The organism is Pseudoxanthomonas koreensis (genome assembly GCF_041890415.1).
Classification (GTDB): domain Bacteria; phylum Pseudomonadota; class Gammaproteobacteria; order Xanthomonadales; family Xanthomonadaceae; genus Pseudoxanthomonas; species Pseudoxanthomonas koreensis_A.
In genome coordinates, this window is sequence record NZ_CP169056.1 from 896,548 (window position 1) to 953,101 (window position 56,554).

The following is a 56,554-nucleotide window of genomic DNA, read 5'->3' on the forward strand; positions in this document are numbered from 1 at the left end:
GTCACCGCCCCGACATCCTGGACGCCTGCCGCAACGCCTTTGCCGGCGCCGGCCGCGACGCCGACTTCGTGCGCCTCGAGCGCCAGGCGTTTGCCGCATGCCCGGCCGATTCGATCGACTACGCGGTGATGGAGCGCACCGACGCTGCAGCCGTGCTGCCGGTGGACGTGGGCTGGAACGACGTGGGCAGCTGGTCGGCGCTGTGGGAGACGGCCGAGCACGACGCCGACGGCAACGCCCGCCACGGCGACGTGGTCGCACTGGAATGCCGTGGCACCTACACCTGGACCGAGCGCCGCCTGGTGGCGCTGATCGGGCTGGAGGACGTGGTGGTGGTGGATACCGACGATGCGGTGCTGGTGGCGCATCGCGACAAGGTGCAACGGGTCAAGGACGTGGTGGCCGGGCTCAAGCGCGAGGGCCGCGGCGAGGCGGTCCTGCACCGCAAGGTGTACCGGCCGTGGGGTGCCTACGATTCCATCGACATGGGCGAGCGATTCCAGGTCAAGCGGATCACGGTGTCCCCGGGCGCCGCACTGAGCCTGCAGATGCACCACCATCGCGCCGAGCACTGGATCGTGGTCAGCGGCACCGCCAAGGTCACCCGCGGTGATGACGTGCTGCTGCTGTCGGAAAACCAGAGCACCTACATCCCGCTGGGGGTGAAGCACCGCCTGGAAAACCCGGGCAAGGTGCCGCTGGAACTGATCGAGGTGCAGTCCGGAAGCTACCTGGGCGAGGACGACATCGTCCGCTTCGAGGATGTCTACGGGCGCTGAACGCTGGGATCGCCGGCATTTGCTGCCGGCCACGTCCCACCCGCGATTGCCCTCAGCAGCAGCCGTGCCCGCCGTGCGCCTGCCCGCCAGCCACCGCGCCCGTGCCGGCAGTCTCGCCGCGGATGCTGGCCTGGTAGTGCGCGGCAATCACCTGGGCCACGCAGTGGGTCACCCGCTTGCCCATCGGGATATGCAGGAACTCGTTGGGGCCATGCGCGTTGGAATGCGGGCCCAGCACGCCGGTGATCATGAACTGCGCGCCCGGGAACTTCTCGCCCAGCATGCCCATGAACGGGATGGTGCCGCCTTCGCCCATGTACATCGCCGGCTTGCCGAACGCCGCCTGCGAGGCCGATTCGATCGCGGCGGTCAGCCACGGTGACTGCGCCGGCGCGTTCCAGCCGGTGGAGGCCTTTTCCAGTTGCAGCTCCACCGTGGCGCCGCTGGGCGGGTCGGCCAGCAGCACGCTCTTGAGCAGTTCGCCCGCGTGCTTGCCGTCCAGCGTGGGTGGCAGGCGCAGCGACAGCTTCACCGACGTATGCGGGCGCAGCACGTTGCCCGCCGATGCCAGCGGCGGAATGCCGTCCACTCCGGTCACCGACAGCGCCGGGCGCCAGGTGCGGTTGAGCACCAGCTCGGTAAGGTCGTCGGACATCGGCGTCATCCCGTCCAGGAACGGGAACTTGCTGAACACCTCGTCGCCCATCACGCCGGCGACCTTGCCCGCCTGGGCCATGCGTTCGGCCGGGATTTCCACGTACAGGCCGTCGACCTTGATCTTCCCGCTGGCCTCGTCCTCGAGCCGCGACAGCAACTGGCGCAGCAGGCGGAAGCTGGAGGGCACGATGCCCGAGGCGTCGCCGGAGTGGACGCCTTCGCCCAGCACCCGCACCGTGAGGTTGCCGCCGGCCAGGCCGCGCAACGAGGTGGTGCACCACAGCTGCTCGTAGTTGCCGCAGCCCGAGTCCAGGCACACCACCAGCGATGGCTTGCCGATGCGCGCGGCAAGGTGGTCGACGTAGGCGGGCAGGTCGTAGCTGCCCGATTCCTCGCAGGCCTCGATCAGCAGCACGCAGCGCGCGTGCGGCACGCCTTGCCGCTGCAGTGCCTGGATCGCGGCCAGCGAGCCGTAGATCGCATAGCCGTCGTCGGCGCCGCCGCGGCCGTAAAGCCGGTCGCCACGCAACACCGGCTTCCACGGCCCCAGGTCGTCATCCCAGCCGGTCATCTCCGGCTGCTTGTCCAGGTGCCCGTACAGCAGCACGGTGTCGTCGCCGGCATCGGCGCCGCTGGCCGGGACCTCGGCGTAGATCAGCGGGGTACGGCCCTCCAGCTGCACCACCTCGACCTGCAGGCCGGGAATGTCCTGGGCCTGCGCCCAGCCCTGCATCAGCCGCACGGCCGCATCCATGTGCCCGTTGGCCTGCCAGTCCTGGTCGAACATGGGCGACTTGTTGGGAATGCGGATGTAGTCGACCAGCTGCGGGACGATGTCCTGGTCCCACTTGGTGTCGATGAATGTACTGGCGGCGGCGGGATCAAGCCGGGTGGTATGCATGGGGGCTCCGGGGGAAGCGCAGGGTTGCGGACGATTCTACGGCGCGGGGTGTGTAGGAATTTCCCTACACGGGAGCGGGGAGTTTTCCGGCTGCCGCGTCGCCGCCCCGGCGATAGGCTTGTTGCCGGTGGCGCGGAAGACTGGGTCTACCGAGGTGCCGGCAGGAAGCCGGGCCCGGGTACCCACCAACCAAGCTACAGGGAGTGTTGCCATGAAGTCGTTTGCCGTTCTGCTCAAGTCACTGGTGTTGTCCACGTTGTTGCTGGCCGGCGCCGCGTTTGCCGCGGACAAGGTCGACATCAACACCGCCAATGCCGCCCAGCTGGAGAGCGTCCTGGTCGGGGTCGGTCCGTCGAAGGCGGAAGCCATCGTCGAGTACCGCAAGGCCAACGGGCCGTTCCGCAGCGCCGACGAACTGGCACTGGTCAAGGGGATCGGCCTGAAGACGGTGGAGCGCAATCGCGACCTGATCGCGGTCGGCAACGCGGCAACTCCTGCGCGCAAGGCTGCAGCGACGTCCGGTGCCGCCCCGGCCAAGCCGGTGGCGCGCCGCTAGCTAAGGAATGGCTGCCGACGGGGACCGTCCCGTCGGCAGTCGCCAGGAATGCCCACCCGGGTTGCCGGGGTTGCAACGTGCAGGCGCACGCCCGCCGACAACCCAGCCCGGAGTGATCGGGTTGGCACATGCAGGTCACACGCAGGGATTGCGTGTCTGGTTCACGAGGCAAGGATGCATCGAGGGAGGCAAGGAGCCGACAGGGATGTGCCCATCGCCCGGTGTTGCACAGGGAGTGCAGCCGGGCGATGTCTTTTTTCGGCAGGCCAGCGCGCACGGCGCGGTAAGCATCAGTAGACGTCGCGCCGATAACGCCCTTCGATACGCAGTGCGTCGCGCTGCTGCCCGCCGAGGGCCCCGGCGATCGCGGCGTCCACGCCCGGCGCCATGCCGCTGGCATTGCCGCAGACCAGCACGCTGGCACCGGCGTCGATCCAGTCGCGCAGGTCCTGGCCGGCATCCTGCAGCAGGTCCTGCACGTAGCGTCGCTCGCCGTCACGGGAAAACGCCAGGTCCAGGCGCTGCAACCAGCCCTGCGCCTGCCAGCGCAGCAGTTCCTCGCCAAAGAACAGGTCGTGGTCGGCGTTGCGCTCGCCAAACAGCAGCCAGTTGCGGCGAGCGCCGGCGGCGACGCGCGCGCGCAGGTGCGCGCGCAGGCCGGCCATGCCGGTGCCGTTGCCGACCAGCACCAGTGGCTGGTCCACCGGAGGCGGATGGAAGCCGGGGTTGGTGCGCACGCGCAGGTCGATGGTCCCGCCGACCGGTGCATGCTGGCACAGCCAGCCACTGCCCAGGCCCGGTGACCCGTCGGCATTGACCATCGCGCGGACCAGCAGGCGCACGCCGCCTTCCTCGGGGATGGAGGCGATCGAATACTCGCGATGCGGCAATGGCTGCAGGCTTGCGACCAGGGCATCCAGCGTCAGCCCTGCCAGCGCCTGCGGGTCATCCGGCAACTGCGAGCGGGCCAGCAGTGCGGCCAGGGTTTCGCCGTCCGTGCCCGGAATTGCGGCGTCGGCCTCCAGGCCCAGCCGCGCCAGCAGCGCCTGCACCTGCGCCGGACGATTGCGCGGGCCGATCTCGGCGATGTCGCCGGCCTGCCATGGCGGCAGCACGCCGCACGCCGGCTCCAGCCACAGGTCGTGCACCGGGCTTCCCTGGCTGCCGGCATTGAGCAGGGTCCGCGAGGCCAGGCGCCATGGTGTGTAGGCGGGCGGACTCCAGTCGGCCAGCGCGGCACTGCCTGCGATCCGGATCAGCTCGTACTGCCAGTGGCGCAGCGCCGCTTCATCGGCGTTGTCCACGTCCACCCGGTCGAACAGCGGCTGTGCACCACGGCTACGCAGCCATTCATCCAGTTGGCGGCCGAACGCGCAGAAGTCCAGGTACTCGCGGTCACCCAGCGCCAGCAGTGCGTAGTGCAGGTCCGGCAATGCCGACGCCTGGGGCATGACCTCGCGCAGGAAGCGCAGGGCGTGGTCGGGCGGGTCGCCCTCGCCGGTGGTGCTGGCGATGAACAGGGCGCGCCGGGTGCTGGCCAGGCGTTGCGCATCAACCTGGTCCAGCGGCAGCACGATGACGTTGTTGCCGCCCGCCTGCAGCGCGGCCGCGCTGCGCTCGGCCAGGGCATTGGCGAATCCGGTCTGGCTGGCCCATGCGACCAGCATGGGCGGTTCTGCGCTCGCGGCCGATGTCGCCTGCGCTGCCGGCCGGGGCCGCAGGAACACCACGCTGGCGCCGGCATAGGCCAGGACCACCACCGCGCACCACCACCAGCGCGCCGGCCGCGGCGACGCAACCCACCAGGGTTCGCCATGCAGCGGCAACAACGCGCCGGCCAGTACGGCCAGCAGCACAAGCACCGCCGCGTTGCCCAGCCAGATGCGCAGGATGGGGCCGATGCCTGGAGCGGCAGCGGTACTCATGCCGCCAACTGTGCGCGGAAGGGCTCGGTCATCGTCTCTTCCAGGCGCTCGCCGGTGCGGATGACGAAGCGTGCGGCCAGCCCGCGTGCCTGGGCCAGGGCCAGTCCCTCGATCGGACCCATCACCGTCAGCGCGGTTGCCCAGGCATCGGCCTCCATCGCCTGTGGCGCGACCACGGTGACCGAGGCGGCCGCGCCGGCAACAGGGCAGCCGCTGCGCGGATCGATGGTGTGTGCATAGCGGTTGCCGTCCTGCTCGAAGCAGTGCCAACGGTCCCCGGAGGTGGCAACGGCGACGTCGTCCAAGGCCAGCACGCGCGGCGGCAGGATGTCCGGATCGGCGTCCTCGTCGGGCGTGGACTCGACCAGTACCCGCCAGTGCCCGCCATCGGGCTTGCGGCCGTAGGCGCGGATCTCGCCGCCCACTTCCACCAGCGCAGCAGGGATGCCGCAGTCGCGCAGGTGGGTGGCGACCACATCGGCGCCGTAGCCCTTGGCAATGCCGGACAGGTCCAGCTGCAGGCCGCCGGGCTGGAACAGTTCGGTTCCGCCGGTGCGGCGTTGCAGCCGCTGCCAGCCGGTGCGCAGGCGTTCGCGTTCGATCGCGCCGGCATCCGGTACCCGCCGCGGCGTGCCGGTGCTGCCGAAACCCCACAGGTCCACCAGCGGGCCGATGGTGGGATCGAATGCGCCGCCGCTGGCCTGGGCCACGGCGAGCGCGCAGTCGAGCACGGCGATGAACCCGTCCGGCAGGCGCTGCCAACTGCCGGCGGGCGCACGCCGGTAGCGGCTGATGTCCGAGTCCGGCTCCCAGGTGCTCATCTGCGCCACCACCTGGTCCAGGCCGCGCTGCACGCCGGCGTGCAGCGCAGGCAGGTCAGCGCCCGGGCGCGCGGCCATGCGCACGCTCCAGCGCGTGCCCATGGTGTGCCCGCCCAGGCTGGCCAGTTGCGTGGACGACGCCGGCTGCATCGACGTTGCGCGCCCGTGCGCCGCCTACTGCGGCAGCACCTCGAGGGTGGCCACGTAGCCCAGGCGGCGCTGGCTGGCCTGCGGCACCGAGGTCCTGTCGTCCTGGCTGGACGTTTCCAGCCAGTACATGCCGGCGCTGGGCCAGGTGACGGAGAACTCGCCCTGCGCGTCGGTGGTGGCCTTGATCTCGTCCTGCGCGTTGCGGTAGCGGGTCTCGCCGCGCACGATCTCGAACTCGAGCCCGGCTGCCGGCTGGCCGTCCAGCAGGACGCGGAATTTTGCCTGCTCGCCCGCGTACAGGTCGTTGGGATGGGTCAGCGCCACCAGCTCGATGCCTTCGCCAACGGGTTCCAGCGCCGTCTTGTTCGGCGCGCCGTTGGTGACGAAGGTCTCGTTGCGGCCCACGCTCTGCGAAACGCGCAGGTTCTTGGCGTCCCTGGGCACTTCGCTGGCAAAGCTGGTGCTGTTGCCGCGCCAGCGCTTGGGCTTGCCGTCCTCCTCCCAGGAGGCGAACAGGCCGCTGTTGACCACGGCGATGCGGTAGGTGCCCTGTTGCTGGAGCGCCACGTCGAACACGCTGCGGTACTTGCCGGTGGCCGGGTTCTGCGGCTGCACGGTGCTGCCGTCGGGCGCGGTGATCACCAGGCCGTCCAGGCGCAGCGGCACGTGGTTGAAGTAGAACAGGTCGTTGGATACGGCGGCGTCGACCGTGATCCACGGATCGGTTCCGGCCAGTACCGTCTGCGAGGGACGCAGCCAGGCCTTGTGCGCGGCGGCGTTGAACGGGATCGCGAGCGAGGCCAGGGCGACGGCCAGGATCAGGTGATGCTTCATGGTGGACCTCCGGGGAGCGTGCATGACGGATGCGATGGATGCGGGAGCGGGGCCGTGCGCAATTGCGCAGCTCAGGGCCGGACCGCCAGGCTGACCGCGCCCAGCTCGCTGCTGCCCTGGGCCTTGCCCGCCTGCGGCGCAGTGGCTGGCCAGGTGAAGGGGATCTTGACCAGCTCGCGGCCGCCGACCTCGCGCGCGGCCTCGACCACCAGGGTGTATTGGCCCGGGGCCAGGTCCTTGAGTTGCGGCTGGGCGTCGGTGAAGGACAGCGCATGCCGGCCCACCGGCCGGGTCGGCCCGGTCACCCCGTCCACCGGCAGGTCCAGGTTGCGCCCGGACTTGCGCCACCACTGGCGCAGGTCCGGCAGCCACTTGGTGCCGTGGCCCTCGGCGGTTTCGCGCATCTGGTACCACACCGCCAGATTGGCCACGACCTGGTGGTCGGCACCCTCCAGCCAGATGGCGACGTACGGGCGGTGGTACTCGGCGACATTGAGCCTGGGGATCTCGACATTGACCTGCAGCTCGGCCGCATAGGCCGGCATGGTGAGCAGGCCGGTGACGGCGATGAACAGCTTGACGCGCATTCGGTGAACCTCGTCGGTGAATGGTGGGGTCAATGGATGAACAGCAGTGCCAGCAGCAACGGCACCACCAGGCCCAGGCCGACCAGCGGCCAGGTCATCCGGCGCTGGCGTGCATGCAGGTGCAACAGGAACAGTCCGGTGATGCAGAACACCAGGCAGGCGATGGCAAACACGTCGATGAACCAGCCCCATGCCGGCCCGGCGTTGCGACCCTTGTGCAGGTCGTTGAAGTAGGAAACCCAGCCACGGTCGGTGCGTTCGTATTCCACCGCACCGGTCTGGCGGTCGATGCTCAGCCAGGCATCGGCACCTGGCGACGGCATGGACACGTAGGCTTCCTCCGGCGACCACTCCGCAACCCGAGCGCCCACCGGCACGTCCAGCGCCTGTTCCAGCCACGCCGCCAGCGCTGGCGGCAATGGCGTGGTGCCTTCCTGCGCGGCGTCGGCCAGCGTGCGCAGCAGCGGCTCGGGCAACTGCAGCGCCCGGTTGTCGACCTGCGGCGCGGCTTCGATCTTCGCGGCGTGGTTGAGGGTCACCCCGGTTGCCGCGAACAGCAGCATCCCGACCAGGCACAGTGCCGCACTGATCCAGTGCCACTGGTGCAGCGTGCGCAGCCAGAAGCCGCGGCGACGCTGGGCGGAGACCGGATCGGGGTGGGGGGAGCTGGGCACGGAAGCCAAACACTGCGGGGAGGGCGAAGTATAGGCGATCAATGAGAACAATTCTCATTGGTCGCCTGCCATGGCATGTGCGGGTCCGGGCGCTTCGACACGCCCGGGCCACGCACGGGGGATCAGAAGCTGACGTTCAGCCCGACCCAGAGGTTCCGCGCCTTGTCCTTGTTGTTGTAATCGTCCTGCGCCGCGACGGTGTAGCTGCTGTCGCCGGCATCGACGAACGTGTACTGGTAGCTGGTGAAGTCGCGGTCCAGCAGATTGTTGATCCGGGCGTTGAGGGTGACCCGCTCGGAGAAGGTGTACGCAGCGCCCAGGTGGAAGACCTGGTAGTCCTTCCAGTACAGCTGCTCGCCGCTGTCCGCATCCAGGCCGCGATAGCGCTTGGAGCGCACTTCCGCGCTCAGGAACAGGTTGAAGCGCTCGCTGGCCTGCCAGTCGATGCTGGCGTTGGCCATGTGCCGGGCGCTGTCGCCCAGCGGCTCGCCCCGGGACGGGCCGCTCTTCTGCTCGCTGTCGGTATAGGTGTAGTTGGCGCGGACGCCGAGGCGCTCGGCGACCTGCCAGCGGCCGGCAAGCTCGGCGCCCTGGACCACCGCCTCGTCGATGTTGACCGGGACGCTGCCGGTCACGTACCCGAGTCCGGCGAATTCGCCGGTGGGGCAGGCCAGGGTCAGGTTGGCGCCGCAGCGTTCGGTGGAAAGCTTGTCGTCGAATGCATTGCGGAACACGGTGGCGTTGAAGTCGTGCCCCTGCGGGTGGTGCCAGTACACGGCCAGTTCGGTGCTGGTGCTGGTCTCCGGGCGCAGCCCGGGGTTGCCGAACAGCGGGATGGTGCCCTGGCCGCCGAAACCGGTGATGCCGTCGTAGAGCTGGGTGGTCTTGGGGGTCTTGAAGCCGGTGCTGACCCCGCCCTTGACGGTCCATTGCGCGTTCATCGTCCATACGCCATATAGGCGCGGGCTGAGCCGGTCGCCGAACACGTCGTGGTCGTCCCAGCGCAGGCCGGCGGTGATGGCCAGCGGCTCGGTGATGGTCCAGGTGTCCTCGGCGAACAGCGAATGCATGTTGTGCTCCTGCACGCCGCCGGGGATGCCGTCCTCCATCCCGAACACGCCGTCCTCCAGCTCGCCGCGGATCACCTGTGCGCCGAGCACGGCCACGTGCTGGCCGGCCAGCTCGAACGGGACATCGAGCTTGGCATCCAGGGTGTACTGGCGGCTCTCCAGCGAACGCGCCGGTCGCGGCAGGAAGGTGGACTCGGCGATGGCGCGGCGCTGGGCCACGTCCAGGCCGGCATAGGCGCCGGTGCCGTTCATCATTTCCAGCAGGTGGGCGCGTTCGGCAACGGTGAATGGCAGGGTGCGGCCGTCGTTGCTGGTGGCCACCCGGGCCAGCGACACCAGGCTGTTGCCGAACGACCACCTGCCCTCATGGGCCAGCGACCAGGTATCGCGGGCGAATTGCTGCGCCGGGCTGTAGCCCACGCGCGGTTCGGCGCGGGTGCAGGTGCCGCGGGGGATGCAGTTGTTGGGCGTGGCCCGCCACACCGAGTTGATGTTGTCGACGGTGCCGACCGGGTATTCCTCGACCCCGCTGTCGTTGATCTTGATCGCGTTGTCGTATTCCTGGCGCGATGTGTCGATGTCGAACACCAGGCTCTGGTTTTCCGAGGGCATCCATTCCAGGCTGATGCCGGCGGACTTGTTGGTGTTGTCCACGGTCTTGCCGCCGCTGCCGAAGCCCAGCGGGCGGGTATGGGTCTGCCCGGCCGGGTCGGTCACCGGCGCGTACACCGGGTTGGATGCATCGCGCTCGTACCAGCTTCCGCGCGCGCTCAGGTTCAGGCTGCCGGGCACCAGCGGGCCGGTGAGGAAGAAGTCCACGGTGGAGTCGTCGCCGAACTGGTCGTCTGCCTGGAAGGTGCGGCCCAGGCTGAGCGAGCCGTTCCAGCTGTCCAGGTTGCGCTTGGTGATGATGTTGATCACCCCGCCCATCGCGTCGGCGCCGTACAGGGTGGAGGCCGGGCCGCGGATCACCTCGATCCGCTCGATCGCGTCCAACGGCGGGATGTGGTTGAACTGGTTGCCGCCGAAGTTGTTCGGGTAGATGTCGCCATGGTTGTTCTGGCGGCGGCCGTTGACCAGCACCAGGGTGTAGTCCGAGCCCATACCGCGCATGGAGATGGTGCCCTGGCCGGTCTTGTCGCGGGTCTCGCCGATGTCCACTCCCTCCAGGTCGCGCACCGTGTCGAGCAGGGTCATGTATGGACGCCTGGCCAGTTCCTCGCGGGTGATGACGCTGATGCTGGCCGGCGCGTCGGTGATCTTCTGCTCGAAGCCGGCGGCGGTGACCACCACCGTGTCCAGGGTGCTCGGGGCGCCGGTGGGGGCCGGGTTGGCGGCGGCCGGCAGGCAGGTGGCCAGGGCCAGGCCGAGGGCGCTGGCGAGGGTGGCGCGACGGAAGGAAGCGCGGTGCAGGCAGTTCATGGGAGGGCTCATGCGGGGAGGTAAGGTGCAGGTGCCTGGACCCGCGGCCAGGGCCGGGGTCCGGGAGTGGATGAGGAAAGGGGAGCCGCGGGGTCGGGCACGCTCCCTGGGCGGGAGCGTGCGGCCGGTGGCGGCGCTCAGGCGCGGGGAGGGGCCTGGCCGGGATGCAGGCGCAGCCAGGAACGCGGGGCGTGCGGCAGCGGTGTGCGCCACGGCGCCGGAATGGCAGGCGGGCGGGACGCTGCACGGATCACCGGCAGCGCAAGTACAGGCGTATGGGTCCGCCAGTCCAGCGGCATGGCGGTCGCCATCGTCGGTGCCGCCCTGCGTGTCTTGGCCACCAGCGGGCGATGGCCGGCATCGGAAGGCTCGCCGTCGTCCGGGCCGGAACCTTGGCTGCAGGCACCGATGCAGGACGGGGGCTGCGAAGCCGTTGCGGTCGCCGGCAGGGCCGCCACGAGCAGTACCACCGCCACCAGCAGCAGCCACGGCCACGGCACGGGCACCGGTCGGGGCTCGAGCGTAGCGCGGTCGTGGTTCAAGGCGGCCCCGTGGTTGGCGCGCAGTCAAGGCGCGCGTCGGGCGAATTCTAAACGGGAATGGTTATCACATGCAAACGAGGATGACTCCCGTTCGTACGGATGTCAGACCTCCGCCCATTGCCTCAGGAGGTTGTGGTACACGCCGGTCAGTTGCAGCACCGCGGCTGCATCGGCCCCCTTGCTGCGCAAGGCCTCGATGGCCGTATCCATCTCCAGCAGCAACCGGCGCCGGCTGTCGTCGCGGACCATGCTCTGTACCCAGAAGAACGAGGCCAGGCGCGCACCGCGGGTGACCGGGGTGACCCGGTGCAGGCTGCTGGACGGGTACAGGATCATGTCCCCGGCCGGCAGCTTTACCTCGTGCTCGCCGTAGGTGTCGCTGATGACCAGCTCGCCGCCGTCGTATTCCTCCGGCGCGCACAGGAACAGGGTGCAGGACAGGTCCGAACGCACCTGGCTGCGCTGCGCGCCGGCACCGCTGATCATCACCGCGCCATCCACGTGGAAGCCGTACTCGCCGCCGCCGCTGTAGCGGTTGAAGCGCGGTGGAAGAATCTGCAGCGGCAGCGCCGCGGCGAAGAACAGCGGGTTGCGCTCCAGTGCCGCCAGTACCGCCTGGCCCAGCTCGGCCTTCAGCGGGGACGCATCGGGCAGCTGCTGGTTGCGCTTGACCTGGGCGCCCTGCACGCCAACCGTCTCGCGGCCGTCGGTCCAGTCCGCGCTGTCCAGCGCCTGCCGTATCAGTGCCAGCTCGTCGCCGGCGAGGACCTGGGGGATGTGCAGCAGCATGGGAGGATTCCTCGTGGTCGCGGCCGGGGCGTGGATGCCCCGGCCGGCGTGGGTCAGAAGCGCAGTTCGGCGCTGAGCAGGACGGTACGCGCGACACCGGGGGTATAGCGGTAGCCGCTCTTGTTGATCGACGCGACGTATTGCTTGTCGAACAGGTTGTAGCCGTTCAGTCGCAGCAGCAGGTGCTGGTTGACCGCGTAGGAGGCCACCGCGTCCCACACGGTATGGGACTTGACCGACTCCGGAGTGCCGGCAGCGCCATCGGTGCCACGCAGCATCCTGCCGGAATAGCGCACGCCGCCGCCCAGGGTCAGGCCGGACGCGAAGCGGTACGTGGTCCAGCCGGTGAACGCTTCTTCCGGGGTGTAGGTGAGGTTGTGGCTGCCATTCCTGGCCACCGGCGCGCCTTCTTCCACCTCGGTGTGCTGATGCGTGTAGCCGGCCGAGACCGACCAGTTCGCGGTGAGGTTGCCCACCAGCGACAGCTCCATGCCCTGGACCCGCTTCTGGCCGGTCTGGGTCGGCAGGCCGGCGTCGTCGGTGACCAGGGTATTGATCTCGTTGCTCACGTCGGTGCGGAACAGTGCCAGGTTCAGCGCCAGGGCATCCTCCAGCAGGCTCCACTTGGTGCCGACCTCCAGGGTCCGGGCCTTCTGCGGATCGGCATTGACGCTGTTGGCGCTGCCGGCCGCGTCGCTGAGCTGGAAGTTGGCGCCGCCCGGCGGCTGCTGCGACAGGGCGTAGCCTGCGTACAGGCTCACCGCCGCCGAAGGCTTGTACACGCCACCGAGCTTCCAAGTCAGCAGGGTGTCGCTGTCTTCGGTGTCCACGGTCTGCACGATGGTGCCGACCGGCTGCCCGCCGCAGGGCACTGCGCGCCGGCCGCTGCCGCCGCAGGTGGCGCTGTTGCGGTAGCTGGTTTCATAGCGGTCCAGCCGCAGGCCCGCGCTCAGCAGGAAGCGCTCGCCGAACTCCAGCGTGTCGAACAGGTACAGTGCCGCGGTATCGGTGCGCCCCTGGCTGCCGGCGCCGCTGCGCGCCCATGCCAGGTCGCCGCGGTCGCTCCAGTCCGGCGCGTACAGGCTGGCCGCCGGTTGCGCGCCGGTGCTGGCGATGGCGTGGCTGTGCTGCTCCTCGCGGGTCAGCTCCAGGCCGGTGCTGAGGTTGTGTTGCACGCCGCCGGTGGCGAAGTCGGCGCGTAGGTTGAGCTGGTTGGTGAGGATGCGGTTGCGCTGGTCCTTGAACGTGGGAAGGCTGCGCGCCACGGTGTAGCTGGACAGGTCCGCCGGATTGGTCCAGCCGATGTTGCCCGCCTGCGGATCGGCGGCATTGCCGCCGGTGGTCATGAACGCGCTCAGCAGGTAGTCCTGCACGGTCTGGCCCCAGCGCAGGGTGTTGCTCAGCTTCAGCGTGTCCGAGAAATCGTGTTCGACCCGGAAGGTGGCCATCTGCGCGGTCACCTCGTCGTGGTCGTCGCCGGTGCCGTAGAAGTTTTCCGGGTCGACCGGATGCCCGACCAGTGCTTCCAGCCCCGGCTGCGGCTCCCAGCCCGGCAGGCCGATGGTGGGCACGAAACCGTCCGGGACATTGTCCTGCTCCACGTACAGCAGGTTGAGGTAGTAGCGGGTATCGCTGCCCAGCCCGAAGGCCAGCGAGGTGGCCAGGCCATGGCGCTGGTTGTCGACATGGTCGCGGCCAGGCACGTCGCTGTCCTGCCACATCGCGTTCACGCGCAGCGCGGTGCCGGGCAGGCCGGCGAAGGCATGGTTCCAGTCGGCGGTGGCGCGCTTCTGGCCCTGGTCGCCGGCGCTGAGGGTGGCGCTGGTGGCGTCATGCAGGTTGGCATGCTTGCTGACCATGTTGATCGCACCGGTCGGCGAGGAGCGGCCGTTGTCGGTGCCGGCCGGGCCCTTGGTCACCTCCACTTGCCCGGTGTTGAACACATCACGCGAGATCGAGCCCAGGTCGCGCACACCATCGACGTAGATGCTGTTGGAACTGTCGAAGCCGCGCATGTAGACCGCATCGCCGGTGGCGGTGTTGCCGTTCTCGCCGGCGTAGAACGTGCCCACGCCGGGGCTGTTGCGCAGCGCCTCGGCCAGGGTGGTGGCGCCCTGCTGGTTGAACAGCTCGGCGGTGATGACCTGGATGGTCTGCGGCGTGTCCTGCAGGGGCTGGGTGAACTTGGGCGAGGCCATGCGCTCGGCCTTGTAGCCGAGCACGCCGTTGACCTGCACGCCGTCCAGGGTAGTGGCCTGGCCGGCGGCGGCGAGGTCGGGCGCGGCGGCGGCCGGCGCCGCCAGGGCCAGGCCGGTCAGCAGGGTCGCGGTGGCCAGGCCGCACTGGGCGGGGGAAGCGTGCTTGCGGTTGGTGATGTGGCTCATGGGGGGTCCATTGCAGGAGGAAAGAGGGATCAGCGCCGCAGGCGGCAGCCGTCATGGCGCCGCACGCGGGCATCGCGTCGGAAGCGGGAGGGATATCTGGGGAGTGATGGCCGCGCGGCGCGTGGAACGCGCCCATGGCGGCGGAGTCAGGCGGCCGGAGGGCCCTGGCTGCGATAGCGCGGATGCGGGCGCCCACCGGCACGCGGCGCGTCGGGCACGGCGACCGGACGGTCGCGGCGCCGGTGTGGCGGGACAGCGGCCGTCCGGGTGCCTGACTCACCGGCTTCGTGAGTCCCGTCCACTGGTGCGGCATCGACATGGGCCGGGGCCGGAGTGGATGCAGTTGCATCACCGGTGCGGGTGTCGGTGTCGGCGGGCAGGCCCGGTGCCGCCGTGGCGACGCAGGCGACCGTGGCGTCCGCCCGGTGAGCGTCCGCCGATGCCGGGCTGCCTGCCAGCGCGCCCGCCAGCAGCACGATGCCCAGCCAGACCGCCGCAAGGCAGGTCAGGCGTCCGGATCGTGATCGTGCGGGAAACAGGAAGCGTGGCAAGGCGCGGGCACCGGAGACTGATCGGGAATGATCAGAAGCCACGCATGTTAATGAGATCGATTCCTGTTTGCAATTGGGGCTGCATGCGGCCTTGCGCGGACAGCGCCCGTGGAGGCATCGTCGGATGCTAGTCCCGGTCGTCGCGGGTCCAGATCCCGCCGTGCTCGACCTTGACCGGGAACTTGGGCACCGGCGAATACGCCGGCGCGCACAGCGCACGGCCGTCGCGCAGGTCGAAGCGGGCACCATGCAGGACGCACTCGACGCTGCCTTCGGCCGGATCGAGCACGCCCGCGGACAGTTCGAAATCCTCATGGCTGCAACGGTCTTCCACGGCGTACAGGTCACCGTCCAGGTTGACCACCAGGATGGCCGTGCCGGTTACCTCGTCGAACACCGGGCGCATCTCGCCGGGCAGCAGTTCGGCGCTGGTGCACACGAAGGTCCAGGTCGGGGCATTCATGCGGTCGGTTCCATGTGCAGGGTCTTTTCCAGCAACTCCAGGCGCAGGTCCGCGCGCAGCGGGATGCCGAAGCGCTCGTCGCCGTAGGGGAACGGCCGGTGGATGCCGGTGCGGGCGTAGCCACGGCGCAGGTAGAAGGCGATCAGGCTTTCGCGCAGGTCGATCACCGCCATGCGCATGCACCCCAGGCCCCATTGCTCGCGCGCGATGCGCTCGGCCTCGGCCAGGATCGCCTTGCCGGCGCCGCCGCCCTGCTGCGCGGGCCGCACCGCGAACATGCCGAAGTAGCAGGCATCGTCCTCCGCGGCGATGTGCGCGCAGGCCAGCAATCCATCGCCATCGCGTTCACCCAGCAGGACCATGCTGCGCGGCCGGCTGATGTCGGCGGCCAGTATGTCCGGATGGATCCGCGGGCCGTCGAGGATATCGGCCTCGGTGGTCCAGCCCTGGCGGCTTTCAGGGCCGCGGTAGGCGGAGGTGACCAGTTTGATCACCGCCGGGATGTCGGCTTCGGTGGCAGCGCGGAATGCAATGGAATCCATGCCCGTATTGTAGGGCGCGGCGTGCGCCGGTCACGAGGCCAGCAGGCGCCGGGTCTTGTCCAGGGCGGCTGCGAAGCGCTCGATTTCCTCGTGGGTGTTGTAGAACGCCAGCGACGCGCGCACGGTGGCGGCCACCCCGAAAAACTGCAGCAGCGGATGCGCGCAGTGCTGGCCCGAGCGTACCGCCACGCCTTCCAGGTCAAGCAGGGTGGCCAGGTCGTGCGCATGCGCGCCCTCGACCAGGAACGAGATCACCGCCGCCTTGTGTGGCGCGGTGCCGAAGATGCGCAGTCCCGGGATCGCCTGCAGCGCTTCGGTGGCATGGGCAAGGAGCTCGGCCTCGCGTGCGGCGATGCGCTCCATGCCCACCGATTCCAGGTAGTCCACCGCCGCGCCCAGGCCGACGAAGCCGGCGATGTTGGGCGTGCCTGCCTCGAACCTGTGCGGCGGGTCGTTGAACACGGTGCCGTCGAAGCTGACTTCCTTGATCATCTCGCCGCCGCCGATGAACGGCGGCATCGCCTGCAGGTGCTCGCGCCGCGCCCACAGCGCGCCGGTGCCGGTGGGGGCGCACATCTTGTGGCCGGTGACGGCGTAGAAGTCGCAGCCGATGGCGGCCACGTCCAGCTTCATGTGCGGCGCGGCCTGGGAGCCGTCGACCACGGTGGTGATGCCGTGCCGGCGTGCCTGGCGGCAGATCTCGCGCACCGGGTTGACCGTGCCCAGCACGTTGGAGACATGCGCCACCGCCAGCAGTTTCACCTGCGGGGTCATCGCCTTGTACAGCGCGTCCAGGTCCAGGCTGCCGTCGGGCAGGATCCCGGCCACCTGCACCGTGGCGCCGGTGCGCTGGGCGACGAGCTGCCACGGCACGATGTTGGCGTGGTGCTCCATCCGCGAGACCAGGATCACGTCGCCGGGCTTGAGCCGCGGCAGCGCCCAGGAATAGGCCACCAGGTTGATCGCGAAGGTGGTGCCGCTGCACAGCACCAGCTCGTCGCTGCGCACGCTCAGGAAACGCGCCAGGGTGCCGCGCGCGCCCTCGTAGGCCTCGGTGGCCTCGGTGCCCAGCGCGTGCACCGCGCGGCTGACATTGGCGTTCTGGCGCCGGTAGAACGCGTCCTGCGAGGCGATCACCGGCAGCGGCTTCTGCCCGGTGTTGGCATTGTCGAAATAGACCAGCGGCTTGCCGTGGACCTCGCGCATCAGCAGCGGGAAATCGGCGCGGATTCGGGCCCAGTCGACCTCGTTGCCCTCGTGTGCGGGCATGGCGGCATCGTGCACGGCGGCTTGCGGCATCACGCTCATGCCGACGCGCCGTCGCTGCCCAGCGAGGCGGCCAGTGCCGCATCCAGGCGCGCCAGCAACATCTGGCGCAGGCCGTCATCCTCCAGCGCCAGCAGCGGCTCGCGGCAGAAGGCCACGGTGAGCAGGCGCTGCGCCTGGGCCTGCGGGATGCCGCGCGAACGCAGGTAGAACTGGGCATCGGCGTCGAGCTGGCCGACGGTGGCGCCATGCGCGGCCTGGACCTCGTCGGCGTCGATCACCAGCACCGGTTGGGTATCGATTTCCGCATCGGCCGACAGCAGCAGGTTCTTGTTGGAGAGCATCGCATCGGTGCCGTCGGCGCCCGGGCGGATGCCGATGCCGCCGTGGAACACCACCTTGCTGCGACCGGACGCGGTGCCGCGCCAGAGCAGTTCGCAGGCCGTGTCGCGGGCGATGTGCTCGATGCCCAGGCGGGTGTCGACGTGGCGGCGGCCGTCGCCCAGCAGTACGCCATTGGCCAGCAGCCGGGCGCCGTCGCCTTCCAGGCGCACGTTGAGTTCGTGCCGGCTCAGGGCCGCGCCCAGTTCCAGGTCGAAGCGGCGGTATTGCGCCTGCCGCGCCAGCACCGCGTCGGTGCGCGCGAACCGGGTGGCGCGGGCGGCGTCGTGCTGCACGCAGGCGTGGCGGACCACCGCCTCCGCGCCCAGGTGCAGGTGCAGGACCTCGTTGCTCAGGTGGGCGTGATCGCCGGCGCCAAACTGGTACTCCACGATGTCCAGGGCGGCGCCCTCGCGCAGCTCGATGAAGTGGCGCAGGTGCCAGGCGCGGTCGCCGGACTGGGGCACGCCGATGAAGACCAGGTGCAGCGGGGCCGGCGCCCGCACCCCGGCTTCCAGGCGCACGACCGCGCCCTCGTCGGCCAGGGCCGCGTTGGCGCGGGCGAAGACCTCGCTGCGCTGGCTGTAGCGGCGGGCCAGGAAATTGGCGTCGCGGGGTTCGCCGCTGGCCAGCACCCGCGACAGCGCTTCGACCACCGCGCCATCGGGCAGCCCGGACAGGTCGCTGTGCGCGGCATCGAAGCGGCCGTTGGCGAACACCATGCGCGGGCAGGGGATGTCGGCCAGCAGCGCCGGATCCAGCGCAGGCGGCGCGGCATCGGCAGCGGCGAAGGTGCGGCGCTCCAGGGTGCGCAGGGGGGTGTACTTCCAGGCCTCGTCGCGCGGACCGGGCAGGCCGTCGGCCAGCAGCGCGTCCAGGGCCTGGCGGCGGCCCTGGCCAAGCTGCTGGGCATCGGGCTCGGGCAGCCCGGAAAAAGTGTCGCGGAAGGAATCAAGCAGCGCGTTCATGGGCAATCCGGAGTCGCAATGGCAGGGAGTGCAGGCGGTGCATCAGGCAACCTTTTCCGGCACCACGCGGTCCTTCAGCCAGGCGTAGCCATGCTTTTCCAGCTCAAGCGCCAGCTCCGGGCCGCCGGTCTGGGCGATCCGGCCATCGGCCAGCACGTGCACCACGTCCGGCTTGATGTAGTCGAGCAGGCGCTGGTAATGAGTGATGACCAGGAACGAGCGGTCAGGCGAGCGCAGTGCGTTGACGCCGTCGGCCACGGTCCGCAGCGCGTCGATGTCCAGGCCCGAGTCGGTCTCGTCCAGGATCGCCAGCTTCGGTTCCAGCACGGCCAGCTGGAAGATCTCGTTGCGCTTCTTCTCGCCGCCGGAAAAGCCTTCGTTGAGGCCGCGGTGCAGCAGTTCGTCCTTCAGGTGCAGGATCGCCAGCTTCTCGCGCACCAGCTTGAGGAACTGCATCGAGTCCAGCTCGGCCTCGCCGCGCGCCTTGCGCTGGGCGTTGAGCGCACTGCGCAGGAAGTAGGTGTTGTTGACCCCGGGGATCTCCACCGGGTATTGGAACGCCAGGAACAGGCCGGCGGCGGCGCGCTCTTCCGGCTCCAGTTCCAGCAGCGCACGGCCGTCGAACTGGACCGAGCCGGCGGTCACCTCGTAGCCCTCGCGCCCGGCCAGCACGTTGCCCAGGGTGGACTTGCCGGCGCCGTTGGGCCCCATGAGTGCGTGTACCTGGCCCGGCTTCACGTCCAGCGAGAGGCCCTTGAGGATGTCGTTGCCGGCGATGCTGGCATGCAGGTTGTCGATCTTGAGCATGTGTTTTCTCGTGTCCCGTCCTTCGGGGTGGACTGCAGGAGCAGCGGAATCGGTGGACCGCCGCGCGGTGGTCGCCTGTGTTCCGATCGCGGTTGCCGCGCCTGCAGGAAAAGTGGTCAGCCGACGCTGCCTTCCAGGCTGACTTCCAGCAGCTTCTTGGCTTCCACCGCAAACTCCATGGGCAGTTCGCGGAACACCTGCTTGCAGAAGCCGTCGACGATCATCGAGACCGCGTCCTCCTCGGAGATCCCGCGGGTGCGGCAGTAGAACATCTGGTCCTCGCTGATCTTGGAGGTGGTGGCCTCGTGCTCGACCGTGGCGCCCGGGTTGCGCACCTCGATGTAGGGGAAGGTGTGGGCGCCGCACTGCTTGCCGATCAGCAGGCTGTCGCACTGGGTGTGGTTGCGCGCACCGTCGGCGTTGCGGTCCACCTTGACCAGGCCGCGGTAGGTGTTCTGGCCGTGCCCGGCACTGATGCCCTTGGACACGATCTTGGACTTGGTGCGCTTGCCGATGTGGATCATCTTGGTGCCGGTGTCGGCCTGCTGGCGGTGGTGGGTCAGCGCCACCGAGTGGAACTCGCCGGAAGAATCGTCACCCAGCAGTACGCACGACGGGTACTTCCAGGTGATCGCCGAGCCGGTTTCCACCTGGGTCCAGATCACCTTGCTGCGCGCGCCGCTGCACAGCGCACGCTTGGTCACGAAGTTGTAGATGCCGCCGACGCCGTTCTCGTCGCCCGGGTACCAGTTCTGTACGGTCGAGTACTTGATCTCGGCATCGTCCAGGGCGACCAGCTCGACCACCGCGGCGTGCAGCTGGTTCTCGTCGCGCATCGGCGCGGTACAGCCTTCCAGGTAGGAAACGTGGCTGGAGGCCTCGGCGATGATCAGGGTGCGCTCGAACTGGCCGGTGTGGCCGGCGTTGATCCGGAAATAGGTGCTCAGCTCCATCGGGCAGCGCACGCCCTTGGGGATGAACACGAAGCTGCCATCGGAGAACACTGCCGAGTTCAGCGCGGCAAAGTAGTTGTCGCCGTGCGGGACCACCGAGCCGATGTACTGCTTCACCAGCTCCGGGTGCTCGCGGATGGCCTCGGACATCGAGCAGAAGATGATGCCCTTGTCGGCCAGCTCCTTGCGGAAGGTGGTGCCCACCGATACCGAGTCGAATACCGCGTCCACCGCCACGCCGGCCAGCTTGGCGCGCTCGTGCAGCGGCACGCCGAGCTTGTCGTAGGTGTCCAGCAGTTCCTGCGGCACCTCGTCCAGCGACTGGTACTTGGGCCCCTTGGGCGCGGAGTAGTAGCTGATCGCCTGGAAGTCGATCGGCGCGACCTTCAGCTTGGCCCAGTGCGGCACCGGCATGGTCAGCCAGCGGCGGTAGGCGTCCAGGCGCCAGTCGGTCATCCACTCCGGCTCGTCCTTCTTGGCCGAGATGGCGCGGATGATGTCCTCGTCCAGGCCTGGAGGCAGCGACTCGGACTCGATCTCGGTGACGAAGCCGGCGTCGTAACGCCGGCCAAGCCGCTCCAGGATCTCTGCGTTCTGGGGGGGAGGGGAGGTGGTGACTTCGGTGGCCATTCGGGCTGCCTGCGGGGTCAATTGGTGATGCGCAAGGCGATCTCGCGCCGTCGCGCCGGTGGGGGCGGGGGGCGCAGCATCTGCGCCAGGGTCACCTTGCGCAAGGCGTCGGCGACCACGTCGTTGATCAGGAGCCAGTTGGCGCGGACGCCGCACTGGTCGGCGATGCCGCACTGGCTGTCGTGCTGGCTGCACTCGGTCATCGCCAGCGGCCCTTCCATCGCTTCCACGATTTCGATGAGACTGATGTCGGAGGCGGCCCGGCTGAGCCTGTAACCGCCGCGCACGCCGCGCAGCCCTTCCACCAGGCCGGCCTGGGCCAGCGGCTTGAGCAGCTTGCTTACCGTGGGCTGTTCCAGGCCGGCGTGCTCGGCCAGTTCGGCCGCGCTCAGCACCTGGCCCTGGCGTGCGGCGAGCACGGTCAGGACCACGGTTGCGTAATCGGTCAGCTTGTTGACGCGGAGCATGGGCGGCCGGTTTCGGCTAAAGCGTACCGAAATTGTACTCTTTCAAGATCGCCGGGCCAAGCGCAGGGTGTGACCGGCACCTGACCAGCTGCGGCCACGCCGGCAATCGTGCGGCAGGCAGCGGTGCGAGCGGCCGCAGCCGATGCCATGCAGGTTGGCGCGGCGCTTCGAATGCCGGTGCATGCCGCGCCGCGCATGCGCAATGGATGGTGCCGGCGCGCGGCATCGGCGAGAATCGGCCGCGTCCTCGTCGTCCGGAACCCGCATGTCCCGCAAGATTGCCGCCCGCAAGTCCCCCATCCATGGCAACGGCGTGTTCGCCGTGGCGCCGATCCGCAAGGGCGAGCGCGTCATCGAGTACAAGGGCCGCCGCCGCAGCCACGAACAGGTGGACGCCGATGTCGGCGGCGACGTGGAGAGCGGCCATACCTTCCTGTTCACGCTCAACGACGACTGGGTGATCGATGCCACCTACCAGGGCAACGACGCGCGCTGGATCAACCACAGCTGCGATCCCAACTGCGAAGCGGTGATCGAGGAGCACGACGGCGAGGACCGGCGCAAGGACCAGGTCTTCGTCGAGGCCGTGCGCGCAATCGCGCCGGGCGAGGAATTGACCTACAACTACGGCATCACCCTGGCCGAGCGGCATACGCCGCGGCTGAAGAAGATCTGGGCCTGCCTGTGTGGCTCGCCCAAGTGCACGGGCACGATGCTGCAGCCCAAGCGCTGAGCCTGGCGTCCCGCCGGCGCCGGCACGGCGGGCGCGAAGAAGGCCGGCTGGGCCGGCTTCAGTCCAGCCGCGGGTGCAGCTCGGCCGAGGTGATCTCCCAGCCGTGGCCATCGATCCGCAGCCGCATGCGGTAGTGGCCCTCCAGCACCTGCGCCCCGGCAGCGTCGTTCAACCGCAGGCGCACCGGGACTTCGACCGCGCGCGGCGGGTGTTCGCGGTCCAGTGCGACGGGCGGGCCGGTGTCGATCCGCATCGCGTCCGGCTGCGACCTGGCGCGCAGGGCGGCATCGCCGGGCGCCCGGCCCGGGTCGCCGCGGGCCCAGAACGTGTCGGCAGCGGCGTGGTCGCCGCCGGGCAGCAGCGACAGGTAGGCGTGCAGGATGGCGGCCGCTTCGCGCGGCCCCGGCGGAGCATCGGCGACGGCATCGGCCGCCGGTGCGTCCGGTGCCGGCGTGGCCGCGGCCGCCGGGGTGCCGTCAGCGGGCCGGACCGGGTCGTCCTGGTCCGGCGCGGGAATGCCGGGCGGGCGGCTGCACGAGCACTGCGCCAGGGGCAGCACCAGCAGTGCCAGTACCAGCAGGTGGACGTTGCGCATGCCAGGGTCCTCGCCAAGGTCGGGCGAGCATAGCGCGGGCGCCGGCTGCCTCAACCCTCCTGCGCGGTGCGTTCCAGGCGCTCGACCAGCCGTGCCAGCGGCGCGCGCAGCTCCTGCAACGGATCGTCCGGCAGTCCGGGCCGGTGGCGAGCCAGCGCATCAAGCAGGCGCGCGCCGATCACCAGCGTGGCGCGTTCGTCGCCGGCAAGCCCGGGCAGGCGCTGGGTGCCTTCGACCATGCGCAGCCAGTCATCGCGCCCACCCGCGGGCTGTTCGAATTCCAGGCTGCAGCGGCCGGGACTGGGAAGGCCGCCGGTGTCGATCGGCGTGACCGTGATGCGGTAGCGGTTGGGTTGGGACGCCATGGTGCGCCTCCGGGAATGGGGGGATGCATCCAACATAGGTGCGCGTGGCGGTTGCGACGAGGCCCGCCGCCACGATGGTCCGTTCCATGCCGCGCCCCGGGTGGGTTCAGGGCGCGGCGCGCAGCCGTGGCAACGGGTCCAGTGCCCCGTCCGCGCCGTAAATGCCGTAGTGCAGGTGCGGCGGCGTGCCGCGCGCGTTGCCGCTGTCGCCCACCGTGCCCAGAGGCGTACCGGGCTGGACCACGTCGCCCACGGCCAGGCCAGGTGACCATGCTTCCAGGTGAGCGTAGTAATGGCGTTCACCGGCCGGCCCCAGTACCCACACCTGGCGCCCGCCCAGGCCGCGGTCGCGCACCGCCACAACCACCCCACGCGTGGTGCTTCGCACGGCGGTGCCACGGGGCGCGAAGATGTCCACCCCCTCGTGGCGGCGGTCGCTGCCCCGCGGAGCGCCGAAAGTGGCGGCGATCTGCGACGCCCGTACCCCGTCCACGGGGACCGGCTGTGCCTGCGGCGCGGGCATCCGCGACAGTTCCCACAGCAGGCGCGGCCGCTCAAGCACGGAGTGGCGCCAGGCCCACAGGGCGACGAAGGCCACCGTGGCCAGCAGCAGCAGGCGCCAGGCGATGCGTGCCAGCCGGCGCGCGCGCGTCGGGCCACGTGGTCCGGCGTGACCATATCCGGCCGATGCAGTCATGGGCCGACTATCGCAGCCGTGGTGCGCAGGCCTGGTGATGGCCCGCGTTCCCCCGCCTGGAAGACCATGAACAGCGGGAACGGCACCGACGTCCTGGGTCGGGCCGAGGGAACATCAGTACAGCGCCGGAGCAAAGAGCTCCGAGATCGGATCTTCGATCTTCCTGAAAGCGGTCTCGAAAACCGCGTTGCGGTGGTACTCGAGATAGGCCGTCTGCTTCGCATCAAAGCCGCCGCAACGCCGCCCGTTGGTCAGGTCCAGGCCGATCCGGCTGGTGACGTCGGACGGAAGGTGGGACGAGCGCACGAGCGCGCCGTTGTCCTCGAAGGTGATCCATCCGCGGTCGAAGAGCAGGTCGGCGTGGGGCGTCAGCAGCAGGCCGTTGGCGCCATCTACCCGCTCGGTGCCGCTGGCGCACTTGGACCAGGGCTTGATATGGCTAGCCCGCAGGAAGCGCAGGTCGGCCACGCCGGTCAGGCGGCAATGCTTTTCCACGTTCAACAGCCTGCGCTTGAACAGTGACTGCTTGACGCGGATCTCCTGCACCTGCCGGGAGACCGTGGTGGACAGGTCGATCTCCGGCAGGACGCCGTCTGCAACCTTGCGCTGGAACGGATCGAAGTCGTCCTCGACGGGCTTGAGCTTGAAGACGATGGCCTTGCGGAGCGCGCCACTCGTATCCGGTACGCCATGTTCCTCGTAGGCGTGGATGAAACGGAACTCGCCCCAGAATCGATAGGGCTGGCCCTTGCCGAGGCTCTGGAAGATGAGCAGCCTGCGGTTGTGCTGCAGGTGTTCGCGGATCGCGCGGTTGCCGCGGCTGTCCTGCATGTCGCCGGACTGGCCTTCGCCGTAGTAGTGGAGGATGTTCTCGCCATCCTCCTCTTCCCAGTGGTCGCGGTAGCCGTGCTGCGACCCGGCTTCCCCGGTGAAAAGGATGACGAAGGGAGAATTGCTGGGCGTGGAGATCCCACCCTGCATTTGCCCGCCGAGGGCGCCATGGATCTGCTGCCGGCGATTGTAGAGCGCGCCGACTTCGAAGGGCAGGTCCGTGGGCAGCTGCAGCCGGGGCATGGGCTCCAGGATACCGCTGCGCCTGGCCAAGGGAATAGCTTCCAGCTGCGTCGTTGGCTCCCGTCACTGCCATCTGCGCGTCAGCAACGTATGGTTGCCGTCGTTCCCGAGTCGGAGGACCCAACATGACCACCACCTACCGCGCCTGGGCCGCCCCCAAAGCGGGCGCCCCGCTGGAACCTTTCGAGTACGACCCCGGCCCGCTGGGCGCCGACGAGGTCGAGATCACCATCGAGCACTGCGGCCTGTGCCACTCCGACCTGTCCATGCTGGACAACGACTGGGGCTTCACCGCCTATCCGTTCGTGCCCGGGCACGAGGCGGTGGGGCGGGTGACGGCGCTGGGGGCGAACGCCAGGGGCGTGGCACCGGGCCAGCGCGTGGGCCTGGGCTGGAACACGCACAGCTGCCTGCATTGCGAGCAGTGCCTGGCAGGGGAGCAGCACCTGTGCCGCGAGGTGCAGGCCACGCTCGCCGGGCGCCACGGCGCCTTCGCCGAGAAGGTGCGGGCGCACTGGGTGTGGGTGGCGCCGCTGCCCGTGGGCCTGGAGGCGTCGGAATCCGGGCCGCTGCTGTGCGGTGGCATCACCGTGTTCGCGCCGCTGCGCGAGCTGGGCATCGCGCCCACGGCGCGGGTCGGGGTGATCGGCATCGGCGGGCTGGGGCACATGGCGCTGAAGTTCTGCCGCGCCTGGGGTTGCGAGGTGACGGCGTTCACCACCAGTGCGTCCAAGGAAGAGGAGGCGCGCGCGTTCGGGGCGCACCGGGTGGTCACCACCGGCGATGCAGCGGCGCTGAAGAAGCTCGCCGGCACCTTCGACCTGATCATCGACACGGTCAACGCGGCGCTCGACTGGCCCGGCCTGATGGGCGCGCTGGCGCCGAAGGGGCGGCTGCACGTGGTGGGCGTGCCGCTGGAGCCGGTGGCGGTGCCGGCGTTCTCGCTGATCTCCGGGCAGAAGTCGCTGTCGGGTTCGCCCACCGGCTCGCGCGGGGCGATCGACAGCATGCTCGGCTTCGCCGCCCGCCACGGCGTGGCGCCGCAGACCGAGCACTTCCCGATGAGCCGAGTGAACGAGGCGCTGGATCATCTGCGCGCCGGCAAGGCCCGCTACCGGATCGTGCTGGACGCCGACTTCTGAGGATCAATGCCCCGGGGGGAGGGGTCGTCCCCGGAGCGGCGACGATCCTGCAAGCGCGGGAGAGGGCAGTAGACGGGTCCGTCACCCTCCTGGGCGGCCGCGGGGCCAGGGGAGAGCCTCCGGCGGGTTCATGTTTCCCGGCTGCCGTGCCTTGAGGGCGCCTTCCTGTGTCATGTCGAACCTCCGGGTGTCCGTTCGTCGTAACGACGACATCCCCGACACCCAGGAGCCAGTCATGAACACAGAGACGAAAGCCCGCGGTCCCGCATCGTATTTCCCCTCCATCGAGAAGACCTACGGCCAGCCCGTCGCGCACTGGCTGGCGATCCTGGAGCAGTCACCGGGACTCCGGCACGGCGAGCTGGTGGCCCTGCTCAAGAACGTGCATGGGCTGGGCCACGGCCACGCCAACGCGCTGGTGGCGCATCACCGCGCCACCAGCGGGAGCGGGGCATGAAGCTGCTCTACAGTCGCAATCCCAATCCGCGCCTGGCCGTGGCGGCAGCGCGGCAGGTGCGCGCGCCGGTGACGTTCGAGTTCGCCGCGCCACTCGCACCCGGGCAGGCGGAACGCTACCGCCGCCTCAACCCGGCGCTGCGCGTGCCGATCCTGGTGCTGGACTACGGCAGCAGCCTGTGGGAAGCCGACGCGATTGCCTGCCTGCTGTCGCGTGAGGCGGGGTCGTCGTTCTGGCGCTGGGGCGCCGCCGAGCCTGGGATGATCCAGTGGATCAGCTGGGGCAAGGAGAACTTCGTTCGCGCCTGCGACACGGTCCAGTTCCAGTACGTGACCACGCAGCGCTATGGCCTGGGTCCGGTCGACCCGGTCGAAGTGGCGAACGGCCTGGCAGAAATGGGGTCAGGTTTATTTTCCGGACCTAGGCTCGCCCTCAGTGAGTGGCCGCGGCTAGTACAGCGCCGGAGAGATCAAGTCCGAGAGCGGATCTTCGATCTTCTTTAAGGTGGTCTCGAACACCGCGTTGCGGTGGAACTCGAGGTAGGCCCTTTGCTTCTCATCAAAACCGCCGCAGTGACGGCCGTTGGTCAGGTCCAGGCCGATCTGGCTGGCGACGGCCGCCGGCAGGTGGGATGAGCGCACAAGCGCGCCGTTGTCCTCGAACGTAATCCAACCCCGATCGAAGAGCATGTAATGACCCAGTGATTTCCTGCTCAGGTGCTACCTTTCGAAGGAGAGCACGATGAGCCAAGTGATGGACGAAGAGATCAAGCGTTGGACGGCCCGGCGCAAGTCGGCGCTGGTGCTGGAGATCATTCAGGGCAAGACGACAGTGGCCGAGGCGAGCCGGCAGTTCGACCTCACGCCCTCGGAGATCGAGAGTTGGGTAGACGATGCCAAGCGCGGCATGGAGAACGCGCTGCGGGCCAAGCCCGAGGATGTCCGGGAGCAGTACGAGCGCCAGCTCAAGGACCTGCAGGAAGCCTACGGCGAGGCCATGCTGGAGCTGCGTGCCCGAAAAAAATTGGCGTCCCTGTTGGGCAAGGACGAGACCTGATGGTCTCGATCCAGCAGGGACTGCGGGCGGACGGGTTCGTGGTGTCGATGGCCAGGCTGTGCCGCTGGTTCGGGCAGCCGCGACGCACGGTCTACTACAAGCCGACCAAGGCGCCGCCGACGGTCCGGGCGGAGCTGGCCGAGCCGATCAAGGCGCTGATCGAGGAAGAGCCGTCATTCGGCTACCGCACGGTGGCGGGGCTGCTGGGAATGAACAAGAACACCGTGCAGCGGATCTTCCAGCTCAAGGGCTGGCAGGTGCGCAAGCGCGCGATCGGCCACCGCCCCCGGATCCAGGCACTGCCATCAGTGGCCACGTCTCCCGACCAGCGCTGGGCAACCGACCTGTGCCGCATCTGGGGCGGTCGTGATGGCTGGCTGACCCTGGCCCTGGTGATCGACTGCCATACCGGACAGTTGTTGGGCTGGCAGCTCTCGCGCAGTGGCAAGGCCAGCACGGCGGCGGCCGCGCTGGAGCAGGCGCTGATCACTCGTTACGGCACGCTGGGACGCGTGCCCGTGCCGTTCCTGCTGCGCTCGGACAATGGTCTGGTGTTCACCAGCCGCCACTACACCCGGCTGGTCCGCAGTTATGGCCTGAGGCAGGAGTTCATCACCCCGCACTGCCCGCAGCAGAACGGGATGGTCGAGCGAGTGATCCGCACGCTGAAGGAGCAGTGCGCGCACCGGCACCGCTTCGAAACCCAGCAACACGCTATGCGGGTGATCGGCGACTGGATCCAGTTCTATAACCACCGGCGCCCCCACCAAGCGCTGGGCATGAAAACCCCCGCCGAGGCATATGCCTTAGCGGCCTGACCTGTGCAGGAAGTCCTGGGTCATTACAAGCAGGTCGGCGTGGGGCATCAGCAGCAAGCCATTCGCACCGTCCACGCGCTCGGTGCCGCTGGTGCACTTGGACCAGGGCTTGATATGGCTGGCTCGCAGGAAGCGCAGGTCAGCGACTCCCGTCAGCCGGCATTGCTTCTCCACGTTCAGCAACCTGCGCTTGAACAGGGATTGTTTGACCCGGATCTCCTGCACCTGCTGGGCGACCGTCGTCGACAGGTCGACCTCCGGAAGGATGCTGTCCGCAATCTTGTGGAACGGATTGAAGTCGTCCTCGACAGGCTTGAGTTTGAAGACGATAGCCTTGCGGAGCGAGCCCTTCGTATCCGGAACGCCATGTTCCTCGTACGCGTGGATGAAGCGGAACTCGCCCAGGAACCGATAAGGTTGGCTCTTGCCTAGGCTCTGGAAGATGAGCAGCCTGCGGTTGTGCTGGAGATGTTCGCGGATGGCGCGATTGCCGCGGCTGTCCTGCATGTCTCCATCCTGGCCCTCACCGTAGTAGTGGAGGATGTTCTCGCCATCTTCCTACTCCCAGTGATCCCGGTAGCCGTGCTGCGAACCAGCTTCCCCGGTGAAGAGGATGACGAACGGCGAACTACTAGGCGTGGAGATGCCGCCCTGCCGCTGTCCACCCAGCGGGCCATGGATCTGCTGGCGGCGGTTGTATAGAGCGCCGACTTCGAAAGGCAGGTCCGTGGGCAGCTGCAACCGTGGCATGCGGTCCAGGATAGCGCGGCCCACAGCCCTCACGGCCAAGTTGGCAGGCAAGCGTTCGGTGCCTGGAGGCCAGACAGGGCCTGGTGCCCGGCGCGACCCCCCACCGCAGCCTGCACCACCCTCAGAAGCGCACGCTTCCCGCCCGACCGTCGTAGGTGACAACACGATCCGGCGGCGATTCTTGCAGCCCGCCCGCTTTGCCGGGTTCGACCAGCACGATCCGCAGTTCACGCCGCTCGACCATGCCCGGGAACCGGCCCTGCCGCTCGCCCAGCGAGAGTGTGCGGGCCGCGTCGTCCCATGCGAGTTCGTAGCGGGCGGATTCGCCGCGCTCGTAGGCGTAGGTTTCGTCGTCGTCTTCGTAGACGGTGAAGCGTGCGTCGCGGCCGGGGTAGATGCGGATCTCCATCGGCGCATCGGGCCGCTCGGTCGCGTACTGCATCACCGGGCCCATCGGCACGATCGAGCCGGCGCGCACGTACAGCGGGATGAGGTCCAGCGGCGCCTCGCGCGCCACCACCTGGCCGCCGCGCAGCAGTTCACCGGTCCAGAAGTCGAACCAGTCACTGCCCGCGGGCAGGTAGGTCTGCACCGTCAGGTCGACCTGCTTCGCCGCCTCGCGCTCGGCCTCGCGCTGGCGTGGCGTCTTCCAGGCCAGGCGCAGGGCGCGGTCGGCGGCGCCCTGGAAGTATTCGATCCGCACCGGCACGCGCTGCCCCTGGCGCAGCGCGACCTGGGTGCCCTTGTAGCGCCTGGGTCCACTGTTCCAGTCGTCCACCCGCCTTTCGCCAGCCACGTACAGCCGGAAGCCATCGTCGCCCTCGAGGCCGATCTCGTACTCGCCGTCCTCCGGCGCGACCAGCTCGCCCTCCCAGCGCGCCGAAAACCCGTCCAGGCTCGACAGCCCCGGCGGGAACTCCGCGAGCGGCGGTTCCGGCCAGGTATGGTTGAGGGTCGCGTCCACCACGCGTCCCTTCGCCACGTCGAAGTCCGTGCCTTCGAAGTACTGGCCAGCCAGTCCCGGCGCGCCATCCGGCGTCCGCAGCGCGCTGGCCGGGATCGTGTCGCCGGGCTGCGCCTGCTTGTGGACCATCGCGTGCACCACCGGCCGCACCAGCAGGGCCGGGCCGAACAGAAACGCATCGCGGATGTCGTGCGTTCGCGTGTCGTCGGGGAAGTCGAACGGCACCGGGCGCATCAGGGTGGCGCCGGCGGAGGTGACCTGCCAGCTGGTGCTGTAGATGTAGGGCAGCAGGCGGTAGCGCAGGTGCACCGCATCCAGCAGCGCCTGGTACATCGGCGGGTCGATGGTCTTGAACAGGTACGGCTCGCGCTCGATGCTGGTGCCGTGGACGCGCATGATCGGGTTGAAGGCGCCGAACTGAAACCACCGGGTGAACAGTTCGCGATAGGCGGGATTGTCCGGGCCGCCGGGAAACTCGGTGACGAAGAATCCGCCGATGTCCTGGGTCCAGTACGGGTTGCCGGTCGCGGTCACGCTCACGCCGCCGCTGACCTGTTCGGCCAGGGTCTTCCAGCTGGCGAAGATGTCGCCCGACCACGACGCGGCCGCGGTGCGTTGCGCGCCCGCCCAGGCCGACCGGCTCAGCGTGAACACGCGCTTGTCTCCGGCGGCGCGCTGCGCCTCGTATGCGCCAAGCGTGGTCACCAGCGAATAGGGGTTGAGGTAGCGCGAGAAGTCGCCCAGCGCGTTGCGGCCCAGCGACTTGATGTCGCGCCCGTTGTCGGCTGCGTCCCACGCCGCGGTGGTCACCTCGACTTCGGTGCCGTCCATCCACAGCGCATCGACCCCGCGATCGAGCAGGCCCCGGCGGGCGTGGTCGAAATAGATCTTCCGGCCGAGCGGGCTGTATGCGTCGTAGATCCGCGCCCGCTTCGAGATCCAGTGCAGCGGTTCGAAGCGCAGGCCGTGGCGATCGAGCTCGCGCGCCAGCGCGGTGTCGTTGCCGACCGAGGGCCAGATCGAGACCATCAGCTTCAGGTCCAGGTCGTGGATCCTGCGGATCATCGCGTCGGGGTCGGGGAAGCGCACCGGGTCCCAGATCATCCCGCTCCAGGTGCCGTCCTTGTCCGAGCCCCAGTACTGCCAGTCCTGCACGATGTAGTCGAGCGGGAAGCGTTCCCTGCGGAAGGTTTCCGCCACTTCCACCAGGCGCGCCTGGGTGGGGTAGCGCTCCTTGCTCATGAACAGGCCGAAGGCCTGTTTCGGATACATCGGCGCGGGCCCGGTGAGGCGGCGATAGGCGGCAACCACGCCGTCCAGGCTGTCGCTGCCCATGAAGTAGTAGTCGACGCCGCCCGGGGCGCTTTCGGCCCACATCGACGCGCCGCGTGCGTCGTCCTTGAAGCGCATCGCCGAGTACGTGTCCCACAGCACGCCGTAGCGCCGGGTGGACACCATCACCGGGATCAGGATGCCGGTGTTGGTCTGCACCAGCTCCACCTGCGTGCCGCGGCGGTTGATGCCGGCATCGGAGGTGTAGCCGAAGCCGTAGAGCGCTTCATCGGGCGCGAGCGAGAACACGTTCTCCACTTCGTAGCTGGGGCCGGCGCCCGCGACGTCGGTGTCCGTGATCGACTGCGGCGCGGTGGCGTGCTCCCGCGTGTACACGCGCCCGTCGCGGTCCAGGAAGGTGAGCGCGCCGTTGGACTTGCTCACGTTGACGACCAGCCTGTCACTGGTGAGCGTGAGCGTGCGCGCGTCTTCGGTGAGGTCGAACGACACCTCGGGCGGCACGTCCACCACCACCAGGCTCGGCGCAGTCCAGTGGTTGCGCCCGTGGTTCGCGTTCACGCGCACGATGTCGGGGCCGTGGAACAGGACGTTCTTGGTGATACCGCCGACCTGGATCTGCACGCCGGCCTGCAGCCGCGTGTAGCCGAACGCGCCATCCGTTCGCGCGCCGACCCGTTGCAGGTGACCGTTCGCGTCCAGGCCGGTCTCGGTCGCTGCGGCCACCCGCGTGGACCGACTTGAAGGCGCGTCGTCGGAGCCTGCCGCTAGCGATGGCACCTGCGAGGCACCGAGCACGGCCAGCAGCATCAGTATGGAAACTCGCATCCGTCGGTGTCCTCGCCGTGTATCCGGTCTTCAGTGACGCCGGTTCTGGCCCGCGTCACGCCGTTTCGTCATGAAAACGCGGTTTCGGCGGGAGGTCAAGCCGGTGTCGGGTGGGCGGCGGACGCGCCACGCGGGAGCGCGACCGCGATTTTCTGGCGCGCGAGCCGGATTGGTCGGGGCGTGCGTGGCATTCGGTCGCGCGCGACGCGGAACGGGTTGCGCGCAAAAGGAATCGCGTTGCGCGCAAACAGAATCGCGTTGCGCCCAACGGCTTCCGGGCCGACGCCCGCCTGGCGTCGCTTGCAGCCGAATGCCCCGACCCTCACGCGCGACCCAAATCTGCTCGCGCGCAAGCAGGATCCGTCTGCGCGCGACCGAACGTGGTTTGCGCGCAAGGCTCCCGGTCTTGCGGTCGGCACGTCGCGCCTTGCGGGCAAGCGGCGCCGGTTAGCGGCCGGCGGAGAATGAGTGGCGCATGGCATTCGGTGCATCGCGCGCAAGGGTTTGGGCTTCGCGCGCGAGCGTCCGCACCTTGCGCGCGAGGCATGCGTGTGTGCGCAGAAGGCTGCGACTGTCGCGCACGCGCTCCGGCGCCCCTGGGTCCGCTGCCGGTGTCGGGGTCCGTGTCCCGGCCATGGGGGGAAAATCAGGAGGTCAGAGTCGATCGTATCCGCGCCCGCTCTCCCCGATCCGCGAAGTCCCGCGACTTCGGCGCCAATCCCGGCGGTGAGACGACGAGACGATCGTGGCCCAGCGAAGCCGCCGGCATACGCCGGCCGTCGCGTCGGCCTCGCCGCGGGGGCGCACAGGCGTCGCTCCGGGCGCGCGCTGACACGCTCGCGATCCCACGCGTGCCCGGCGCCCGCGCGGATCGCGCCGGGAGCCGCGGCGTGATTTCCCGCCTCCCGCCGTGGGTCTGGGGAGGCGCGTGGGTGATGGCGTTCATCGCCGGCATCGTCAACGTGGTCGGCGTCCTGGGCCTGGATCACCAGGCGCTGACCCACCTGACCGGCAACACCACCCTGCTGAGCGCCGCGCTGGCGCATGCGGACCTCTCCGCGTCCGTGCACTTCGCCAGCGTGCTGGCCGCGTTTCTGGGCGGGGCGGTGCTCAGCGGCGTGATCGTGCAGGGGGAGTCGCTGGTGCTCGGCCGCCGCTACGGCGTGGCGCTGGCGCTGGAGTCGGCGCTGCTGTTCGGCGCCGTGATGGTGCTGTCGCGATCGGCCGGGCTCGCCACCCTCATGGCGGCATGCGCGTGCGGGCTGCAGAACGCGATGGCTTCCACCTACAGCGGCGCCATCGTCCGCACCACCCACGTCTCCGGCATGTTCACGGATCTGGGCATCGGCTTGGGCGGTCTGCTGCGTGGCGCGCCGACGGACCGCAAGCGCATCGCGCTGTGCGCCTTGATCATCTTCGGATTCTTCGCGGGCGGGGTGGCGGGCGCGTTCCTGTTCGACGCGATCGCCGAGCGCGCGTTGCTGGTGCCGGCCGTGCTCACGGCTGCGGTGGCCATCGGCTACGTGGCGTACGCGTCGTGGATGCACCGACGGTGAGGTCGACGCCGTTCGCGGCGGCATCGCTTTGCATCGATGCGGGGGCGGTTTTGTCCCGCCCCGCAGCCTTGGCGGCTATGCCGTCGAACGTCGGCTGCCTGCGCTGACGCGTCAGGCGCCGCGCCGCGTCACGGCTGGTAGCACGCTCCGCTCGGGTCGTGTTCGATCTGGACCAGGTCGCCACCGGCGCCGCCCCAGATGTTGCCGTCGGTGAAGATCAGGCAGCCCTCGTCGCGGTAGAGCACCTGCATGCGGCGCGCGTCGTTGCCGTAGTAGAAGGGGATCCAGCGCTTGCTCGACTCGTAGGTGTGCTGGCGGTCCGGCACGCGGTCCATGACCTCCTGCACCTGGCCGCTGCTCATGCCGATCCTGAGTTCGGCGAACTTCGCGCCCGGCGCCGGCTCGCCCACCACCTCGCCACTGAACGATCCATCGATCGACTTGACCTCGCGTCCACGCTTGGCGGACTCGGACGGACTTCCGCCCCCGCTCGCGCAGGCGGCCAGGCCCAGACCGATCGCGACCACGGACAACGTCTTCATTCCCCTCGTTGCACTGCACCTCCCCTTGAGTGGCGCGCAGCATCGCCCGAATGGATGCCCCAGGGAACACGCGCTAGCGGCGCATTGCACTTGGGCACCTGTTCGCGGCGATGCCTGCTTCGTGCAACAAAGCAGGGGTCAGAGTCGACTTCTCTCCCGGGTCTCGGGTCCGGGCCATAGGGGCGCCGGATGCCCGATGGATAGGGTGTCGATCAATGCTGCCCGCCCAGTGTCGCCGGCGGGCTAGAACCGTCCTGCTGTCGGCTCGGGGCGTCGGTCCGGTGCCGCCACGGCTGCCGAGACCTCGTTCGTCGCCCTGCCTGCAACCGCTGAACCCTAGGCCGCATCCCGGTGGGCGACTCCAATGCGGATCCACGCCATGACCCGCTCCCGCCTGCTCCTGCTCGCCGCCTGCCTGTCTGCCGTGGTGAGCGCCCACGCGCCCGCGGCGCCGCCCGCCACCGCCGCCGCGCCCGAACGCGCCGTGCAGGCCGGCCAGCCGCCAGCGACCGTCGATCCCGATTCCCCCGAGGCCGCCACCAGCCCGGCCCGCCAGGCCACCGACGCCTGGCTGGCCGCCTTCAACGCCGGCGATCGCGCGTCGCTCGAGGGCTATGCCAGGCGCTGGAACCCGAAGATGGACATCGACCGCCAGCTCGGCTTCCGCGGCGACACCGGCGGCTTCGTGCTGCTGCGGCGCGAGCCGGCGCCGCCGGGCGAGGCGCACGCGCTGCTGCGCGAGCGCGACGGCGATACCGTCGCGCGCGCCATCGCGACCATCACGCCGGCCGGCCACGCGCGCGTCGCGGTGCAGGCCATCGACCCGCCGGCCGACCTGCGCGTCGCGCGCCTGTCGCAGCGCGATGCGCTCGATGCGCTGGTCGCACGCGCCGATGCGCAGGCGGCGAGCGACGCGTTCTCCGGCGTGCTGCTGGTGGCCAGGGGCGACGAGGTGCTGCTGCAGCGCGCCTGGGGGCTGGCCGATCGCGCCGCGAACACGCCGGTGTCGCTGGACACCAAGTTCCGCCTGGGATCGATGAACAAGATGATCACCGCCGTGGCCGTGCTGCAGCTGGTGCAGCAGGGCAGGCTGTCGCTCGATGACACCGTGGGCGAGGCGCTGCAGGGTTATCCGAACGCGGAGGTCGGCGCGGCCACGATCCGCCAGCTGCTCACCCACAGCGGCGGCACCGGCGACATCTTCGGTCCCGACTTCGACGCGCAGCGCCTGTCGCTCCGCTCGCACGACGACTACCTGCGCCTGTACGGGGCGCGGGGGACAGACCACGCGCCCGGCGCGGAACAGCGCTATTCGAACTACGGCTTCGTACTGCTGGGCGCGATCATCGAGCGCTCGAGCGGGCAGTCGTACTACGACTACGTCGACGCGCACGTGTACGGGCCGGCGGGGATGCGCGACAGCGGTTCGCTGCCCGAGGAGGTGGACGTGCCTGGACGCGCGGTGGCCTACACCCGCCGCGACGGCGCGCTGGTGGACGCCGCCGACACGCTGCCCTGGCGCGGCACGGCCGCCGGCGGCGGCTACAGCACGGCCGCAGACCTGCTGAAGTTCGCGCACGCGCTGCAGGACGGCACGCTGCTGTCGCCGGAACTGCTGGCCGAGGCCACCCGCGGGCAGACCCCATGGTACGGCTACGGCTTCCAGGTGCGAGAACACGACGGCCAGTGCGTGTTCGGCCACGGTGGCGGTGCGCCCGGCATGAACGGCGACCTGCGCATCTATCCCGGGCTGGGCGTGGTACTCATCGGCCTGGCCAACCGCGACCCGCGCGTGGTCGACCGGCTGGTCGACTTCTACGCGCTGCGGATGCCGCTGCAGGGCGCCTCGACCGACTGAGCCGCACGAGCGGCAGTCGGTGAGGAGGGCCTCGACACGCGCGGTGAGAATCCTTGGCGTATCGTGCGGGGCTTCTCCATCGGAGATTTGCGCCATGACCACCTCCTACCGCGCCTGGGCCGCCCCCAAAGCCGGCGCTCCGCTGGAACCTTTCGAGTACGACCCCGGCCCGCTGGGCGCCGAGGAGGTCGAGATCACCGTTGACCACTGCGGCCTGTGCCACTCCGACCTGTCGATGCTGGACAACGACTGGGGCTTCACCGCCTACCCGTTCGTGCCCGGCCACGAGGCGGTGGGGCGGGTGACGGCGCTGGGGGCGAACGCCAAGGGCGTGGCGCTGGGCCAGCGCGTGGGCCTGGGCTGGAACGCGCGCAGCTGCCTGCACTGCGAGCAGTGCCTGGCGGGCGAACAGCACCTGTGCCGGGAGGTGCAGGCCACGCTCGCGCGGCGCCATGGGGCGTTCGCCGAGAAGGTGCGCGCGCACTGGGTGTGGGTGGTGCCGCTGCCCGAGGGCCTGGAGGCGTCGGAGTCGGGGCCGCTGCTGTGCGGCGGCATCACCGTGTTCGCGCCGCTGCGCGAGCTGGGCATCGCGCCCACGGCGCGGGTCGGGGTGATCGGCATCGGCGGGCTGGGGCACATGGCGCTGAAGTTCTGCCGCGCCTGGGGTTGCGAGGTGACGGCGTTCACCACCAGTGCGTCCAAGGAAGAGGAGGCGCGCGCGTTCGGGGCGCACCGGGTGGTCACCACCGGCGATGCAGCGGCGCTGAAGAAGCTCGCCGGCACCTTCGACCCTGATCATCGACACGGTCAACGCGGCGCTCGACTGGCCCGGCCTGATGGGCGCGCTGGCGCCGAAGGGCCGGCTGCACGTGGTGGGCGTGCCGCTGGAGCCGGTGGCGGTGCCGGCGTTCTCGCTGATCGCGGGGCAGAAGTCGCTGTCGGGCTCGCCCACCGGGTCGCGCGGGGCGATCGACAGCATGCTCGGCTTCGCCGCCCGCCACGGCGTGGCGCCGCAGACCGAACACTTCCCGATGAGCCGGGTCAACGAGGCGCTCGACCACCTGCGCGCGGGCAAGGCGCGCTACCGGATCGTGTTGGACGCGGACTTCCGATAGGGCCATCCGTGGGCCGGCATGCCGCCGGCAGTGCGCCGGGCTCTGCGCCAGCCGCCGATCCGGCGGCCCTGGGTGGGCGAGAACAAAAAACGGGGCGGCATTGCTGCCGCCCCGCTCGTTACCGAACGAACGCCAGGATCAGGAAGCGGCGTCCTTGAGCTTCTTCAGCGGGCGCACCTTCACCTTCACCGAAGCCGGCTTGGCAGCAAACCACTGCTCTTCCTTGGTGAACGGGTTGATGCCCTTGCGCTTGGGCTTGGCCGGCACCTTGACGGCGCTGACCTTGAACAGGCCCGGCAGGGTGAAGCTGCCTGCGCCCTTCTTGCTGATCGCACCGGAGATGCTTTCCTCGACCGCAGCCAGCACGGCCTTGACGTCCTTGGCGACCACGCCGCTGGCTTCAGCCAGGTGCTTGATCAGGGCGGACTTGCCCAGCACTTCCTTGAGGACCGGAGCGGCCTTCTTCGGCGCCGCGGCCTTCTTCACTGCGGCTTTCTTCGCCGCTTTCGGCGCGGCCTTCTTGGCTGCCGGCTTCTTGGTGGTCTTCGCCATAACTTTCCTGTTCCGTTCGATTGGATGTTTGGGTGACCGACGGTGTCGGCAACGCGAATGTAGGCCATGCGCGGGCTGCCGCCAAGAGGAATATCGACGAAAACCGCATGAAACGCCGGGCCGGGAGCCAGCGCAGGTGCCGTGCCCCGACCGTGGGCGACCGGGACGCGACCCGGCCTGGCGGGGGGCAATGGCGCCGGTGCATGCGCACGCGTACGTGTCAGGCACCCCCTTGGCGGTGGCCGGGGCGGATCGATGCGATCACTCGCCGGCCACGGTGCGCGCCCGGGCACCGGCGCCCGGTGCGCGTTTCGCCCGGCGCGACCTGCGCTGCGATAGAATCGCCGCATCGCCGCCGGTACCGTGCCGGCGCGCACCGACCGCCAGGGTGGCCCGCGGCAACGCCGGCCGAGCGTGCGACATGAGCACTACCATCGCCCACTGCTGATTGCCTTCCAGGCCCGCTGCACCCGCAGGCGCCTGGTGGCGCTTTTTTGTTGGCCGCCAGCCGGCCGGCTGGATCCGGGGCATGAGATTCGGGCTTGATCGAGACCGGATTTCCCATGGATCCCGCGCTTGCGAATCCCCAAATCCCACTGCGAATCCCGACCATCCCATGATCACCATCACCCTCCCCGACGGCAGCCAGCGCCAGTTCGATACCCCTGTTTCCGTCACCCAGGTCGCCCAGTCGATCGGTGCCGGCCTGGCCAAGGCCACCGTCGCCGGCGAGGTCGATGGCCGCCTGGTGGATGCCAGCGACCTGATCGAGCACGACGCAAGCCTGCGCATCATCACCCCCAGGGATGCCGAGGGCGTGGAGATCATCCGCCACTCCTGCGCGCACCTGGTCGGGCATGCGGTCAAGCAGCTGTACCCGGACGCCAAGATGGTGATCGGCCCGGTGATCGCCGAAGGGTTCTACTACGACATCCACAGCGACACGCCGTTCACCCCCGAGGACCTGGCCGCGATCGAGGCACGCATGCGCGAGCTGGTGGCCCAGGACTATGACGTCATCAAGAAGGTGACCCCGCGCGCCGAGGTGGTGGAGGTGTTCAAGGCCCGCGGCGAGGATTACAAGCTGCGCCTGATCGAGGACATGGGCCCGGAGGTCACCGCCATGGGCCTGTACCACCACCAGGAATACGTGGACATGTGCCGTGGCCCGCACGTGCCCAACACGCGCTTCCTCAAGGCGTTCAAGCTGACCCGCATCTCCGGCGCCTACTGGCGCGGCGACGCCAAGAACGAGCAGCTGCAGCGCATCTACGGCACCGCCTGGGCCGACGACAAGCAGCTCAAGGCGTACATCCAGCGGATCGAGGAAGCCGAGAAGCGCGACCACCGCCGGATCGCCAAGCAGCAGAACCTGTTCCACCTGCAGGAGGAAGCCCCGGGCCTGGTGTTCTGGCACCCCAAGGGCTGGAGTGTGTGGCAGGTGGTGGAGCAGTACATGCGCGGCGTGTATCGCCAGACCGGCTACGGCGAGGTGCGCTGCCCGCAGATCCTGGACGTGTCGCTGTGGCAGAAGTCCGGCCACTGGGACAACTACAAGGACAACATGTTCTTCACCGAGTCGGAGAAGCGCACCTACGCGCTCAAGCCGATGAACTGCCCCGGCCACGTGCAGGTGTTCAACCAGGGCCTGCACAGCTATCGCGACCTGCCGATCCGCTACGGCGAGTTCGGCGCCTGCCACCGCGACGAGCCGTCCGGCGCGCTGCACGGCATCCTGCGCGTGCGCGGCTTCACCCAGGACGACGGCCACGTGTTCTGCACCGAGGAGCAGGTCGAGGCCGAGGTCCGCGCCTTCCACGCCCAGGCCCTGAAGGTGTATGCCGACTTCGGCTTCGACACCACCTCCGGTGGCAGCATCCAGATCAAGATCGCCCTGCGCCCGGAATCGCGGCTGGGTGACGACGCGACCTGGGACAAGGCCGAGGAGGCGTTGCGCGCGGCCCTGCGCGCATCCGGGGTCGAGTGGCAGGAGCTGCCGGGCGAGGGCGCCTTCTACGGCCCCAAGATCGAGTACCACCTCAAGGACGCGATCGGCCGCACCTGGCAGTTGGGCACCATGCAGGTCGATTTCATGATGCCCCAGCGCCTGGGCGCCGAGTACGTGGACGAGCACAGCCAGCGCCGGCACCCGGTGATGCTGCACCGCGCAATCGTCGGCTCGATGGAGCGCTTCATCGGCATCCTGATCGAGCACCACGCCGGGGCCTTCCCGGCCTGGCTGGCCCCGGTCCAGGCGGTGGTCATGAACATCACCGACGCCCAGGCCGAATATGTGAAGGAAGTCCGGAAAAGCCTTGCGGATCAAGGGTTCCGGGTCGAAGCGGATTTGCGCAACGAAAAGATCGGTTTTAAGATCCGCGAGCACACGCTGCAGCGCGTGCCGTACCTGCTGGTGGTCGGAGACCGCGAGCGGGAGGACGGCGCGGTGGCGGTGCGTACGCGTTCGGGGGAAGATTTGGGCACAATGGCGGTGTCCGCGTTCGCCCAGACCCTGCGTTCGCAACAGATGGCGTAAGACCATGGGCGCAACGGCAACGGCCGCTGCGCCGCACAGCCCACCCCTGGAGACTGCAATATCAGTACCCCCGATAAGCAAAACCGGAAGAATCAGGAGATCCGCGTCCCGCGCGTGCGCGTGATCGGGTCCGATGGCGAGATGATCGGCGTCCTGTCGCGCGATGACGCGCTGCGCCTGGCCGAGGACGAAGGCCTCGATCTGGTCGAGATCCAGCCCAATGCGGACCCGCCGGTCTGCAAGGTCATGGATTTCGGCAAGTTCCGCTTCGAGGCCCAGAAGAAGGCCAACGAGGCCAAGAAGAAGTCCAAGCAGGTCGAGATCAAGGAACTGAAGTTCCGTCCGGTGACCGACGAGGGCGACTACCAGATCAAGCTGCGCAACATGCGCCGCTTCCTGGAAGAGGGCGACAAGGTCAAGGTCAACATCCGCTTCCGTGGCCGCGAGATGAGCCACCAGGAACTGGGCCGGCAGATGGCCGCCCGGATCGAGGGCGACCTGGGCGACGAAATCGTGATCGAATCGCGTCCGCGCCTGGAAGGCCGGCAGATGGTCATGATGATCGCGCCGAAGAAGAAATAGGCCGCTGCGGCCGGCCAGGCTGGCAAACCCCCTGAATTGCAAGGCAAACCGCCGCCGGGCATAATGCCCGGCTCCGGTTCGCCGGAAGGGCTGGCAACAGCCGAGGACCCGTCGTCGTATCCTTCATGGATTCAACGACTTATCGACCGGTAAGGGCATGGATGGAAAGCGTGGGCTTTCGTCATGTCGGGCGACGCAGTCGCACGGCAGCACGGCAGGCCGCCGCCCGTACCAGTGACAGATCCCACCAAGGACACAGCAATGCCCAAGATCAAGACCAACCGGGGGGCGGCCAAGCGGTTCCGCAAGACCGCCTCCGGCAAGTACAAGGCCGGCCACGCCAACCGTAGCCACATCCTCACCAAGAAGGCGACCAAGCGGAAGCGCAACCTGCGGCAGACGAACCATGTTCGTGCCGAGGATGCGGGCCGTCTGGACCGCATGCTTCCGTATCTCTGAGGAGGATTAAGACATGGCACGAGTCAAGCGTGGCGTCCAGGCGCGCCGCCGTCACAAGAAGGTCCTCGACCTGGCCAAGGGCTACTACAACGCCCGCCGCAAGGTCTTCCGCGTCGCCAAGCAGGCGGTCATCAAGGCGCAGCAGTACGCCTACATCGGCCGCAAGCAGAAGAAGCGCAATTTCCGTTCGCTGTGGATCACCCGCATCAACGCGGCTGCCCGCAGCAACGGCCTGAGCTACAGCCGTTTCATGAACGGCCTGCTGAAGGCCGGCATCACCCTGGACCGCAAGGTGCTGGCGGACATCGCCGTGCACGACGCGGCCGGGTTTACGGCGCTGGCCGAGAAGGCCAAGGGCGCCCTGGCGGCCTGAAGGCCGCCTCTCCACCGACGATAGCGGTTTCCGGGCGGCCAGCCGCCCGGCACACGTGGGGAAGGGCGCAAGTCCTTCCCCATTTGTTTTTGCGAAAGGCCAAGGATCCATGAGCGAAATCCAATCCCTGTCAGCGCGCGCGCTGGACGATATCGCCGCGGCACAGACGCCCGACGCGCTGGAGGCACTGCGCATCGGCCTGCTCGGCAAGCAGGGCAGCATCACCGCCCAGCTCAAGCAGCTCGGTGCGCTGCCGGCCGAGCAGCGCAAGGCGGCGGGCGAGGCGATCAACCGCGTGCGCGATGCCGTGGCCCAGGCCCTGGCGGCGCGCCGGGAGGTGCTGGAGGACGCCGCGCTGGATGCGCGCCTGGCCGGCGAGGCCATCGACCCGACCCTGCCGGGCCGCAACGCGCAGCGCGGCGGCATCCACCCGGTCTCGCGCACCCTGGAGCGCATCGCCGAGATTTTCGGCCGGCTCGGTTACGAACTGGCCGACGGCCCGGAGATCGAGGACGACTGGCACAACTTCGAGGCGCTGAACTTCCCCCCGCACCACCCGGCGCGGGCCATGCACGACACCTTCTACTTCGGCGACGGCCGCCTGCTGCGCACCCACACATCGGGCGTGCAGGTGCGCTACATGGGCCAGCACCGCCCGCCGCTGCGGATGATCGCCGCCGGCAAGGTGTACCGCAGCGACAGCGACCAGACCCATTCGCCGATGTTCCACCAGGTCGAGGGCCTGCTGGTGGACGAGCATTCCACCTTTGCCGACCTCAAGGGCACGTTGAGCGAGTTCGTGCGCGCGTTCTTCGAGCGCGACTTCCAGATGCGCTTCCGGCCAAGCTATTTCCCGTTCGTGGAACCGGGCGCCGAGGTGGACATCGCCTGGCAGCAGCCCGATGGCAGCGTGCGCTGGCTGGAGGTGCTGGGCTGCGGCATGGTCCACCCCAACGTGCTGCGCAACTGCGGCATCGACCCGGAGCGCTACACCGGTTTCGCGTTCGGCCTGGGGGTGGAGCGCTTTGCGATGCTGCGCTACGGCGTCAACGACCTGCGCGCGTTCTTCGACAACGACGTGCGCTTCCTGAGGCAGTTCGCCTGAGCATCGGCACCGCCGTGCCGAACATGAACCACGCAACACCAATTACGGATTCCCGATGAAATTCTCCGAGAACTGGCTGCGCAGCCACGTGCCCGTCTCCGTCAACCGCGACGCCCTGGCCGCCACGCTGACCGCCATCGGCCTGGAGGTCGAAGAGGTCACGGCGCTGGGCGATGGCCTGGTTGGAGTGGTGGTGGCGCGGATCGTGGAAGTGGCCAGGCACCCGGAGGCGGACCGCCTGCAGGTGTGCCAGGTCGATGCCGGCACCGGCCAACTGCTGCAGATCGTGTGCGGTGCGCCCAACGCGCGCGCCGGGCTGGTGGCGCCGCTGGCCATGGTCGGTTCGAACGTGGGCGGAACGCCGATCAAGACCGCCCGGCTGCGCGGCGTCGAATCCAGCGGCATGCTGTGTTCGGCCAGCGAGCTGGGCCTGGACGCCGACGCCTCCGGCTTGCTGGAACTGCCCGACGATGCCCCGCCCGGCATGCAACTGGCCGATTACCTGGATCTGCCCGACGCGGCCATCGAGATCAAGCTCACCCCCAACCGGGCCGACTGCTTCAGCGTGCGCGGCATCGCCTACGACGTGGCCGCCGCGTGCGCCAGCGAAGTGGTGCCGCTGGACGTGGCTGCGCTGCCGGCAGCGTCCACGCGCCAACTGGAAGTGGAACTGGGCGCCGGTGCCGATGCGCCGCGCTACTGCGGCCGCGTGATCGAGGGCATCGACCCGACCGCGCGCACGCCCGTATGGATGGCCGAGCGCCTGCGCCGCAGTGGCGTGCGCCCGCTCTCGCTGCTGGTGGACATCACCCAGTACGTGATGCTGGAACTGGGCCAGCCGATGCACGCCTTCGACCTGGACACGCTTGCCGGCCCGATCGGCGTGCGCCGTGCCCGCGCCGGCGAGGTGGTGCAACTGCTGGACGGCCGCCAGGTGGAACTGGACGACTACTTCCTGGCCATCACCGATGCCGACCGGCCGGTCGCGCTGGCCGGACTGATGGGTGGCCTGGAGACCCGGGTCACCGAGGCCACCACCGGCGTGTTCCTCGAGGCCGCCCATTTCGCGCCCGCAGCAATCATGGGCCGCGGCCGGCGCCTGGGCCTGCACACCGATGCCGGCCACCGCTTCGAGCGTGGCGTGGACCCGGAGCTGCCGCGCACCGCGATCGAAATGGCAACCCGGCTGGTGCTGGAACTGGCCGGCGGCATCCCCGGGCCGGTGACCGAGGCAGCGCTGGACGAGCACCTGCCGCAACCGGCGACGATCGTCCTGCGGCGCGCACGCATCGCGCGGGTGCTGGGAATCGAGATCGCCGATGCCGAGGTCGAGCGCATCCTGCGCGCGCTTGGCATGCAGGTCGTCGTCGGCACCGATGGCTGGCAGGTGACCCCGCCCAGCCGCCGCTTCGACATCGCCATCGAGGAAGACCTGATCGAGGAGCTGGCGCGGATCCACGGCTACGACCGGCTGCCGACCACCATGCCCGGTGGCTCGACCCGGATCGCCGTGCCAAGCGAGACCCGCCTGGGCGAAGCCGACCTGCGCCGCCAACTGGTCGCGCGCGACTACCTGGAGGCGGTGAGCTTCGCCTTCGTCGATGCCGCGCTGCTGCAGGCGTGGGGCAGCGATGCGGGCAACGTGCCGCTGGCCAACCCGCTCAGTGCCGAACTGGCGGTAATGCGGCCGCGGTTGCTGCCGGGGCTGGTGGATGCATTGGCGCGCAACGTCGCCCGGCAGACCGGTCGGGTGCGCCTGTTCGAGTTGGGTCGCACATTTGCCGCCGTCACCGAGCCCGCTGCCGCGCCGCGCGAAACCCGCCGCATCGCGGCGGTGGCCTGTGGCCCCGCGCACGCCGAGCAGTGGGGCCAGGCTGCGCGCGCGGTGGATTTCCACGACCTCAAGGGCGACCTGGAATCGCTGGCCGGCGCGGCCGGTGCGTCGCTCCAGTTCCGGGCCCACGCAAGCGAGGCATTCGGCCACCCGGGGCGCAGTGCCGAGGTGTGGCGCATCGACCTGGATGACGGCCCGGTGCGCCTGGGCTGGATCGGCCAGTTGCATCCGCGCCTGGTCCGCGCACTGGACCTGGATGTGGATGTGTTCGCCTTCGAACTGGACCTGGAGCCGCTGGAGCAGCGTGCGCTGCCACATGCGCAGGCGCTCTCGCGTTTCCCTGCCGTGCGCCGCGACCTGGCCGTGCTGGTGGCCGATGGCGTGGCCTGGGCTGCACTGGCCGCCACGGTGCGCGAAGCGGCCGGTCCGGCCCTGCGCGAACTGCACCTGTTCGACCAGTACCAGGGGCCTAGCGTCGAACCTGGGTCCAAGAGTCTGGCTATGGGCTTGATTTTGCAGGACAACACGCGCACTCTCACCGATCACGATGCCGACGCCGCGATGGCGCGCGTGGTCGCCGCACTGGGCGATGGCCACGGTGCCCGTATCCGCGGTTGATGCAGGGGAATCGTTAATGGCATTGACCAAGGCGGAGATGGCCGAGCGTCTGTTCGACGAAGTGGGCCTGAACAAGCGCGAGGCGAAGGAATTCGTCGACGCGTTCTTCGAGGCGCTGCGCGAAGCGCTGCAGGGCGGGCGCCAGGTCAAGCTGTCCGGCTTCGGCAACTTCGACCTGCGGCGCAAGAACCAGCGCCCGGGGCGCAACCCCAAGACCGGCGAGGAGATCCCGATCTCCGCCCGTACCGTGGTCACCTTCCGTCCGGGCCAGAAGCTCAAGGAACGCGTGGAAGCCTACGCCGGGGCCGCCCCGGATGCTTGATCCCGGCAGCAACCGCGAGCTTCCGCCGATCCCGGCCAAGCGCTACTTCACCATCGGCGAGGTCAGCGAGCTGTGCGACGTCAAGCCGCACGTGCTGCGCTACTGGGAAACCGAGTTCCCCAGCCTGAGCCCGGTCAAGCGCCGCGGCAACCGCCGCTATTACCAGCGGCACGACGTGCTGATGGTGCGCCAGATCCGCGGGCTGCTGTACGAGCAGGGCTATACCATCGGCGGAGCGCGCCAGCGCCTGGATGGCGAGGGCGCGCGCCAGGAATCGGCGCTGAGCAGCCAGATCGTGCGCCAGGTGCGCATGGAACTGGAGGAAGTGCTGCAACTGCTGCGGCGCTGACCGGCGTCGGGCCAAGGCCGCCTCGCCGCACACCCGGCCGAACCGGTATAATGCGCGGCCCGCCTCGGCGGTGAAGTCTTTTCGGGGTATAGCGCAGCCTGGTAGCGCACTTGTCTGGGGGACAAGTGGTCGTCGGTTCGAATCCGGCTACCCCGACCAACACCACACGAAAAAGCCCGCCTCGCGCGGGCTTTTTCGTGTGCGCCGCAGTGGCTTTGCGTGCCGCCGCCATCCGCGCGATGGGCGTGCCGCCGTTCCGATCTGCATGTGCCACGCGTCACTAAAGTTTCGCGACCGTGATCCGATATAGTCCAGAAGCCAGACTCGGGGAGGAGCCTGACAGATGGATTTGAAGCCGTGGTGCGGACTGGGCAGGGGGGGAGTGCCGCCTGCGCGCAATCGAGCTGAAGAGTTGGCGCGGAATCGTGGGCCCGACGGCACTGACCGCCGGCCTTTTTTTTGTCCAATCGCCATCGCACGGCGGAACGGGGAACATTCTTGATGAACCACACGCGCTTGATCGCCTTCCTAGGGTTGGCGTCGTTGCAGTCGCTCGCAAGCCCGGCCTGGGCGCAGGTCGTCCCTCCCGACGCGGGCCAGTTGCTCAACGAACAGCGACGCACCACGCCCCCGCCCCCGCCGGAGCGCGGGGACAACCTGGTCCAGGCGCCATTGCCGGCGGAGGCGGAAGACGGGGCGTTCAAGGCCCGCATCGAGCGCGTGCGTTTCAGTGGTGACGAGGATCTGGTCGAGGCGGCCGTGCTGCAGGAACTGGTGGCCGATGCCCGCGGACGCGAGCTGACCCACGCGCAGATGCGCGCACTGGCCCAGCGGGTCAGCGCGCAACTGCAGGCCCGCGGCTACCTGCTGGCGCGCGCCTACCTGCCCAGCCAGGACCTCAGTGATGGCGAGCTCGAGATCGCGATCCTGGCCGGACGCCTGCAAAGCGCACCGGGGCGCGTCCAGGTGCTGGCCGATGATCCGGTGCTGGCCGCGCGCCTGGGCGCGATCGCCGATGCAGCCCTGCCGCCCGGCGCGGTGCGCAACGACCAGCTCGAACGCGCGCTGCTGCTGATCAACGACGTTCCCGGCGTGCATGCCCGCGCCACCCTGGACAAGGGCGCCGAACCCGGCACCAGCCGCATGCTGGTCAGTGCCGAAAGCGGCCGCCGCTGGGCCGCCGGCGCAACCCTGGACAACTTCTCCAACCGCTACACCGGCCAGTGGCGGCGCGGCGTGTGGGCCTCGCTGAACCGGCCGTTGCAGCGCGAGGACCTGCTGGGCGTGAGCCTCAACGACAGTGGCGGCAGCCGCGTGCTGGGCGTGAACTACTCGCTGGGCCTGGGCGCGCGCGGCTGGCGCGCCAACCTGGCCGCTTCGTGGATGGATTACGAGGTGGGCGGGGAGTTCAAGCCGCTGGAACTGAGCGGCGATGCGCGCACCTTCAGTGCCGGGGTCAGCTATCCGCTGCTGCGCAGCCGCGAGCGGAACCTGTGGTTCAGCACCGATGTGGAGCAGCGCCGGCTCACCGATGAGGCGCTGGGCCAGACCCTGCGCGAACGCCGGGTGGACAAGGTCACCGCCATGCTCAGCGGCGGCGCCTGGGACGACTGGATGGGCGGTGGCTACAACGGCATGCACGTGGGCGTGGTGAGCGGCGACCTGGACCTGGGCAACGCCATCGACCGCCAGGCCGACGCCGCCAGCGCACGCACCGCCGGCAGCTTCACCAAGCTGTTGTGGCGGGTGGAGCGCAGCCAGAGCCTGCCGCGGCTCCCGGACTGGGGCCTGTACCTGGGTGCCAACGGGCAGGTCGGCAGCAAGAACCTGGATTCGTCCGAGAAGTTCCTGCTCGGTGGGCCGACCGGCGTACGCGGCACTGCGGTGGGAGAGGCCAGCGGCGACAGCGGCTGGCTGGTCAACGCCGAGCTGCGGCGCGACCTGCGCCTGGCCGATGGCGTGCGCGCGCAGGCGCTGCTGTTCGTCGATCACGGCCATGTGCGCCAGCACATCGATCCCTGGCCCGGGTCGGTCCTGCCATGGGCCGGCAACCAGTACGAACTGTCCAGCATCGGCCTGGGGCTGAACGTGCAGGGCGAGCGCTGGGCACTGCGCAGCGCCTGGGCCCATCGCCTGGGCGACAACCCCGGACGCAGCGCCGGCGGCTTCAATGCCGATGGCCGCAAGCGCGACCAGTACCTGTGGCTCCAGCTCAGCCTGCGTCTGTGACGCACCGCCCGAACATTATTGAAGGAACAACAACGTGAACCATACCTATCGTCTGATCTGGGATGAAGCGCGCGGTGCATTCGTGGCGGTGGCGGAGATCTCCTGCCGCCGGGGCAAGCGGGCCGGCGCGGTGGTGCTTGCCGCCGCCGCCTTCCTCGGCACCGTGCCGCTGTGCGCGTTCGCGCAGAGCGCCGGGGCATTGCCAACCGATGGCCATGTGGTGTCCGGCCACGCGCAGGTGGACCAGCACGGTTCGAGGATGACCGTGCGCCAGGACAGCCAGCGCCTGATCATGAACTGGGGCGGCTTCGACATCGGCAGCGGGGCCGGCGTGCATTTCGAGCAGCCCAACCGCGATGCGGTGGCGTTGAACCGCGTGCTTGGCACCTCGCCCAGCATGATCGCCGGTGAGCTCACCGCCAACGGCCAAGTCTGGCTGGTCAACCCCAATGGCGTCTACTTCGGCAAGGGCGCGCAGGTCGACGTTGCCGGCCTGGTGGTCAGCTCGCTGTCGGTGAGCGACGAGGATTTCCTCGCCGGCCGCGCGCGTTTCGCGGCCTCGGGCACCGCCGGCCAGGTGCGCAACGATGGCCGGATCAACGCCGGCGATGGCGTGGTCGCGCTGCTGGCGCCGTCGGTGGCCAATACCGGCCACATCAGCGCCGCGCAGGTCGGCATGGCCGCCGGTGACACGGTTGCGCTGGACTTCGACGCCGATGGGCTGCTCTCGCTGCAGGTCCAGCGTGGTGCGCTGGAGGCCGAACTGCGGCATGGCGGCCTGATCCAGGGCGGCAACGTGGTCATGACCGCGCATGCGGCCAGCGCGTTGCGCTCCAGCGTGATCAACCTCGATGGCGTGGTCGAGGCCACCACCCTGCGCGAACAGGGTGGCCGCATCGTGCTGGACGCGGGCGAACACGGCGTGGTGGAGATGGGCGGGCGGCTCGATGCCAGTTCGCGCGACGGCGCGGGCGGCCGCATCAGCATCACCGGCCGGGACCTGTCGCTGGACGGCAACGCCGCGCTGGATGCCAGCGGCGCCACCGGCGGTGGCACCATCCACGTGGGTGGCGGCTGGCAGGGTGCGGACCCGGCGCTGCTCAACGCCACCACCGTGGAGGTGGCGGCAGGCGCCCGCGTCGACGCCAGCGCCACCGGCGCAGGCGACGGCGGCGAAGTGGTGTTCTGGTCCGACGGCGACATCCGCTTTGCCGGGCAGATCGCCGTGCGTGGTGGCGCGCGGGATGGTGATGGCGGCCGCGCCGAAGTCTCGGGCAAGCAGACGCTGTCCTACAGCGGGCGCACCGATGCACGCGCCGCGCATGGACGCACCGGCGACCTGTTGCTGGATCCGGCCACCATCACGGTGCTGGCCGGCGGTACCGGCACCGACAGCATCGGTGATACCACCGTCTATGTCGCCGACCTGGAAGCCCAGAACGCCAACGTCACCCTGCAGGCCGACAACGGCATCACCTTCACCGACCTGAGCCTCAACGGCGGCGACGGCCGGCTGACGATGGCCAACAACGTCAGCCTGCGGCTGGAGAACGCCAGCCAGCATATCCGCTTCAACAATCCCGACAACACCATCGAGGTGTTCGGCAGCGGCAGCATCTACATGCAGTCCGGGCGCACCAGTACCGGCTACCTCACCGACGTGGCCAACCTCATCGCGCATGGCAGCGGCAGCAATCCCGGCACGCTGCCAGTCCACGATGTCACCGTCGTCGGCAGTGGCACGCCCGGTGCCGGGTCGATCACGCTGTTCGGTGCCGATGGCATCACCATCGGCGGTTCGGTCACGACCAATGGCGGCTACGTGCGCATCTGGGCCGACTCGGACAACGCCAGCGGCGGCGGCATGACCCTGTCCTCGCCGGTCACGACCAACGGCGGCAACCTGCATGTGTCCGCGGGCACCTCGCCGATCGAGCTCAACTCCGACATGATCCTCGGCTCCGGGCGGATCCTGTTCGGTTCCGATGGCAGCTACAGCTCCGGGTCCAAGGTACTCAATGGATTGCTCAGCGCTTCGGGCAACGTGGACATCACCACGGCGTTCACGTTCGGTGGCAACGCCAGCATCCATACCGATGGTGCCATCAACTTCGGCAATGTCCCGGTCAATCTCAATACCGGTGCCGGCGTGCTCACCCTGCGCGCCAGCAGCATCAACTGGGGTACGGCGACACTGACCAACCTGAGTACCGCCTCGATGCGGCTGGAGCCCTACGACCCGTCCGTCAGCATGGTGCTGGGCGCTGCCGGCGGCTTCGCTTCGGCCGCAACGCTGAGCAAGCTGCCGGGCATCCGCAACCTGACCATCGGCCGCGAGGATGGCACCGGCACCATCAGCGTGTCGGGCAACTACAACTTCGATGCCAGCGGCAGCTTCGAGGTGGTCAACCGCACCCTGGACTTCACCGCAGGCGGCCTGTCCAACACCGCCGGCAACGTCATCCTTACCGGCGACAACATCAACATCGGCCAGGCCGTCACCGCCAATGGCGGCACGGGCAAGGTCGTCATCCGCCAGGCCACCGCGGCCAACGAACTGCGCCTGGGCAGCGGCCTGGACAACGCCTCCATCGGCCAGGTCAATGCCGCCACCCTCGAAGTGGGCCGCAGCGACGGTGGCGACCTGGTGTTCGACAGCGACATCAGCACCAGCGCCACCAGCGTGCACCTTAAGAGCGGCGGACGCGTGACCGGCGTGGATGGTGGCGTATCGGCAAACAACCTGGCCATCACCGCCGGCGGCGGCGCCACCATCACCGACGACACGTTCGACTTCACCACCCTGGCCCTGAGCACCGGCGGCGACACTGACATCCGCAGCTCCACCAGCGACTGGGGCCTGGGCACCGTGGACGGCCAGGTCGGCCTGGCCATCCAGCCCGGGCGCACGGCCCAGGTGACGCTCGCTGCGCAGGGCACCCTGGGCCTCAACTCGGCCCTGGCCTTCAACAACAGCGCCAGTGTCGTGCGTGCCCACGCCGGCAACGGCTTCGCCGCCGGCACTGCGGCCGTGGGCGGGCAATCCCAGGCGGCGGTCGAGTTCAGCCTGGACGGTGCCGGCAAGTCCTTCGCGCTGGGCGGCGCCAGCGGCACGCTGAGCGGTGCGCACATGGCCCGGTTCAATGGCTTGAGCACGTTGCGGATCAATGCCGCCGATGACGACATCACGGTCGGCGCGTTCAACGTCAACGTCGGCCGGCTGGAAGTGACGGCCAACACGCTGATCCAGCAGGGCGCCATGACCAAGGGCGGCACCGGCGGACTGTACCTGGACGTGGCACAGGGTGGCCTGCAGCTGGATCACGGCATTTCCGCGGTGTCCGGCCTCGTATCGCTGAACGATCAGGCAGGTGCGGGTATCCAGGGGCCTGGCGTGATCACCGCGGGCACGCTGGCCCTGCGCAGCGCCGGCCAGGTCGCGCTGGGCGGGACCCAGCAGGTGGCGCGTGTGGCAGCCGATGTCGGCAGCCTGGGGCTGACCAACGGAAGGGCTCTGGCAGTGGGTGTGGTGGATGGCCTGACCGGCGTCACCGCCACCGATACCGTCGATCTGCGCACCACCGGTGCGTCCGATTTGACGCTCGATGCCGCGGTTGCTGCGGGCAACAGCAGCGGCGCGACAACGGCAGCGCTGCTGGCCGCCGGACGCAACTTCATCAACACCGCCGGTGCCAGTGCCGTGGTTGCAGGCAGTGGCCGCTGGCTGGTGTATTCCAGCACCCCGCTGGCCGACACCCGCGGTGGCCTTGCGCCGGACTTCAAGCAATACAACGCGGGCCTGGGCGATGCGGTGCTTGGCACTGGAAACGGGTTCGTGCATACCGTTGCGCCGCAACTCACCCTGGGCCTGACCGGTGCGGTCAGCAAGGTCTACGACGGCGACAACACCGCCACCGTGGACCCGGCGACCCAGGTATCGGTCAGCGGCGCGATCAACGGCGACCAGGTCGTGCTGGACATCGCCGGGCCTGCGACCTACGACAACCGCAACGTGGGCACCAGCAAGGCGGTCACCGTCGCCGGCATCACCGTGGACGGCGTGTCCAACGGAACGGAGATCGTCTACGGCTATGGCCTGGCAAGCAACAGCGCCAGTGGCAACGTCGGCACCATCACGCCCAAGCAACTGCAGCTGGCCGCCGGCGTGGTCCAGGACAAGGTGTACGACGGCAACACCGACGCAACCGTGGGTACGCTGGAACTGGACGGCGTGGTCAGCGGTGACGATGTCTCCGCGGGTGGCCCGGTCACCGCCCAGTTCGTGGATCGCAACGCCGGCAACGCGAAGCAGGTCAACCTTGGGGGCCTGACCCTGGGCGGTACCGATGCCGGCAACTACCAGGTCAGCACCACCACCGCGGCCAGCATCGCGCGCAGGCAGCTGCAGGCGGTGGTGCAGGTGGACGACAAGGTCTACGACGGCAACACCCTGGCGCATGTCTCCAGCCAGGCGCTGGATGCGGCGGTGGCCGGCGATGACGTGGCGCTGGACATCACCGCCGGCAACTTTGCCGACAAGAATGCGGGCAGCAACAAGGCCGTGACCTTGACCGGTGCCCTGTCCGGCCTCGATGCCGCCAACTACACGCTGGCGCCGGCCTCGATGAACACGACCGCCAGCATCACCCCGAAGACGGTGACCGAAGGCACGCTGAGCGTGGCGACCAAGGTCTACGACGGCACCCGTGCAGCACAGGTGGGCAGCAGCGGCCTGGTCGGCGTGGTGTGGGGGGACAACCTGGGCCTGATCGCGGATGGCCAGTTCCGCGACAAGAACGCCGGCAGCGGCAAGACCGTGGACGTGGACCTGTCACTGGCCGGTACCGATGCGGGCAACTACGTGCTGGCACGCACCTCGGCGCAGGTAACCGGCGACATCACCCGCAAGGCGCTCGATGCCGGCGCCCTGGACGTGGCGACCAAGGTCTACGACGGCACCCGCAACGTGCAGGTCACCAGCGCCACGCCGTCGGGCGTGGTGGCGGGCGACAACCTGTTCGTCGACGTGGACGGAATGTTCCTGGACAAGAACGCCGGGGTCGGCAAGGCCGTGGACGTGCAACTGGCGTTGCGCGGCTCCGATGCCGGCAACTACAGCTTGACCGCCGATACGGTGCGCACGGTCGGCACGATCACGCCCAGGACCGTCGATGCCGGCCAGTTGAGCGTGGCCACCAAGGTGTACGACGCCACCCGCGATGCGCAGGTCAGCAGCAGCGGCATGCAGGGCGTGGTGTCCGGTGACAGCATCAGCTTGGGGCTGCAGGGCCAGTTCGAGGACAAGAACGCCGGGCTGGGCAAGCGGGTGGACGTGCAACTGGCGCTGGGTGGTGCCGACGCCGGCAATTACCGGCTGGACTCCGCAACCGTGCAGGCCGTGGGCGACATCACGCCCAGGACGGTGCAGGCAGGGGGTGCGCTGAGCGTGGCACCGAAGGTGTACGACGCCACCCGCGACGCCCAGGTCAGCGGCGGCACCCTGCAAGGCGTGCTCGCCGGTGACGATCTGGCGCTGGAACTGGATGGCCGGTTCGTCGACAAGAACGCCGGCACCGGGAAGGTGGTCGACGTGGACCTCACCCTGGCGGGCCCGGATGCCGGCAACTACCAGTTGGAACACGCCACGGCCACGGGTACTGGCGACATCACACCCAGGGACCTGGAGGCAGGCCAGGCCACGGCGGTGGACAAGCCATACGACGGCACCCGCAACGCCGCCGTGGTGCTCCCGTCGCTGGACGGCGTGCTGCCCGGCGACAACGTGGCACTGCAGGGTGGCGGGCAGTTCGATGACATGACCCCGGCGGCCGACAAGCCGGTCCGCATCGAGCTCTCGCTCGGCGGCACGGACGCGGGCAACTACCGCCTGCTCAATGCCCAGCAACAGGGCAGTGCGACCATTTCCAGCCCGCCGACGCTCGGTGCGGTGGACGCACTGCTCCCGTCGCTGACCGGCGCCAACGGAACCCAGCCGGGCAACAACGGCAACATCGGTGGTGGTGGTGGCCCGGGCGCCGTGATCGCGGCCGCCGGTGCGGCGCCGGACCCGTCCGGGTCGGCACGTCCGCAGTTGCCGGACAGCGGGTTCGACCTGGTGGGCGGTGCGGGTGGCAGTGGCCAGGGTGCGAGCGGCAGTGGCCAAGGTGCGGGCGGCAGCGGTCAGGGTGCGGGTGGCAGCGGTCAGGGTGCGGGCGGTAGCGGAAGTGCCGGCGGCCAGGGTGGCGCTGGCTCGACCGGGGTTGCCGCCGGCACCACCGACGGCACTACCGGCACGCAGCCGGCCGGCGGCTCCGGAGTGACCGATGCGGGTGCGGGTGCAACTGGCGCCGATGCCGGTGGCCAGGGTGGCGCGCAAGGCGCCGATGGCCCGCAGGGTGGTCGCGCCGGCTCTGGCACCTCGACCCTGGTGATGGAGCAGCTGTTGCGCAACGGCGATGGCGTGAGCGTATCGCTGGGCGGCGAACCGCTGGCCGAACCGCAGGTCAGCACGCTGCCGGTGTTCCTGGAGGAGCAGGGACAGTTCGTGGGCCAGTACCGGGTGGCCGACTCCGGCGACAGCCTTGCGCTGCATCCGATGCAGGGCGGCCAGATCGAAGCACCGCGGCTGCAGCAGCCGGTGCGTGCCAGCTACCGGGTGCAGGTGCAGGTCGAAGGAGAGGACGACGCGGTGTGGCTGCAGCTGGAGTTGCTGGAGGATGGCACCTTGCGCGTCACTGCGCCGCGTGCGGCTGCACAGCTTGGCCAGGATGTCCTTGGCACCTATGGCCTGACCGCACTCAAGCGGCTGGGCGGGGTGGCACCGCAGCAGGTGCGCATGCTGGTCCTGCGGTTCCAGGACTGATCGTGTGGAACGGGGAGGAAGCGCCCGGCGCTTCCTCCCCGTGGCTCAGGCCCCGGCTGCGCGCGACAGCGCTGGCGTGGCGGCATGCACCAGGTGTGGCCAGCGCCGCAGGATTGCGGCACGGATGCCGGCGGTATCGATGCCGGCTTCGGCAAGCAGGTCCGCGCGGCTGGCATGATGCTGGAAGGCATCGGGCAGGCCCAGGTGCAGCACCGGCAACAGCACGCCTTCGGCGTTGAGCAACTCGGACACCGCCGAGCCGGCGCCGCCGGCCACCACGTTGTCCTCGACGGTGATGAAACCGTCGTGGTCCCGCGCAAGTTCCAGCAGCAGGGCGCGGTCCAGCGGCTTGACGAAGCGCATGTTGACCACGGTCAGGCCAAGCTCGGCGCCGGCTGCTTCGGCCGCGGCCACCGTTGCGCCGAACGCCAGCAGCGCCAGCGGCCCGCCGCGACGGCGCAGTTGCGCCTTGCCAATGGGCAGGGTGTCCAGCCCGGCAGACACGGCCACGCCCGGGCCGGTGCCGCGCGGATAGCGCACCGCGGCCGGGCCGGTGTGGTGCAGGCCGGTACTGAGCATGCGCCGGCATTCGTCCTCGTCGGCCGGCGCCATCACCACCATGTTGGGTACGCAGCGCAGGTAGCTCAGGTCCAGGTTGCCGGCATGGGTGGCACCGTCCGGGCCGACCACGCCGCCGCGGTCGATGGCGAACAGGACGTCCAGGTTCTGGGTGGCCACGTCATGCACCAACTGGTCGTAGCCGCGTTGCAGGAAGGTGGAGTAGATCGCCACCACCGGCTTGGCGCCCTGGGTGGCCATGCCTGCGGCCAGGGTGACCGCGTGCTGTTCGGCAATGGCCACGTCGAAGTAACGGTCCGGATATTCCTTGCTGAAACGCACCAGGCCCGAGCCTTCGCGCATGGCCGGGGTGATGCCCAGCACGCGCGGATCGGCCACGGCCATGTCGCACAACCAGTCACCGAACACCTCGGTGTAGGTCGGCCGCGAGGCGGGCGCCTTCGCCACCAGGCCCTTGGCCGGGTCGAACGGGCCAACCGCGTGATAGCCGATCTGGTCGCCTTCGGCCAGCTCGTAGCCCTTGCCCTTGGTGGTGATCACGTGCAGCAGCTGCGGCCCCTTCAGGGTCTTGAGCGTCTTCAGCGCGCCCAGCAGCGCGGGCACATCGTGGCCGTCGATGGGGCCGGTGTAATGGAAGCCCATCTGCTCGAACAGGGTGGAGGGCACGAACATGCCCTTCCAGTGCTCCTCCCAGCGCCGCACGAAGCGCGCCGGTGGCTTGTTCTTGTCGCCGAGCAGCTTCTTGCCGCCCTCGCGCAGCTTGTTGAGGGTGGCGCTGCCGCTGACCCTGCCCAGCATCTTGGTCAGCCCGCCGACCGCCTCGGAGATCGACATCCGGTTGTCGTTGAGGACCACCAGCAGGTCCGGCTCCGGGTCCATGCCGCCGGCATGGTTGAGCGCCTCGTAGGCCATGCCGGCGGTCATCGCGCCGTCGCCGATCACCGCCACCACCTTCGGGGGCGCGCCGTCGCTGCCGGCCTTGTGGCGGGCGGCGATGGCCATGCCCAGCGCGGCGGAGATCGAGGTGGAGGAATGGCCCACGCCGAAGCAGTCGTACTCGCTTTCCTCGCGCTTGGGGAACGGGGCGATGCCGTCCTTCTGCTTGACCGTATGGATGCAGTCGCGGCGGCCGGTGAGGATCTTGTGCGGATAGGTCTGGTGGCCCACGTCCCAGACCAGTTGGTCGACCGGGGTG

Annotated in this window: 47 protein-coding genes and 1 tRNA gene (2 of these 48 running past the window's edge); 22 read left to right on the forward strand and 26 right to left on the reverse strand. The window is 69.3% G+C overall.

Features of this window, described 5'->3' with window-relative positions; genetic code table 11:
• Positions 1-779: the 3' portion of a mannose-1-phosphate guanylyltransferase/mannose-6-phosphate isomerase gene (locus ACEJ41_RS04170; RefSeq protein WP_374014062.1), read on the forward strand. 643 nt of this gene lie to the left of the window's left edge; the window shows 779 of its 1,422 coding nt (coding positions 644-1,422); its start codon lies off the left edge, out of view; it ends in the stop codon at positions 777-779.
• Positions 780-831: 52 nt separating this feature from the next.
• Here ACEJ41_RS04170 and ACEJ41_RS04175 read toward each other — a convergent pair whose 3' ends face one another.
• The gene (locus ACEJ41_RS04175) at positions 832-2,337 is read right to left on the reverse strand and encodes a M20 family metallopeptidase (RefSeq protein WP_374013533.1); all 1,506 of its coding nucleotides are present in this window, start codon (positions 2,335-2,337) and stop codon (positions 832-834) included.
• Between the two features lie 211 nt (positions 2,338-2,548).
• Between ACEJ41_RS04175 and ACEJ41_RS04180 the strand changes: the two genes are divergently transcribed.
• Complete coding sequence (locus tag ACEJ41_RS04180; RefSeq protein ID WP_374013534.1) at positions 2,549-2,893, forward strand: ComEA family DNA-binding protein; 345 nt, start codon at positions 2,549-2,551, stop codon at positions 2,891-2,893.
• A gap of 290 nt (positions 2,894-3,183) precedes the next feature.
• Here ACEJ41_RS04180 and ACEJ41_RS04185 read toward each other — a convergent pair whose 3' ends face one another.
• From ACEJ41_RS04185 to ACEJ41_RS04255, 15 genes are all read right to left on the reverse strand, one after another.
• Positions 3,184-4,818, reverse strand: a complete 1,635-nt coding sequence (locus tag ACEJ41_RS04185) for a flavodoxin domain-containing protein (protein ID WP_374013535.1) — start codon at positions 4,816-4,818, stop codon at positions 3,184-3,186.
• The gene (locus ACEJ41_RS04190) at positions 4,815-5,789 is read right to left on the reverse strand and encodes an FAD:protein FMN transferase (RefSeq protein WP_374013537.1); all 975 of its coding nucleotides are present in this window, start codon (positions 5,787-5,789) and stop codon (positions 4,815-4,817) included. Before ACEJ41_RS04190 ends, ACEJ41_RS04185 begins: the two co-directional genes overlap by 4 nt.
• A 24-nt stretch (positions 5,790-5,813) precedes the next feature.
• The gene (locus tag ACEJ41_RS04195; protein ID WP_374013538.1) at positions 5,814-6,623 is read right to left on the reverse strand and encodes a DUF4198 domain-containing protein; all 810 of its coding nucleotides are present in this window, start codon (positions 6,621-6,623) and stop codon (positions 5,814-5,816) included.
• A 71-nt stretch (positions 6,624-6,694) separates the two neighbouring features.
• Positions 6,695-7,210 carry a DUF2271 domain-containing protein gene (locus tag ACEJ41_RS04200; protein ID WP_374013539.1) on the reverse strand — a complete coding sequence of 172 codons (516 nt, stop codon included), beginning with the start codon at positions 7,208-7,210 and terminating at the stop codon, positions 6,695-6,697.
• A 29-nt stretch (positions 7,211-7,239) separates the two neighbouring features.
• A complete protein-coding gene (locus tag ACEJ41_RS04205) occupies positions 7,240-7,884 on the reverse strand; it encodes a PepSY-associated TM helix domain-containing protein (RefSeq protein ID WP_374013540.1) in 645 nt (214 codons plus the stop codon).
• Positions 7,885-8,006: 122 nt separating this feature from the next.
• Positions 8,007-10,376 (reverse strand): TonB-dependent receptor domain-containing protein, encoded by a 2,370-nt coding sequence (locus ACEJ41_RS04210; protein WP_374013541.1) that lies wholly within the window; start codon positions 10,374-10,376, stop codon positions 8,007-8,009.
• Positions 10,377-11,020: 644 nt separating this feature from the next.
• On the reverse strand, positions 11,021-11,707 hold the full coding sequence (locus ACEJ41_RS04215; protein WP_374013542.1) for a Fe2+-dependent dioxygenase: 687 nt from the start codon (positions 11,705-11,707) through the stop codon (positions 11,021-11,023).
• A gap of 53 nt (positions 11,708-11,760) precedes the next feature.
• Entirely contained in the window at positions 11,761-14,091 is a 2,331-nt protein-coding gene (locus ACEJ41_RS04220; protein ID WP_374013543.1) for a catecholate siderophore receptor Fiu, read from the reverse strand.
• A gap of 678 nt (positions 14,092-14,769) precedes the next feature.
• The gene (locus ACEJ41_RS04225) at positions 14,770-15,105 is read right to left on the reverse strand and encodes a non-heme iron oxygenase ferredoxin subunit (RefSeq protein ID WP_374013544.1); all 336 of its coding nucleotides are present in this window, start codon (positions 15,103-15,105) and stop codon (positions 14,770-14,772) included.
• Positions 15,102-15,647 carry a GNAT family N-acetyltransferase gene (locus ACEJ41_RS04230; RefSeq protein ID WP_374013545.1) on the reverse strand — a complete coding sequence of 182 codons (546 nt, stop codon included), beginning with the start codon at positions 15,645-15,647 and terminating at the stop codon, positions 15,102-15,104. The genes ACEJ41_RS04225 and ACEJ41_RS04230 overlap by 4 nt, the downstream gene beginning before the upstream one ends.
• 30 nt (positions 15,648-15,677) lie before the next feature.
• The gene (locus tag ACEJ41_RS04235; protein WP_374013546.1) at positions 15,678-16,916 is read right to left on the reverse strand and encodes a cysteine desulfurase; all 1,239 of its coding nucleotides are present in this window, start codon (positions 16,914-16,916) and stop codon (positions 15,678-15,680) included.
• Between the two features lie 35 nt (positions 16,917-16,951).
• Positions 16,952-18,262: a Fe-S cluster assembly protein SufD gene (sufD, locus tag ACEJ41_RS04240; protein WP_374013547.1), complete on the reverse strand. Its 1,311-nt coding sequence runs from the start codon at positions 18,260-18,262 to the stop codon at positions 16,952-16,954.
• 42 nt (positions 18,263-18,304) lie between these two features.
• On the reverse strand, positions 18,305-19,069 hold the full coding sequence (gene sufC / locus ACEJ41_RS04245; RefSeq protein WP_374013548.1) for a Fe-S cluster assembly ATPase SufC: 765 nt from the start codon (positions 19,067-19,069) through the stop codon (positions 18,305-18,307).
• Positions 19,070-19,185: 116 nt separating this feature from the next.
• Entirely contained in the window at positions 19,186-20,652 is a 1,467-nt protein-coding gene (sufB, locus tag ACEJ41_RS04250) for a Fe-S cluster assembly protein SufB (RefSeq protein ID WP_374013549.1), read from the reverse strand.
• A 17-nt stretch (positions 20,653-20,669) separates the two neighbouring features.
• Positions 20,670-21,119 carry an SUF system Fe-S cluster assembly regulator gene (locus ACEJ41_RS04255; protein ID WP_374013550.1) on the reverse strand — a complete coding sequence of 150 codons (450 nt, stop codon included), beginning with the start codon at positions 21,117-21,119 and terminating at the stop codon, positions 20,670-20,672.
• Between the two features lie 265 nt (positions 21,120-21,384).
• Between ACEJ41_RS04255 and ACEJ41_RS04260 the strand changes: the two genes are divergently transcribed.
• Positions 21,385-21,852: an SET domain-containing protein gene (locus ACEJ41_RS04260; RefSeq protein WP_374013551.1), complete on the forward strand. Its 468-nt coding sequence runs from the start codon at positions 21,385-21,387 to the stop codon at positions 21,850-21,852.
• A gap of 58 nt (positions 21,853-21,910) precedes the next feature.
• Here the strand turns inward: ACEJ41_RS04260 and ACEJ41_RS04265 are convergent, their stop codons facing one another.
• From ACEJ41_RS04265 to ACEJ41_RS04280, 4 genes are all read right to left on the reverse strand, one after another.
• Positions 21,911-22,447 carry a hypothetical protein gene (locus tag ACEJ41_RS04265; RefSeq protein WP_374013552.1) on the reverse strand — a complete coding sequence of 179 codons (537 nt, stop codon included), beginning with the start codon at positions 22,445-22,447 and terminating at the stop codon, positions 21,911-21,913.
• Between the two features lie 50 nt (positions 22,448-22,497).
• Entirely contained in the window at positions 22,498-22,812 is a 315-nt protein-coding gene (locus ACEJ41_RS04270) for a DUF3861 family protein (RefSeq protein ID WP_374013553.1), read from the reverse strand.
• Between the two features lie 106 nt (positions 22,813-22,918).
• Positions 22,919-23,509, reverse strand: a complete 591-nt coding sequence (locus tag ACEJ41_RS04275) for a M23 family metallopeptidase (RefSeq protein WP_374013554.1) — start codon at positions 23,507-23,509, stop codon at positions 22,919-22,921.
• A gap of 114 nt (positions 23,510-23,623) precedes the next feature.
• Positions 23,624-24,583 (reverse strand): HNH endonuclease, encoded by a 960-nt coding sequence (locus tag ACEJ41_RS04280; protein ID WP_374013555.1) that lies wholly within the window; start codon positions 24,581-24,583, stop codon positions 23,624-23,626.
• A 125-nt stretch (positions 24,584-24,708) separates the two neighbouring features.
• Here ACEJ41_RS04280 and ACEJ41_RS04285 point away from each other — a divergent pair, with 125 nt between their 5' ends.
• The 3 genes from ACEJ41_RS04285 to ACEJ41_RS04295 all read left to right on the forward strand — a co-directional run bounded on the left by ACEJ41_RS04285 (position 24,709) and on the right by ACEJ41_RS04295 (position 26,685).
• The gene (locus ACEJ41_RS04285; RefSeq protein ID WP_374013556.1) at positions 24,709-25,725 is read left to right on the forward strand and encodes an NAD(P)-dependent alcohol dehydrogenase; all 1,017 of its coding nucleotides are present in this window, start codon (positions 24,709-24,711) and stop codon (positions 25,723-25,725) included.
• Positions 25,726-25,960: 235 nt separating this feature from the next.
• Positions 25,961-26,182: a DUF4287 domain-containing protein gene (locus ACEJ41_RS04290; RefSeq protein ID WP_374013557.1), complete on the forward strand. Its 222-nt coding sequence runs from the start codon at positions 25,961-25,963 to the stop codon at positions 26,180-26,182.
• Positions 26,179-26,685: a hypothetical protein gene (locus ACEJ41_RS04295; protein ID WP_374013558.1), complete on the forward strand. Its 507-nt coding sequence runs from the start codon at positions 26,179-26,181 to the stop codon at positions 26,683-26,685. The genes ACEJ41_RS04290 and ACEJ41_RS04295 overlap by 4 nt, the downstream gene beginning before the upstream one ends.
• On the opposite strand, the gene ACEJ41_RS04300 is transcribed toward ACEJ41_RS04295, so the two are convergent.
• Positions 26,632-26,871 carry a hypothetical protein gene (locus ACEJ41_RS04300; protein WP_374013559.1) on the reverse strand — a complete coding sequence of 80 codons (240 nt, stop codon included), beginning with the start codon at positions 26,869-26,871 and terminating at the stop codon, positions 26,632-26,634. The genes ACEJ41_RS04295 and ACEJ41_RS04300 overlap by 54 nt on opposite strands.
• Positions 26,872-26,923: 52 nt before the next feature.
• Between ACEJ41_RS04300 and ACEJ41_RS04305 the strand changes: the two genes are divergently transcribed.
• Positions 26,924-27,238, forward strand: a complete 315-nt coding sequence (locus ACEJ41_RS04305; RefSeq protein WP_202841310.1) for a DUF1153 domain-containing protein — start codon at positions 26,924-26,926, stop codon at positions 27,236-27,238.
• Positions 27,238-28,056: an IS3 family transposase gene (locus ACEJ41_RS04310; RefSeq protein ID WP_374013560.1), complete on the forward strand. Its 819-nt coding sequence runs from the start codon at positions 27,238-27,240 to the stop codon at positions 28,054-28,056. The genes ACEJ41_RS04305 and ACEJ41_RS04310 overlap by 1 nt, the downstream gene beginning before the upstream one ends.
• Here ACEJ41_RS04310 and ACEJ41_RS04315 read toward each other — a convergent pair.
• Both ACEJ41_RS04315 and ACEJ41_RS04320 read right to left on the reverse strand, forming a co-directional pair.
• On the reverse strand, positions 28,045-28,563 hold the full coding sequence (locus ACEJ41_RS04315) for an HNH endonuclease (protein WP_374013561.1): 519 nt from the start codon (positions 28,561-28,563) through the stop codon (positions 28,045-28,047). The two genes, ACEJ41_RS04310 and ACEJ41_RS04315, sit on opposite strands and share 12 nt — an antisense overlap.
• A 364-nt stretch (positions 28,564-28,927) precedes the next feature.
• On the reverse strand, positions 28,928-31,888 hold the full coding sequence (locus ACEJ41_RS04320) for a TIM-barrel domain-containing protein (protein ID WP_374013562.1): 2,961 nt from the start codon (positions 31,886-31,888) through the stop codon (positions 28,928-28,930).
• 935 nt (positions 31,889-32,823) lie between these two features.
• Between ACEJ41_RS04320 and ACEJ41_RS04325 the strand changes: the two genes are divergently transcribed.
• The gene (locus ACEJ41_RS04325) at positions 32,824-33,444 is read left to right on the forward strand and encodes a YoaK family protein (protein WP_374013563.1); all 621 of its coding nucleotides are present in this window, start codon (positions 32,824-32,826) and stop codon (positions 33,442-33,444) included.
• A 128-nt stretch (positions 33,445-33,572) separates the two neighbouring features.
• Here ACEJ41_RS04325 and ACEJ41_RS04330 read toward each other — a convergent pair whose 3' ends face one another.
• On the reverse strand, positions 33,573-33,986 hold the full coding sequence (locus ACEJ41_RS04330; RefSeq protein ID WP_374013564.1) for a hypothetical protein: 414 nt from the start codon (positions 33,984-33,986) through the stop codon (positions 33,573-33,575).
• Between the two features lie 379 nt (positions 33,987-34,365).
• On the opposite strand from ACEJ41_RS04330, the gene ACEJ41_RS04335 reads away from it, so the two are divergent.
• Both ACEJ41_RS04335 and ACEJ41_RS04340 read left to right on the forward strand, forming a co-directional pair.
• Positions 34,366-35,844: a serine hydrolase domain-containing protein gene (locus tag ACEJ41_RS04335; protein ID WP_374013565.1), complete on the forward strand. Its 1,479-nt coding sequence runs from the start codon at positions 34,366-34,368 to the stop codon at positions 35,842-35,844.
• Between the two features lie 94 nt (positions 35,845-35,938).
• The gene (locus ACEJ41_RS04340; protein WP_374013566.1) at positions 35,939-37,117 is read left to right on the forward strand and encodes an NAD(P)-dependent alcohol dehydrogenase; all 1,179 of its coding nucleotides are present in this window, start codon (positions 35,939-35,941) and stop codon (positions 37,115-37,117) included.
• Here the strand turns inward: ACEJ41_RS04340 and ACEJ41_RS04345 are convergent.
• Entirely contained in the window at positions 37,098-37,511 is a 414-nt protein-coding gene (locus ACEJ41_RS04345; RefSeq protein WP_374013567.1) for an HU family DNA-binding protein, read from the reverse strand. The genes ACEJ41_RS04340 and ACEJ41_RS04345 overlap by 20 nt on opposite strands.
• Before the next feature lie 616 nt (positions 37,512-38,127).
• On the opposite strand from ACEJ41_RS04345, the gene thrS reads away from it, so the two are divergent.
• The 11 genes from thrS to ACEJ41_RS04400 all read left to right on the forward strand — a co-directional run bounded on the left by thrS (position 38,128) and on the right by ACEJ41_RS04400 (position 54,780).
• Positions 38,128-40,047 (forward strand): threonine--tRNA ligase, encoded by a 1,920-nt coding sequence (gene thrS / locus ACEJ41_RS04350; RefSeq protein ID WP_374013568.1) that lies wholly within the window; start codon positions 38,128-38,130, stop codon positions 40,045-40,047.
• A gap of 60 nt (positions 40,048-40,107) precedes the next feature.
• Positions 40,108-40,629 carry a translation initiation factor IF-3 gene (gene infC / locus ACEJ41_RS04355; RefSeq protein WP_374014064.1) on the forward strand — a complete coding sequence of 174 codons (522 nt, stop codon included), beginning with the start codon at positions 40,108-40,110 and terminating at the stop codon, positions 40,627-40,629.
• 261 nt (positions 40,630-40,890) lie between these two features.
• On the forward strand, positions 40,891-41,088 hold the full coding sequence (gene rpmI, locus ACEJ41_RS04360; protein ID WP_374013569.1) for a 50S ribosomal protein L35: 198 nt from the start codon (positions 40,891-40,893) through the stop codon (positions 41,086-41,088).
• A gap of 13 nt (positions 41,089-41,101) precedes the next feature.
• Positions 41,102-41,461, forward strand: coding sequence for a 50S ribosomal protein L20 (gene rplT / locus ACEJ41_RS04365; protein ID WP_374013570.1), 360 nt, complete (start codon positions 41,102-41,104; stop codon positions 41,459-41,461).
• Between the two features lie 109 nt (positions 41,462-41,570).
• Positions 41,571-42,566, forward strand: coding sequence for a phenylalanine--tRNA ligase subunit alpha (pheS, locus tag ACEJ41_RS04370; protein ID WP_374013571.1), 996 nt, complete (start codon positions 41,571-41,573; stop codon positions 42,564-42,566).
• A 55-nt stretch (positions 42,567-42,621) separates the two neighbouring features.
• Positions 42,622-45,018 carry a phenylalanine--tRNA ligase subunit beta gene (pheT, locus tag ACEJ41_RS04375; protein ID WP_374013572.1) on the forward strand — a complete coding sequence of 799 codons (2,397 nt, stop codon included), beginning with the start codon at positions 42,622-42,624 and terminating at the stop codon, positions 45,016-45,018.
• Positions 45,019-45,034: 16 nt separating this feature from the next.
• Entirely contained in the window at positions 45,035-45,340 is a 306-nt protein-coding gene (locus tag ACEJ41_RS04380; RefSeq protein WP_374013573.1) for an integration host factor subunit alpha, read from the forward strand.
• A complete protein-coding gene (locus tag ACEJ41_RS04385; RefSeq protein ID WP_374013574.1) occupies positions 45,333-45,689 on the forward strand; it encodes a MerR family transcriptional regulator in 357 nt (118 codons plus the stop codon). Before ACEJ41_RS04380 ends, ACEJ41_RS04385 begins: the two co-directional genes overlap by 8 nt.
• An 82-nt stretch (positions 45,690-45,771) precedes the next feature.
• Positions 45,772-45,848, forward strand: a tRNA-Pro gene (locus ACEJ41_RS04390).
• A 342-nt stretch (positions 45,849-46,190) separates the two neighbouring features.
• Entirely contained in the window at positions 46,191-47,918 is a 1,728-nt protein-coding gene (locus ACEJ41_RS04395; RefSeq protein WP_374013575.1) for a ShlB/FhaC/HecB family hemolysin secretion/activation protein, read from the forward strand.
• A gap of 34 nt (positions 47,919-47,952) precedes the next feature.
• A complete protein-coding gene (locus ACEJ41_RS04400; RefSeq protein WP_374013576.1) occupies positions 47,953-54,780 on the forward strand; it encodes a YDG domain-containing protein in 6,828 nt (2,275 codons plus the stop codon).
• Positions 54,781-54,825: 45 nt separating this feature from the next.
• Here ACEJ41_RS04400 and dxs read toward each other — a convergent pair whose 3' ends face one another.
• Positions 54,826-56,554, reverse strand: partial view of a 1-deoxy-D-xylulose-5-phosphate synthase gene (dxs, locus tag ACEJ41_RS04405; RefSeq protein WP_374013577.1) — the 3' portion only. The gene runs 200 nt beyond the window's last position; the window shows 1,729 of its 1,929 coding nt (coding positions 201-1,929); its start codon lies beyond the right edge, outside the window; the stop codon is at positions 54,826-54,828.

Coding starts and splice junctions, on each gene's coding strand:
- ACEJ41_RS04175 (WP_374013533.1), bottom strand. CDS start 2,337: ATGCATACCACCCGGCTTGATCCCGCCGCCGCCAGTACATTCATCGAC.
- ACEJ41_RS04180 (WP_374013534.1), top strand. CDS start 2,549: ATGAAGTCGTTTGCCGTTCTGCTCAAGTCACTGGTGTTGTCCACGTTG.
- ACEJ41_RS04185 (WP_374013535.1), bottom strand. CDS start 4,818: ATGAGTACCGCTGCCGCTCCAGGCATCGGCCCCATCCTGCGCATCTGG.
- ACEJ41_RS04190 (WP_374013537.1), bottom strand. CDS start 5,789: ATGCAGCCGGCGTCGTCCACGCAACTGGCCAGCCTGGGCGGGCACACC.
- ACEJ41_RS04195 (WP_374013538.1), bottom strand. CDS start 6,623: ATGAAGCATCACCTGATCCTGGCCGTCGCCCTGGCCTCGCTCGCGATC.
- ACEJ41_RS04200 (WP_374013539.1), bottom strand. CDS start 7,210: ATGCGCGTCAAGCTGTTCATCGCCGTCACCGGCCTGCTCACCATGCCG.
- ACEJ41_RS04210 (WP_374013541.1), bottom strand. CDS start 10,376: ATGAACTGCCTGCACCGCGCTTCCTTCCGTCGCGCCACCCTCGCCAGC.
- ACEJ41_RS04215 (WP_374013542.1), bottom strand. CDS start 11,707: ATGCTGCTGCACATCCCCCAGGTCCTCGCCGGCGACGAGCTGGCACTG.
- ACEJ41_RS04220 (WP_374013543.1), bottom strand. CDS start 14,091: ATGAGCCACATCACCAACCGCAAGCACGCTTCCCCCGCCCAGTGCGGC.
- ACEJ41_RS04225 (WP_374013544.1), bottom strand. CDS start 15,105: ATGAATGCCCCGACCTGGACCTTCGTGTGCACCAGCGCCGAACTGCTG.
- ACEJ41_RS04230 (WP_374013545.1), bottom strand. CDS start 15,647: ATGGATTCCATTGCATTCCGCGCTGCCACCGAAGCCGACATCCCGGCG.
- ACEJ41_RS04235 (WP_374013546.1), bottom strand. CDS start 16,916: ATGCCCGCACACGAGGGCAACGAGGTCGACTGGGCCCGAATCCGCGCC.
- sufD (WP_374013547.1), bottom strand. CDS start 18,262: ATGAACGCGCTGCTTGATTCCTTCCGCGACACTTTTTCCGGGCTGCCC.
- sufC (WP_374013548.1), bottom strand. CDS start 19,069: ATGCTCAAGATCGACAACCTGCATGCCAGCATCGCCGGCAACGACATC.
- sufB (WP_374013549.1), bottom strand. CDS start 20,652: ATGGCCACCGAAGTCACCACCTCCCCTCCCCCCCAGAACGCAGAGATC.
- ACEJ41_RS04255 (WP_374013550.1), bottom strand. CDS start 21,119: ATGCTCCGCGTCAACAAGCTGACCGATTACGCAACCGTGGTCCTGACC.
- ACEJ41_RS04260 (WP_374013551.1), top strand. CDS start 21,385: ATGTCCCGCAAGATTGCCGCCCGCAAGTCCCCCATCCATGGCAACGGC.
- ACEJ41_RS04265 (WP_374013552.1), bottom strand. CDS start 22,447: ATGCGCAACGTCCACCTGCTGGTACTGGCACTGCTGGTGCTGCCCCTG.
- ACEJ41_RS04270 (WP_374013553.1), bottom strand. CDS start 22,812: ATGGCGTCCCAACCCAACCGCTACCGCATCACGGTCACGCCGATCGAC.
- ACEJ41_RS04275 (WP_374013554.1), bottom strand. CDS start 23,509: ATGACTGCATCGGCCGGATATGGTCACGCCGGACCACGTGGCCCGACG.
- ACEJ41_RS04280 (WP_374013555.1), bottom strand. CDS start 24,583: ATGCCCCGGCTGCAGCTGCCCACGGACCTGCCCTTCGAAGTCGGCGCG.
- ACEJ41_RS04285 (WP_374013556.1), top strand. CDS start 24,709: ATGACCACCACCTACCGCGCCTGGGCCGCCCCCAAAGCGGGCGCCCCG.
- ACEJ41_RS04290 (WP_374013557.1), top strand. CDS start 25,961: ATGAACACAGAGACGAAAGCCCGCGGTCCCGCATCGTATTTCCCCTCC.
- ACEJ41_RS04295 (WP_374013558.1), top strand. CDS start 26,179: ATGAAGCTGCTCTACAGTCGCAATCCCAATCCGCGCCTGGCCGTGGCG.
- ACEJ41_RS04300 (WP_374013559.1), bottom strand. CDS start 26,871: ATGCTCTTCGATCGGGGTTGGATTACGTTCGAGGACAACGGCGCGCTT.
- ACEJ41_RS04305 (WP_202841310.1), top strand. CDS start 26,924: ATGAGCCAAGTGATGGACGAAGAGATCAAGCGTTGGACGGCCCGGCGC.
- ACEJ41_RS04310 (WP_374013560.1), top strand. CDS start 27,238: ATGGTCTCGATCCAGCAGGGACTGCGGGCGGACGGGTTCGTGGTGTCG.
- ACEJ41_RS04315 (WP_374013561.1), bottom strand. CDS start 28,563: ATGCAGGACAGCCGCGGCAATCGCGCCATCCGCGAACATCTCCAGCAC.
- ACEJ41_RS04320 (WP_374013562.1), bottom strand. CDS start 31,888: ATGCGAGTTTCCATACTGATGCTGCTGGCCGTGCTCGGTGCCTCGCAG.
- ACEJ41_RS04325 (WP_374013563.1), top strand. CDS start 32,824: ATGGCGTTCATCGCCGGCATCGTCAACGTGGTCGGCGTCCTGGGCCTG.
- ACEJ41_RS04330 (WP_374013564.1), bottom strand. CDS start 33,986: ATGAAGACGTTGTCCGTGGTCGCGATCGGTCTGGGCCTGGCCGCCTGC.
- ACEJ41_RS04335 (WP_374013565.1), top strand. CDS start 34,366: ATGACCCGCTCCCGCCTGCTCCTGCTCGCCGCCTGCCTGTCTGCCGTG.
- ACEJ41_RS04340 (WP_374013566.1), top strand. CDS start 35,939: ATGACCACCTCCTACCGCGCCTGGGCCGCCCCCAAAGCCGGCGCTCCG.
- ACEJ41_RS04345 (WP_374013567.1), bottom strand. CDS start 37,511: ATGGCGAAGACCACCAAGAAGCCGGCAGCCAAGAAGGCCGCGCCGAAA.
- thrS (WP_374013568.1), top strand. CDS start 38,128: ATGATCACCATCACCCTCCCCGACGGCAGCCAGCGCCAGTTCGATACC.
- rpmI (WP_374013569.1), top strand. CDS start 40,891: ATGCCCAAGATCAAGACCAACCGGGGGGCGGCCAAGCGGTTCCGCAAG.
- rplT (WP_374013570.1), top strand. CDS start 41,102: ATGGCACGAGTCAAGCGTGGCGTCCAGGCGCGCCGCCGTCACAAGAAG.
- pheS (WP_374013571.1), top strand. CDS start 41,571: ATGAGCGAAATCCAATCCCTGTCAGCGCGCGCGCTGGACGATATCGCC.
- pheT (WP_374013572.1), top strand. CDS start 42,622: ATGAAATTCTCCGAGAACTGGCTGCGCAGCCACGTGCCCGTCTCCGTC.
- ACEJ41_RS04380 (WP_374013573.1), top strand. CDS start 45,035: ATGGCATTGACCAAGGCGGAGATGGCCGAGCGTCTGTTCGACGAAGTG.
- ACEJ41_RS04385 (WP_374013574.1), top strand. CDS start 45,333: ATGCTTGATCCCGGCAGCAACCGCGAGCTTCCGCCGATCCCGGCCAAG.
- ACEJ41_RS04395 (WP_374013575.1), top strand. CDS start 46,191: ATGAACCACACGCGCTTGATCGCCTTCCTAGGGTTGGCGTCGTTGCAG.